Origin of the sequence: Lunatimonas salinarum (assembly GCF_017811155.1) — a bacterium.
GTDB classification, from domain to species: domain Bacteria; phylum Bacteroidota; class Bacteroidia; order Cytophagales; family Cyclobacteriaceae; genus Lunatimonas; species Lunatimonas salinarum.
Window position 1 is genome coordinate 1 of the sequence record NZ_JACVCV010000021.1, and the last position, 57,671, is coordinate 57,671.

Below are 57,671 nucleotides of genomic sequence, written 5' to 3' on the forward strand. Positions count from 1 at the left end.
AGAGCTGCGTGGTTTCATTTAGACTCACCCCGTTGTAAAGGTAATCCTGTTGCGGTGTACCCAAGTCGGTATAGGCATTAAAGCTTCCCCCAAAAGGATAATAATCATCCTTCTGTACGATATCCGTACCTGTAAGGTGTACGCTGAAATCATCCTTAATCTGAGACTCACTTTCATTCATCTCGCTTATCCAAACATAATTCGTCTAGCGAACCTTTTCTTCTTTCCGTTCAATACCGTTTTGTTACCAAAACAGCACCGAGAGGCGGTTTGCAACCTCCACTTAATCAGCGATTGCGGTAGACCTACTATCCTCTTTTATACAACATGTCTTTGATTCACATCAACGACTTCACGACACACCTACACCCAATAAGGGAAAAAAATATGGTCTTTAAAATGATTGATACTTTCCTTATTAAGAAAAAAATTAAAGATTTCTTTGCTAAAAATATAGCAGCTCTGTAAAGCAGAGAATCCACCGTGTAGGTGGGTTTTCTGCTTAGCTTATTTTCACATCATTGTGAAAAAATCCAATCGCCATTCTTAAACAATCCTGCTAATAGCATCAAACCAAAGCTAATTCCGTAATATAAAATGATTACAAAAATTGGGTGAATACCTTTACCCAATTTTATTTCTCTGTCCTCATACTCCTTTATAATATTCTTATAGCGACCATTAAGGAGAAAATACATCAAAATCAAAAGTACCAATACCAATGCGAAAGGATATTTATATTCCTTCTTAAAAGAAATATCACTAACCCCGAAGCCCTCTAAGACTAATGAAACCGTGAAGATATTAAACATTATACATGCAACTACGAAAATAATCCCGCCTAAGACAGGCATGTCATCAAAGTTTTTTGACTGGACAGCTAATTGATAACTTTTGTAAAACAAATAATTATATACTCTCATAAATATTTTTATCGCATTCGATTTTCAACATAATTATAAAACTGGTCTCCCCAAACATAATCAGCCACGCCTATCCCTGCGGCTACTCCCCATCCTACAACTGGAATAAAAGCAGCACCTGCTGCTACACCAAGAACTGCGGCACGTGTACCAGCACTGTAGTATCTACCACCATCTATATCTCCATATACTTGATAACCTGTAGCTAGTACACCTGCAACACCAAGTACTTTTCCACCCACACGAGCATAGTTTAGAACTCTTGATGTCGTATTTATATTGGCTATAGGGGTTCTTACGGTAATTTCTTTATTCATTCCATAAATTTCGCCTCTTGGCATATAGGCTCCCCGATTATCCAAAATCCCTTTTGCTCCTCCTCCAATCGGATCTCCAATCGTACCAGCCAAACCAACAATGTCAGCCAAACTATGACCACCCCCACCACTTTGCGCTCCAACGCTATAAAATGTTGACATTACTCCCGGTGTAGTGGTTTTGAACAACTTATTATTCATAAGTACATAGTCTCGGATATCCATCGGTGAATCCACCCAATAGCCTAGCCTACCATTTCTCTCTTCATATGGATCCCCCCGCTTTCCATCTCCATCTATATTGTAAAATTTACCTCCATATTCAATTGCTCCACTAGCCAACGCGTCTTTATACATTTGGCTCCCTCCCCACATCGACCAATCTGAATTCCCAATCCCATCTGACCAGTGATTCCCCGAACCCGGGCCGGTAAATCCGCCAGCCTTTGGCATAAGGTCAAAGGGATTCTGGGAGTAGTTTGATGCATAGGTATTCCCCGTACCCCACATTCCTGCATCATCCCCCATCAATCCCATCGGGTCACTGTAGCGCACCGGATTGTTAAACCCAAAATGGTAGGGACTTAGGCCCGGCACCATGGCGGTCAAAGGGTCTATATGATTGAACCTGCCCAGATACGGATCGTAGGTCCTGAAGGCCGTTTCATAAAGCTGCGTGGTTTTGTTTAGCCTTACCCCGTTGTACAGGTAATCCTGTTGCGGTGTACTCAGGTCGGTATAGGCATTAAAGCTTCCCCCAAAAGGATAATAATCATCCTTCTGCACGATATCCGTACCGGTAAGGTTTACGCTGAAATCATCGAAGAATACTTCCACGGGATCTCCATTTTCATTGGAGACGTAAATATACACATATCCGGGTTCTGTTACAGTCATCGGGCCGACATTTAGGTATTGGTGGCTGATATCCGATCCATCTTCGGCGGCTTCCTTACTGATTTGTTTGAAGCTGGAATTTATCAGCTTGTACTCCCTGTCAAAAACCAGCATATTCAAATAGGCTTTGGGGGCTTCCGAAGCATCCGAGCCGCGATCGATCAACCCGGCAAAGGGCATAGCCGTAGCGGTTGCCGTTTTTGCACCGTCCACGATTACTGAAGACACATTGTCTGACAGATCCTGGACAAGTTGGGCAAAGGCAGTACCCGGTTTACCCTTGGTAGTTGGATCCAGATACTTGGCCCAAACTTCGGCATCGACCACGTCTCCGGGATTTACGGCCAGTGATTTTCCAAGCCCATATACTTCATTCGGGGTACCGTTTAACCGCATTGAATACGACTTGCTGTTTCCCGCATCCGTATGGTCAAAAATATCCGCATTTATCCGGGTTACTTCTTCATACCTGCTAAAGTATACGCTTTCATAGTCCTTGGTCTCAACGTCATTTTCAAAAGTAGCGGTGTATCGGTCAGCCGAAGCCTGCTCGGTCTTAAACGTCACACGCACATTTCCCAGATGATCCTTTAAGTGGTATTGGTACTGGAAGCCGTCAAAGTTTCCCGTCTCAGTTCGTTTCGCTACCACCCGTCCCTCATTGTGCTGCATGAACTGCAGTTTATTGTTTTCATAGACGAAACCTGCCACAAAATCGGAGATTGTCGTCGTTCCGCTTTCTACAACTTTCTGAGATTGTTTGGCACCAGAGGCATCGTAGGTGTATTCAATATATTTGGAAGCGTTATAGGTTACTTTCTTCGGCAGGTTCAATTCGTTATACTCGATGGAGGTAATTCCCTTGTTCCGGTCTTCCTTCATATTACCGTTATCATCGTAGGTATATTCCACCGTTTGGTTGGTCCCGTCGTTGAATCCTGCTGTCTTTCCCGAACTGTCAGAGACTTTGCTGAGTTGGTTTCCCGAGGCATACGTATAGCTTAGGTTGTCGATAGTTACGTTAACGTTGTCGTTCTCATCCGTTCCTTTTCGCTGTAGTGTTAGAATATTGCCATTCAGATCATAACCGATCAAGGGAACGTCAAACGACATCGTACTTGCTCCACCATTGCTGTAATCGGCGGCTTTCAGCCTGTCCATCTCATCGTATTCATAATCATAGCGGTTAACCATGGCTTCGTAAGGATTCTTCCAAGCGGTGGCCCCAATATTGCCGTTATGTACTTTGTGGCCCGTGGGCGCGTTATTGTATTCCAAATCCATCTCGAATAGCTTATCAGTGGCATCGGAAAGATTGTTGATCTTACTTAGCCAGCCTCTAATATTATAGGCGTAATTGATATCCTCGTAGCTATCGGCCAAATCTTTGTTTATCAACTCACCCAATTCATTGTAGGTATTGCTCACAAGAGTTACGGAAGGATCTCCATTGATACTATGGTTCATGGTGAGCAGCCGACCTACATGGTCGTACGTGTATTCCTGGGTTACATTGGTTGAGGCAATATCCGCTGCCGGATTGGCATGGCCCAAATGGCTCTTTCTTACCCTACCGGCAAAATCATACTGGATGGAGATGATATCTTCCCCATTCTTATAATTGACTACTTTTGACTGGATCAACCGATAGCGGTTATCATAGAAATTTACCGTTTCGATGTAATCAGCCGTGGCTCCCAGGACCTTCACTTTAGTGCCCGTCGCTTTTCCTCTGACAGTTGCGAATACAGCGGGAATTATCTTTCCGTCCGCACTGCTGTTTAACTGCGCAGGAAGACTAAAGGATTTTGTTGTAAATTTATAGTTGTCAAAATAGGTTACGGAAAGGATCTCCGCCTCGGTAATGCCGGTAGGATAGGCAAGGTCGGAATATTTGCTCACTCCGCTTCCGGTGTAGGATTCGAAAAGTACCGTTGAATTTTCCACGGCACTTCTAACGGTGGCTAATGACCCGGAAATTACCTTTTCACCTACAATAACCGGGCGGTTCAATTGATCATACTTGACAAACGTCCATTTGTTAGACAGTCGTTGATTCCCATCCTGGGTCAACACGACACGGTCCAGTTTATCATACACTAAATACATTGGCTTAGCTCCGGGAACTATCTTTTCGGTTAAACGCTGTCGGTCATCATACTTGTATTGAAAGGCCCATTGGTCCAAGAAGCTTTGAACTGGCATAATCCCGTGAGGCTTTATATGAACACCGTTTCCCAGGGTGGTGCTTGGGGAAATTGTTACCGATCCGGTCGGAAGATAGGCAATCTTGCCCCCCGAGATGCCGGAAATGGACGAATAGTTTTGATCGTCTTTCACTAAATGATACCCTACAGGCATTATCAGATCTGCGTTATCATATTCATCTGACGCCTCCGGAGGAAGTACATAAATCAGGTTGCCATATTTGTCATATACCTGATACGTGTTTGCCCAGTTACTATTGGGTGCCTGCACTCTTTTTAAAAGTACTCTGCCTTGTTTATCCTTGAATTCGATTACCTGATGGTTCTCTTCATCCGTTGAGATGAATTTATACAATTCATTCGCAGCATAAAACTGTTTGGATATCAATTGACCATCGAGAATCTCCCAGTGGATTACTTTATCGATGTCTGCATTAAGCTGGTAGTCCATAGTTACCGGCTTTCCACCGCCACCACTAGTTTTGGACCAGGGACTGCCGGGTGCATAGCTGGTAGTTATCCGATTTAATGGAGACCCATCGTATTCGTTTTCGCCAAACGCAAAGTTTCCTGCATTCCCTCCGAAAAGGTTATTGTAAAAAGTAACCTGCTCGGACCCTGCGGTAGCCCGGAATGCGGCTGTTCCCGTTGTTCCAGTCCCGTAAGGGAGATAACTGTATTTCACCCTACCATGCTCATCATATTGTATATGCTGGACGAAATCCTTCTTGCTTTGGGTTGATTGAAATCCGACTTGCTGGATAGGCCTACCAAGACCATCAAAGTAAGTCACTTGGGTATTAACGTTGCTTACTGATTGTCCGGTCAATTGCGACTTTGTTTTCAAATCCTTAACCAAAACCGTTTTTTCCATTATATAATTTTTGGTTGTGGTAGGTGTCTGTCCGTTCGCAGAAAAAATAGACACCATCAATCCAATAACCAAACAAATGCTGATGCAGTAGTTGTGCATTGTCTTCATCTTTTTTTTGATCAAAAAGTTTACTGATAGTTATAATCGTAGGCCTTCAAAATATTCCCTTCAGTATCCTTGACTAGGGAAATCCTCCCAATTTCATCGTATTCATAGTACATCACCATTCCATTCGGATCTGTTTCCGAAGAAATTCCTGTCAATAGCTTATAGGTATAGGAGGTCATTTGGGCATCGGCTGGATGAAGACGGAGTTCGTCTATGTAAATCCCGCTTCCGGAGATGCTGACGGAGTTTCCGGTAATGGTTGCTTCTACCAATTGCCATTCTGTGGTGAGGCTGACAGTTTTGCCTATTACAGTCCAATTTCCTGATCCTGATGCCCTTCGGGCCCAGAGGGAAACAACAAATGGATTGCTGCTACTTCCTCCAAAACCACTTTTACTAACAGCACCGCTGCTAAGGTTATAATACTTGGTTCCTGTCTTTGAAATGGCTGAGGTGACGGGGGAACCCGAGTAAGTCCAGCCTCCTTTCTCGCCTGTTTCAAAGCTGGTAAAGGAAACCTCTGAAGTAATTGCATTGGATATTCTGGCAATTGGCAAACTGTTTTTGTATCCCCATATATTGGTAACGGTTGTACCGTTTTCCTGCGACATTGATGTCGGGTTTCCAATGCCATCATAGGTGTGGTACCTCAGTTTATTCACTAGTACGCCATTTGATTTGGAAGATTTAATTATTTCCGGCAAATACAATCCATTGCTCCAAAGTTTGTAGTTAGTTCTGTTAATTGACAGGAGCTCTCCCTCTTTCCAAATCTCCACTTGAATGGGCTCGGCAATTCGGTGTTGATCGTTGCGTTTGAGCTTGCCGACTGCATTATATTCCGCCGTCGTTAATACCCCGCCCTGCAATATAGATGCACTCGTGACATCATCGGGATAAAAAACTTTAACTTCATTTTGAATTCCGTCACTACCTGTCGAAATGGTTTTTGTGACAAATAAATGGTTTGGATTGTCGTATTCAAAATCAGTTTCGACCACCATTTCATGACTGGTCCCAGCCAAGTAAGAAATTATCTTCTCGGTTTTATGGGTCAATTTGTACGCTCGACTAATGTATTTGAACTGACTTTGATCAATAAACCAGGGGTCACCTAAATAACAGCTTCCGTATTGAAGTGGAACTTTTTGACGTTCAAAGAGTACAATTCCATCAAAACTGGAATTATGCTTAATTTCGTATTCCAATTCAGTCTTTCTGATGGGATCAAAATTGCTTCCATTTTTTTTGTATATCGTTTCCGAAGTTAACTGAAAATCACTCCAAACGGGGTTTAATGTTCCATAGCTACTCGTGTTAATAAATTCATTATCTACTAACGATAGGGCCAACATCCTGAATTCATATTTTGACCTAAGTGACTCAGCACTATTCGTACCCGTATATTTATTCACTTCGGTATATACCAAGGGCATTCCGTTATAACTGACGGTAGAGTAGGCATCCACTCCATAGTATTTTCGCTGCCAGCATGAAATCCACTGAAAGCAATCAGATGGGTTTCCTGCTTCTATGGTATAATCATCAAAGTTCTGAAAAAACTGATTTTCATTGAAAATCCTGACTCCGACACCATTTTCACCTACACCGTATTTATATTCTTCAAGACCTGCAAGCTGGCCTGTACTTGCGTAACTGGCAATCTTCTTTATCCTCAAACCAGCACCAAATGCTGTACTTGGAGTTCCACTTAGATTTGACGTATAGGCATGGGATTCATATTGAAAGGTTGTAAACCCTTTTGTGGGATAAGTGATCTTTTTCAAAATACAAGTTTGGACTTTAGTCGTATCTACAGATCGGTTTGTACTAGTTAGACCCACTGACCATGATTGGGACGGGAATTCATTTGAAGGAGTTACGGCTGTTCCTATCACATGGATGGAAGGGCTTGAAATTTGTCCCGCAGTAACAGTCTGACGTGGGATTAAACTATTATTGTTGACTCCGTTGAAGAATCCCCAATAGTCCATTGAAAAGCTGCCTTTTCTTGGGATCGGAATATTATTATTGTATTCAAAAGTATAGGCTTTCTCAAGACCTGAAGTTCCAACTGCTATTTCTTTAAATCCCGTAAGTTTGAGTCGTTTTGTATCGGTGTCAGGAAATCCACCTGCATGGAAATTTGCAGCAAAGTAATCGTAAGCAAATACAAATTTCTTTACCGCATTTTCATTTGAATCTTTAATTACAATATCAATAAGTTTCTTGGCACCTGATCGGTCCACCCGGCTGGTACTATAGGTAAACACTATCTCACTATTTCTAGAGGTAATTTTCTTAATATATCTTTCTTGTTGACTAACTATCGATGTGGTAGATGCTTCCTGTGGGCTAATGATGACCGATCCTGCACTTCCACTGGAAAAATCAGGCGCCCGTCCTATTACTTGCGAATATTCTTTCTGACTCTTAACAGAGGTAGCATTCTCATATTCAAAATAAACTGTGTCCTGCTTTGTGTTAGAAATAATTTTAGTCAAATACCAATCTTTTACGTAATTGTGGGTTATGTAAGAGGACTGATTATCAATCAGTATATTGTTGACATCTTGAAAAAGGTAGAGGGTTCCGCTTTCATTTACGATTTCAAAGCCCGAACCATTCCTAGTGATTTTTATCGGTTCATATGGAAAGGTCTTGAATGTTCTGTCTGGAGCAAAAGCAAATTGACCTGACTTGCCGGCGATGCTATAATTAAACATGTCCGCTCTTATGTCTGAAAGTCCGGCTCCATTTGCCATAGCCTGCAACTTTCCCCAATCGGTTTGGCGTTGGGATCCAGTAGCGGAATACAAAGCCATCAGGTTACTGATACTCAAAGGAAGTGTATTAAAATTCCCATTGACAGACTCATCAGGAATTCCCATAACAGTTCGATGGATAAACATAACTCCGTTAATAGCCCACCCTAGCCCTACTTCAGTTGATTCCTGACTGACTTTAATCCCTCCTGCATGATAAGACAAGCTAAATGGGATCGAAATTTCTGCGGCATTAACCTCAAATAGTGGAAAGCCTATATCCGGAATCCCAGTACTTTTAGAAACAGGAAATGACCCGTATCTCCCGAGTTCAGCGATACTTGGTGAAGGCGCAATAGACTGAGGCAATTGTGTTTGGGCATAGGTTTCAAAAAACAGCACCGCTGCTATTGTCATTAATATGCCAGATCTTCGAATATTGATTTGAAAAGTTTGCCTTAGAAGATACATTTTATTACGATTAGTTGTTTCTAGCTTTATTAAATCACAATTGATCATTCAGATCTTTGTTTTAAATTGGTTAGGATCGATAGGTTCTACTTATTGGTTTCTGAAAAACTAAAACCAACCCGAAAAACCCAAGGACTATTGTAAAGTGGATTATTTTGGCTATTGAAATTATACAAAACCTGAGCTTGTCCTTGCAATCTTCCACTCATGACAAATCTTCTTTCTAAACCAGCCAAGAGACTGTTATACCAGAGGCTTTCTCTAAGTTCTCCGGTTTTATTCATCGTACTTTTCAGACTTTCAAATTCACCATGTACATATAAATTGTTGGTTAACTTTCTCTCAATATATCCCCGAAAGCCCAAAACCATGGGTTTATTAATCGTCAAGAAAGGATCGTCTCTATTTCCAAAAAACCTATAAGTGCCCCCAAGACCTACCTCCGACGTGCTATTTAATCTATATCCCAGTTCAGGGTTAAAATCAATTTTCGTTTGTCCGACGACATGTAACTGAAAATTGCTACCATAGACTATACGCCTCTTAATTGGCTTCCCCTTAAGACTGTTACTTTTTTTGGCCGACGAGAGGTCATGGGAATCTGCTACGTCACTGAACTTTTTTTTCAATTCCGCCACTTCATCGGTTGCAATTTTTAAAATCTCCTGTTTTTCTTTAAAATGGTCTATTGCCTGCACCCGAGATAGATTGGACATTCCGTCTTTAACGGCTCCATTTTTCAGATATCGGTTCGCTTGCTGAAAATCTAACAACTCCTTACTCTGAAAACCACGGGGTAGGGGGGGGATTTCGTCATTTACCAAATCCCTAGTGATTTCTTCCCAACTGTTTTCGTACTCTACTGTAAGTTCTTTTTTCCTGCGAGAGACCAAGAACCGGATTTCATTCCTCCCTAGCGTATCTAAAGACCCCAAGCTATCTCTGTAAATCCTAAGGGTACTTCTATAAGAACTTAATTCGCGTTTAAGACCTAGATACCTTAAGAAATATTCACGTGAATTGCAGTCATTTTTTACATAGGAAACAGTACGTTTTTTTGTCTCAAATTGGGTGAGATTCCAACCGGCAATTTCCCTAAGGCTGTAAAGCGAATCAGTATACACAAAATATTCCTGCTGTGATCGAACCAATTGCCTCAGCGAGTCTTTGGAAAACCCACGGTCTAAATCCCCTAAGGACTCTGAATTAACACTGTCCTTTATTCGCCTAAATTCTTTTTTTCTATCGTTGATGTACTGCCTATATTCCTTTTGGATATGATTGTATTTGCGAATTGACTCACCTACCTTATTTTTCGTACTAACCAGTCTTTTGTCAAATAGCTTGGTGTCATAGTGCTGCGCTTGACAATAAAAAAAAGTGCAAAGAAACAACATTAAAGAAACATTTAGTTTCATTGTGGTTTTACTTACCATCAGCGTATATAATTATTACTCTCAGAACATGACTCTTCATACTAATTAAATTTCCTATTTTAAGAAATATTGAAATATTTATATATTGTATAATTTTAGTTGGATCAGTAGTAGATACCTCCCTAATTACCGTAGAAATGTTAGCTTCACGGGATACGATGCTATCGGTTGTTTTCAACACGTTCCAATCTCTCAATCAGCATGTCCATTTTTTGGTTCTGAGATATAATATATAGTGTAAGCTCTTCGATCTTCTTGAGCAGCAATACATTTATCTCCCCTAGATTTACCCCGTTTGCCATCACCTCTGCCTCGTTGGGGATATTTGGAAGGTGGCCATTTTCCCGGATGAACCCTTCTACTTCACTTAGGGGCATTAGGTTATAGTCTGATCTGAACACATAGTCCGGCCATCCTGCGGTGGTTATGTTCACTTCTTTGGCCTTAACGGTTCCGTTGACGTTAATTCCACCATCATTAAACATAGCCTGCACGCCATTGTTGGCATATCCAAGGATCAACCAACTTACAGAAGTTCCATTGTTGGAGAATTGTCGAAGAAACTGCCCGCTACCGTTAGAATGAACCTCGGTATAACTGGATGCAGTACCGGTCCATTTTGTGGAGCCAGCTACCTGAAGACGGTGTGTGGGACTGGTCGTACCGATGCCTACGTTCCCGCTTCCCAAAATGGTCATTCGAGTCTGAAAATTTCCTCCAGATTTTCCTGCCTGAAAATAAATATGGCGGTCGGTAGTGGTGGTGGATGTAGGTGAAGCGCGCAGATAAAGGTGCTTTTGATTGGCGCCTTGGTCATCGCTTGTTATATAAACCCCGTTCGCATCGGAGTTTATCTTTAGGTAATTATTCCCATCTGGCCGTTGCAATACCACATCGCCTTTTACATGCAGCGGAACACTCGGGCTTGTCGTTCCTATTCCAACATTTCCCGATGTTGGAAAGGTATTCGTCTGCGCCGATCCAAAGTTTGAACCCAAGGCAATTATCAGACTTAGAAATAGGAATTTCTTAATTGAACGATTTGTTATATACATATTTTTGAAATAATTAGAAATTTACACGTTATTCCAGCCTGTTTCAGTCGGCATTTTTCAACGATATTTTATGTAATTGATTATATCAGTCAATTGGCTTAATTATGAATTAAGCTGAACCATCGTTAATCCACATATTCAACAATCAATAAATGTATTAATTGATACAAATGCGAACCGGTGTTGCCTATCTGCCAAAAAAATGACAAGACAAAACTGTATGAAAAACCTGCTTATTGACGCTAAGCAGATTCACCCTCACTTTCAAAATTAACTGAAAGAAAAACAAATCAACTCTACAGGGGATTTTCTGTCTAAAAGGCCATATTCGATTTAGGGGAAATATTAATGCATAAGCCTTCTTTTGGTTTTACCTATAAAATTAAAGAACAGCTAAGACAAACTACTTCTACTAACCTTCGGGACGCCAACAGGTCTCCACGAATGTATGATGTATGCACGGTCTTACGGGAAAGGATTTTGAATCAAAATTCAGCAGTGAGAGATATCCAATATCTTTGGATGGGGTTAGGATACTACCCAACAAACACATACAAGAAACCATACCCTTGAAAATTAAAAGTGAGTAAAAATTTTCTACATAACTATTGAAGCAGATACGATTTAAAAGGTCATTATCAAAAATAAAATGATGATGCTTCTATACCTTGGCAGCTCCATGATTATTTGTACGAAATATAAATGGAAAAATTTTTAAAACAAATAGTGATAAATTATTTTTTTTACGCTAGGATCTCTAAAATACGAAAAAAAAGACTTCATATTTTTATTAATAACGGTAATTTTAAATTTACATTTAAAAAAAATTAATGAAAGTCAATAAATAATTTATATAATATTATTTTAATTTAAAACGGAATAACCGTTGTTTCGAAAAAGAAAAATGCTGCAGCTGGAGCAGCCCGTTTCCGTCGGGGATAGGACCGATTGAACAGTTACGGTTAAGATTTCTAAGCTTTGGATTGGTACTTTTGAGGATGTGGTGTCCTATCAAAATTAATTTCCGGGAAATTTCTTAATTCAATTGTCATGCTAACATGTTTAAAGTCAATTACATAAAATTTCGACATCCTAGCCTGACAGTTGAATGACACATGATCGCTATCTCTCATTCAAACGGTCTTTGTGACGCTAAAAACCAAAAAACCAGCTCAGAATAAAATCTGGGCTGGTTTTTAACAAACTGGTCGCCTATTTTTTCAGCAGACCCTATTATTGAAATTATACTTTAAATCCTTCTCTGTACGTACGGCCAACGAACTGATTGGCTTCTTCCAGGTTGGTGATCCGCATGTTTTCACCGTCCCAAAGCAACTTCTTACGGGCGAAGAATTCCATTTGGCCTTTGCTGTTTTCTCTCCTGAGCAGGTAGCTGCGGATGGCCAGGTTGCCCATCAATACCGTCTCGGTCATAGGTCCGGCGTAGTCAAAGGAGGAGGTAAGTTCCTTGTGCTCTTTGCTGTTGAACCCGGCCTTGCAGGCATCTACCCACTTGCGCTGGTGCCCATATTCGGGCTCCTCCATTTCCTCCACCTCGGGGCCAAATTCCTGGGTTCCGTCGTTGAGATACAGTTTTGGCATGAGTGGTGAGCTGTCGTTGATATTCGTACTGATGATTCCTTTGTCACCGATAATCAACACCCCATTGGCACTGTTTGCGCCTCCGATGTCGTGGTCGGCAGGGATGATGTCCGGATGTGCCGGGCGTATGCCTCCGTCCATCCAGGTCATCTCAATGGGAGATTTTGATTTTTGGGTAGCATTGAAGTGGAGTGTGATAAAGGAGGTAGCAGGAGCACCTTCCGGATTAAAGTCGGCGTTCCACATGCCCGAATAAACAGCACCCACACTGCATTCTGCATCCGTAGGATACATCAGGCCCAGCGTTCGGAAGGGAATATCGATCAGGTGACAGCCAACGTCGCCCAATGCGCCCGTACCGTAATCCCACCAGCCTCTCCAGTTGAAGGGATGCATGTTTGGCGTGTAAGGCTTGTACTCTGCGGGGCCTAGCCAAAGATTCCAGTCCAGGTCATTCGGCTTTTGGCTGGCGTCCGGCTTGGGCATAGGTCCTCCCTGTGGCCATACGGGGCGGTTGGTCCAGATCTGAACCTTGGATACTTTGCCGATTTTGTCGGAGTCGATCCATCCCTGCACCATGTTCAGCAAGGGGTTGGATCCGCCCTGATTGCCCATTTGGGTTACAATCTTGTTTTTCCGCGCCATTTCGGTCAGCAATCGGGCTTCCCGGATATTGTGGGTCATGGGTTTTTGCACATAGACGTGAACGCCTCTTTCCATGGCATATGCTGCCGCAGGGCCGTGCACGTGGTCGGGCGTAGAAATAGTCACTGCGTCGATGTCTTTTTCCTTGTCCAGCATTTCCCGGTAATCGGCATAGAGCTTTGCTTTTGGAAATGCTTCGACCGAACGTTTGGCAGAACCGGAAAAGTCTACGTCGCAGAGGGCTACCACACGTTCCCTGCCATTGACGGAAGCATTGCGGATATCGCTGGCACCTTTTCCTCCGGCACCGATAGCCGCTAGGTTTAGCTGGTCACTGGGGGCCGTGTACCCAACCCCGCCAAGCACATGTCGAGGGACAATCAAAATGGAGGAAGCGATGGCGGCGTTTTTGATAAAATTGCGCCGGGAGCTTTCCATGGGCTCGTTTTTAGGTTTTTTCATTTGGTTGTATTTTGATTTTTAAAGGTTACTTTTCCCCACGGAATTCCGAAGGGGAAATTGCACTTGATTTGTTACCTACTCGGTGGTAGGAGGGGGGCAGTGCAATTTCTTGTTAATCGACGAGAAAACCGCAATTCTAATAGCTAATGAAAACAATAAACTCTTTTTAACCTAATAAAAAGGGATCGATATTTCCATTTCCTTGCTGAGTGGTATACCCCGGTTGATGGCAATTGGGCCATTGGCAACTTGACAAACGAAAGGGATTACTCCCATAGCAGGCGTTCGGCCATGACATAGCGGAAAATTTCCTCGTAAAGTGTAAGCTGTATGTCCAGAATCTGTTCATAGCTCGTGCCGTCTTCAATCGTGCCGTGCGGGCTTTCGAAGGTGAACGCCATGGTACCAGAAGCATGGTGCAATGCACTAACCAGGTTGAACGAACTGCGCGGAGGAAACTGTTCGTCTTCCGGGGCTACTTTCAACGACCAATTTGAACCCCGGTTAGGAAGTCCCAGAGAAATAAGCCGGTTGTTCAGCTGCCTGGCAAAATCATCGATACGCCTTTTCATAAAATGAGGTGCATGCGCATTTTGGATGACAAACGGGGTACAGGAGCAGGAATGCAGCGATACCGTGATATCCGGCACCTCTTCCAGAGCGATCTTCATAATGGCTTTGGTTTCGTCTGCCATAGGCGCAAAGAACTCATCGTGCATGATATTGATGCCGTCATCATTAAAGTAGGCGCCTAAAATTCCCACATCACCCTGCATGGGGTGCAGCGCTTTGGCGTGGGGCCAACGCCAGAGTGTGCCATCCTTTTTAGTTCCCTGCCCGTACTTGGTCATGGTCTCTTCGGGCAAGCCTACAAAGGTGTCGTAGGGCACTCGTCTCCTTCCGTCGGGATTGCCTGTGGGAAGGATGATCACCCTGCTTTTGTGAAAGAACTCCCCAAGTTCCGGCCAGGCCTTTCCCCGCAGGTCTTTGCCGGTTTCTGCGATCTCAAGCAGGTTAACCAAACCCACTATACCCTCCGCTTCCTGGCCATGCACTGGACCGATGAAGTAAACCACCGGTTTCGTATCCGCTCCCTTCCGGGCATAAAAAGCGGGATTCTGGGCCGCCACTGCGGAGTTATAGTTGGCCTGTCCCTTGAAGCCCTCTTTTTCACCATAATAAACGGCATACACCGGCAATCCACCAGGAGAAGTGGCAATTTGGGCCACCTCGCCCCTTTGGAGTTTGGCGATCGCTTGTTCGATATCCATCAGGGTTCCTCTGTAAAACACCGGGATATCGGGTTGCTTTGGCGGATCCCCAGGCTGTAGCAACAGCTGGGCAATGGCAACCTCGCAATGGATAAAGAGCATAAGGGCGACAGCAAGTAGTTTAAAAACAGGTTGTTGCATGGGTTTATTGGTTGCTTGGTTAATTAATTTGACTGTAATTCAACACCGGAATGGGGTGTGACCTATTTCCCCAAGCCATCGCTTAGTCTGTAGGAGGTAGGCCTATACAAGTCCTTCCACCAGTAGCATGTTGGTATGAGCGGCTTCTTGGCGGATTTTTCGTGCCGCTGTATAGGCTTCGGAATGCCACCAAGCACGTGCCTGATCCGCAGAGGGAAATTCCAGTAAGATGATGCGTTCTGGGTTCCAGTCCCCCTCTAGTGGTTCGGATGCACCTCCGCGGACGACAAACCGACCACCAAAGGGCTCCAAGCTCGACGGGGTTAGGGCTTTGTACGCTTCGTATCTTTCCGGGTCATGGATGCTGACTTCGACAATCACATAGGCTGGCATAGCTGTCGGGTAGGTTAGGTTAGCTTATTTCAAGTATTTTTCGGTCAGAATTTGCTTGGGAATACCGGGCCCTTGGATACTGACATTCAAGTCCTGTCCTCCAAAATCATCAAAGTACCACACTTCCAGTTGATGCGACCCTGCGGACAGAGCGATTTTTCCGCTAACCTCTGTCAATCCATGGGAACCATCGTTGTCGATCAATTTTTCACCATTGATAAAGAGGAAACTTCCATCGTCTGAATTTGCGTAGAAGAGGTACTCTCCATCCTGCGGAAGGTTCAGCGTGGCAGTGAAAACCAAGGCAAACTGATCCTCTCGGTGGCTGATTTCATCCAGACTGATTTCATGACTTTTTCCCGACTTAATCGGCGTCATCGTATCGAGCGCTGGCAGTGCGGTAAAGGTTCCCTCATAGTACTTCCAAGATACCTTGGTGTTTCCAGTGGCCAGTCGGTATTCGGTAGCTTCGATGCGGCTTTTCTGTCCATTGACGATGTTGACTACCTTCAATGCGGCATTGTGCTTTAGTTGGATAGGTGCTTGATAGGGAGTCGAGTTACTATCCGGGTCCGATCCGTCCAGCGTGTAGTAAAGGCTACCATTCGACTGACGGAGAAGTAGGTTAACGGATACTTCAGCAGCATTGATAAAGCCACCCTTGGGTTCTATGTGGGGGATGGCCACAAAGGCTTTTTTACCCGTTACAGGGGTCATTGCCTCGGCCATCACTCGCCCGATGGTGCCGGCGGGTGGTGTTACTCCCAGAAAATAGGCGAGGGTAGGAGCCACGTCGTAGATGTAATAGGGTTCTTCGAGGACCTTTCCGGCTGTTACTCCTTTGCCGTACAGGAGGATGGGGATTTCGAGTTCATAGAGCGTTCTTCCTCCATGCCCAAAGTTGATGCCTCCGTGGTCTCCCGTGATCAGGATGACGGCTTCGTCCATGAGTCCTTCCTTTTCCAGTCTATCGATAAAGGCACCGATTTTTTGATCGTAATAGCTGATCATGTTGTAGTAGCCGTGCGTGTCGTGGCCGTGTTCATGTCCGGCGGCGTCGGTTTCGTCGATGCCCAAAAAAAGAAAATCCGGCCGTTCCGCAAAGAAATGATCGACGGCGGTATCAAAAACCTCCGTGCCGCTTTTTGAGCGAAAGTGCTTGTCGACCACACTCATTTCAAACATCCGAGACAGGCCACTCCATTCATAAAAAAAGTGGATGCGTGACTCAGGTCGTTGTTCTCTCATCCAGGACAATAGGCTGGGATAGACATTTTCCGGACCTGTTCGAATGGGGTCCCAATGCGGGCTGTCCCTTTCCCAGCTGTTGTCATAAATGCCATGTTGTACGGGATCTACCCCGGTCAACATGGAAGTCCAATTGGGCGTGCTTACCGTAGGCAGCACACAACGGGCATAGGGGGCGAGTGCCCCGCCTTTGATCATTTTGTCCATGGCCGGAGTGGCGGCTTTTTGCAGGCCCCGCGAGCTAAAGGCATCTAATCCAATGAGGATCACGTGTTTGGCTTTCGGTGTATTGGATTGACTGTAGCTCGGATAGGTATGGGCCAGTAATCCGATGCCGAAAACCAGCAGGGCGAGGAGGCGTGGGTACATGGTGGGGAGGTTATTGGTTGATGTTGCCGACTAGCGTAAGTAGTAATTCGGGTTCATCCGTGGTGATGAAATCCACCTGCTTTTCCAATAGCCAACGCATATCTTCCTCTTTATTTACTGTCCAAACATTTACAGTCAATCCCAAGTCTTGCGCTTCTTTGATCCAATGTGGATTTTCTTTTACCACCCGCAAATTGTAGTCAAAACCAAAATAGCCTTCAGATTTTAGCTCCTGTGGGGTTTTTTCTCCGGTCAAATAAGCGACGTTGGCGTCGGGATCCAGTCTGATAAGCTCACTGCCGATGTTTTTGTCAAAGGTGATATAGTCCACCCATTTTTCTGCACCCATCTTTCTCACCATCTCTACTACCTTAGCGGCAATCTCTCTGCCCCGTTCATCGCCCATACGTGTGGGCTTTACCTCCATGATCAGTTTCGTTTTGTTTTGTGTCATTCCCTTGCGGAGGTACTCCTCCACGGTAGGTAAGCGCTCTCCGTTTGGAAGACGCAAGGTCTGCACCTCCTCATAGGTTGCTTCTTCGATGACCATCCCTTCGTAATCCGCATCGTGGTTTAGGACCAAGACGCCATCTTTGGTCATCCAGACGTCAAATTCCGAGCCCATGCAGCCGAGGTCAAAAGCTTCTTGGAGGGATGCGATGGAATTTTGAGGTAGGCCTTTTGCCTTCCAAGCCCCTCGGTGGGCGATTACTTTGTTATCAAGGAAGGTGTTTTGTTCGCTTTGGCAGGACATAAGGAGTAAAAGCGTGAAAAGCGTTAATATTGAAGGAAATTTCATGGATGTGAATAGCTTTGTAAAACGTACAATGTTCGGCTTATCTAGTTGTTTTCGCAAAGTAATTATTTTATTTTAATGTTAAGTACTCATCAAGCAATGAAATCAGGGATAAATGTTGCTATCAAAAGAGGAATAAGAAGCCGGGTCAGGGCTATCCATCGTCACGAAAAACCATAAGTTACTAACTAAAAGGAGCCGTATATGAAAAGGACCAAATCGATTGCACGTATAGCTTTTTTGGTAGTGTTTAGTCTGTTCCTTGGCTGTGCGTCACCTTCCAACCGGCTGCGAAATCATCTCCTTCAAACGGAGGGCCTGATCGCTTTGTGGGATTTTTCCGAAGCGGCAGGTAATCCACGAATTGCCCAAGGGGTGGCGCCCTTTTCCCTGAGAGAAATGGGAAGGCCGATAGAACGGGTAAAGGAAGGGCCTATTTCCGGCTATGCTGCCTACCTGCACGATTCTGCGTTTTTCAGCCTGCCACATGCCGAAACGGGTCGGTTGAATATTCATGGGAAAGGGCAGGGGGTTACCGTAATGGCCTGGGTCAATTGGGAGGGAAATACCGGCTTTGTCGGTGGCATGTGGAACGAATACACGGATGGAGGTCGGCGCCAATACGGTTTATTTGTGCATTTGCCGCATTACAACGGTGCCGATCAAGTCTGTGGACATATTTCCTACACGGGTAAACCCACGCCTCCTTTTCCGTACAGTTCTGACTACTCGGCCAGTAAGCAGACGTTGGAAAAGGGTGCTTGGCATTTCATTGTGTTTACCTATGACGGCACGTATATACGTTCGTATTTGGATGGTGTATTCGAAGCGCGTGAACCTGAATTGATACGCAATACCTCCGGATTTGAAGGATTGCCGGAGGGAATTGTTCAGTCCAAAAATCCCTATCACTTTCCGGATGGCATGGGGGACAATGGATCTGACTTTACCGTAGGCGCTGTGGTATTGAGCCGCGGAATGGGAAATTTTTTCAAAGGAAAGATTGGCGGCCTTGCCGTTTTCGACCGCTCATTGACCAAACATGAGATACTGGAAATCAATAAGTTAACAGTTTTTAACTAAGGAGTTACTTTAATGTTGACTGGGTGGGTTAAATCCGCTTGGATACTTTGTAAGATTTTATCATCGGGAGCACCTTGATGAACGTAAAACCTGAATTTACCTTTGAATCGTTGTCCTGGGGCAATGTGAAATGCTCCCTCAAACATCGGGGAGTAAACCCAATAGGGCATCGTCGGATGCACTCTGACTATTTGAGGGTATCTGAAATTATCCGGATAGCCAAATACGGTTACGCCGACCGTTTTACCCACTACATCTCCATAGGCACTTACCCATTTCGCTTTGGTGTGATTGGCTGTTTCCTTGCTGTGTCCTTCACTGGTAAGAACCTTCCATTCGTTGGTATAATGTAGGGAGTCCACGGTATTCCATTCCTTGCTTCCTCGGAATCCCATGCCTCCATAGTGATATTCTACAATATGCAGGGTGTCTTGACTTGTGTTCACTTGTTCTGAATATAAGTCAAAAACGAAAAATCCTTCCGTTGGATAACTCACGAGCTGCCAGGTTTCTTCCAAGACCTCGCCGTGCACGAGGCTTATGTGGCTTTGTTTTACGGTAAAGGAACCTTTTAATGCTCCTTCATTCACAGCGACTAGTTCCTTGTGTTCCACCGTGCCGGTACCTTGATGTTGATTCCAGAAGTCAACTTTTTCGCCTTTATATAGGGTGTTTACCCAAGCATTGAAGATGGCGTGTTGATGGACATGGCCTGCAGGGAAACCGTCCGTAATGACTTGTCCATCGGGACTGAAAAGCGGATGGATCATGCCATTTCGTTTGTAATAATCCGGCAAACCTTCCGGTGGGTAGGCCATAGCAATTTGATAAAAGAATACCGGCTTTTCTCCATTTTTTACCTCTATGCCCTCATTGGTTGTATGGATGGAAATGACCTGTTTTGCTTCAACCTTCCCTGGCCTTAGGTTAAATTGGTGGTTTCCAATGGGCAAGTGAGGGATCACAGCAGAAAGAAGACCTTCGCTATCCACCTCAGCTGGGAAGATTTCTCCACTTTTCGGATCTTCCAAATGTACCGCAGCTCCGGGCTCGGCTACTTCTCCTAGATGAACGGAAATTGGGACTTGGTAGCGATCGGACTGGGCAACCTCGATATGCAGCTGGCCAATTGGCTTTTGCCCGCAGGAAAACCCAAAGAGCACGATGATTAGATACGTCAGGTAATTTCGCATTTGAAAGTTGTTTTGCAGCGAGAATTTGTTTGGCTATGGACTATCGATCCGAAAGATAAAGCGATTTGGCAAAAATAGCGCTTAATCGTGGCCAGTATTGTTTGAAAATGGTTTACTTTACCCGTACAAAACGTTTGAACTTAGTAGCTAATTACACTAAATACCTATGCAAAATCATCCCCTTGTAGCAAGAAGACTGCGTGTCCTAGTTGTTTTCTCCTTTCTTGTTTTATGGGCTAGTGCCGCATTTGCTCAGTTTTCCCCCCAGGATACTGTTCCAGTAGATCAGCGGGTTATGCGGGGTAGATTGGAAAATGGCTTAAGCTATTTCATTCAGCAAAATGCCAAACCAGAAGCAAAATTGGAGCTTAGGTTGGTGGTGAATGCCGGATCGGTGCTGGAAGATGAACGCCAAAAGGGCTTGGCCCATTTTGTAGAGCATATGGCATTTAACGGATCGGAGCATTTTGAGAAAAATGAGCTGATCAGTTATCTACAATCCATAGGGGTGTCGTTTGGGGCAGACCTAAATGCCTATACCAGTTTTGATGAAACCGTCTATATTCTCCCGATTCCCACGGACGACCGGGAAAAATTGCTCAATGGATTTTCCGTATTACGGGATTGGGCAGGCGGACTGCTGCTTACTGAGGCGGATATTGACGCCGAACGCAGCATCATCGTAGAGGAGTGGCGTACCGGTCAGGGGGTGGATCAACGGCTAAGGGACCAGTACCTTCCTGTTTTGCTACAGGGAAGTATGTATGCCGATCGGTTGCCGATAGGCGATATGGATATTATCAGGAATGCTCCCTACGAGGACTTGAGGAGGTTTTACCGCGATTGGTACCGGCCTGACAACATGGCGGTCGTAGCAGTAGGAGATGTGGAGCCCGATGAGGTGCTAGGGTTGATCAGGGAATATTTTGGAGATTTGGAAAATCGGTCAGATGCGCCCGAACGTGTGGCATTTGAAGTACCGGAGCACGAGGAGACCTTGATTACGATTCTGACCGATGAGGAAGCCCCAGGCATTCAACTGCAACTTTTCTACAAGCACAACCCCAGCTCGTCCCTGACGGTTCAGGACTATAAAGATCGCATGGTCCGATTGATGTTGGGCGGCATGTTGACCCAGCGACTCGATGAAATCCGTCAGCGACCGCAAGCCCCCTTTGTCTATGCAGGAGCGAGGTACGGGTCCTTCGTACGGGATTTGGATTTTTTTACCACGACAGGTGCGGTTACCAGCGGGAATACCTTGCGGGGGGTGGAGTCCTTTTTAATGGAAAATGAACGGGTGTTGCGGCATGGCTTTACCGAATCGGAATTGGAACGTGTAAAGCGTTCCCTGAGCAACAGTTCTGAAAGGGCCTTTCAAGAAATGGATAAGATGGAATCCAGAAGCATTGTAGGTCGATACGTGTCGAATTACCTGACGGGAGCCTTTGCAGAAGGAGAGGAAAATAGGTATCGACTGTATAGCGAACTATTGCCGGCTATTACGGTAGACGACGTGAATCAAATGGCCAAGCGCCTGCTGCGTGATCAAAACCGGGTATTAATTGTGACTGCTTCTGATAGCGATAAGGAGGACTTGCCCTCGGAAGAGGCGTTGAGGAGTTTATTTGAGCAGGTCAAACACATGGACTTGGAACCCTATCAAGAAGAAGAGGTGCCGGAGGTACTTCTTTCGATGATGCCACAGCCGGGTAGCATATTGAATACGGAAGACTATGATCAGGTAGAAGTGACCGCCATCACGCTACAAAATGGGATGCGTGTATTTTTCAAGCCAACGGATTATAAGAACGACGAAATTATTTTTACCGGAATGGGGAAAGGAGGGGCGTCCCTTTATCCGGATGAAGACCACTATGCGGCCAGCTATGCCAGCGTAATGGTCAATGTGATGGGGATCGGGGATCTCAGCCCCACGGCCTTGCGAAAGGTATTGGCAGGAAAGAACGTGTCCGTCACGCCAAATATTTCCACCTATGGGGAAACTATTTCCGGTAGCACCTCTCCTAGAGATTTGGAACTGGCGCTTCAGTTGATGCATTTATATTTCACTTCCCCGCGGATGGATCGAGAGTTGTTTGACGTTTACCTGGAAAATCAACGTAATCAATTGGAGACTGCCCAAGCCAATCCCGATTTTCAGTTTAATAAGCGTCTCAATGAAATTGTCAATCAGGGGAATATCCGAGGGATGGGCCTATTTGATCCGGACCAACTGGATCGGATTGATCTAAACCGAGGCATAGAAATATACCGGGAGCGGTTTGCCAACGCAGGCAATTTTGAGTTTCTCTTTACGGGAAATCTTGATTTGGATCAGGTGATTCCTTTGGTATCGCGCTATCTGGGGAGCCTTCCTGGCGATCCGTTGGTCAAGGATACCCCCCGTGATTTGGGGATTCGTATTCCTAGGGGATTGAGTGAGCGCATAGAGGTAGGCAGAGACGATAAGAGTCAGGTGATCCTGTATTTCAGCGGTCCAACAGACTACGACCTGGAGAAGTCGCAGCAGGTTTCTTACCTGGGAGAGATTTTGACGATTCGCTTAATCGAGTCTCTGCGAGAAGAGACTGGCGGTGTGTATGGAGTAGGAGCAAGGGGCGGGTTAGCTCGGATTCCGGAGGAGTCATTTAGTTTTTCAGTTTCCTTCCCTTGCAGCCCTGACAACGTGGAGATGCTCACAGACCTGGTTTGGGAGGAGATACGAAAGATTCAGCAAAATGGTCCCGAGGAGCAGGATCTATTGAAGGTACGCGAATCCAAGCGGATTAATCTAGAAGAAAATATGAAGCGAAACGGCTTTTGGCATGGCCAATTGCAGGCAGCTATTTCGGCTGATATGCCGTTGGAAACCATTTTGGGTGCCAGAGACCGTATATTGGGGGTTACCGCCGATGAAGTGAAGGCGGTGGCTAACGCTTTTTTGAAAAGAGAGAATCTCTTGGAAATTACTAGATTTCCACTTTCTTCCATTAATGAACAATAGCAAGATGACGTTTGTGAAAACACTTATTTGGCTCCTTGTCGTTTTTCTGATCAACGGCATTATACCAGTGATTGGCCTTGGATCCAATAAACCGGCCGTTGTGGAACAGGATCTGTTTGTAAATGGCACCCATGGGTATCACACGTTTCGGATTCCTTCGCTGATAGTAACCAAGAGAGGATCTGTCATTGCATTTGCAGAGGGAAGAAAGAATGGGCAGTCCGATACTGGTGACATTGACCTGGTGATGCGGCGATCTACCGATGGCGGAGAAACCTGGGGGCCATTATCCGTGATTTGGGACGATGGAAATAACGTATGTGGAAACCCCACGGCTGTGGTGGATGAGGAAACCGGGCTTATTTGGCTGCTGCTCACTTGGAACCGTGGAGATGACCATGAGCGGGATATTATTCGGATGCAATCGAGAGACAGCCGCAGGGTGTTTGTTACGCAAAGTGCAGACGATGGCCTCACCTGGACAACTCCGGCAGATATAACTGCTGCCACCAAGCTCCCCTCCTGGGGTTGGTATGCCACCGGTCCGGGGATGGGATTACAGCTACAGCATGGTCCCCATAGGGGTAGGCTGGTTATTCCAGCAAATCACAGCTACCGTGATGGGGACGGAAAGATGGCTGGAGGAGGCTTCGAGTACGGGGCCCATGCTATTTTTAGCGACGATCATGGCAAAACCTGGCAACTGGGTGGATTGATTCAGCCCAAGATGAATGAAAGTCAATTGGTCGAATTAAGTGATGGCAAAGGAACTTTGCTCATCAATATGCGATCTTACTACGGTAGCAACCGAAGGGCCCAGGCACTTAGCGATGATGGGGGACTATCGTGGACAGATGCGGTGGAAGCCGTTGATTTGATCGAGCCTGTGTGCCAAGCGGCGATCATAGCGTATCCTGCGAAGGCTGATGGATCTGGACAGGCCTTGCTTTTTTCCAACCCAGCCAGTACGAACAGGGAACAGATGGAAATCAAGATCAGTAAGGACGATGGGAGATCCTGGAAGACTTGGGTTCGTTTGTATGATGGGCCGGCGGCCTATTCCGCATTGGCGGTTTTGCCTACGGGAGAAGTGCTTTGTCTGTATGAAAAAGGAGCTAGTAATCCCTATGAACGGATCAGTTTGGCTAAACTGTCTGGTCCTCCCATTTGATGGCTTTCATAGGTCAAAAATGCCCTAGACCACCGATGGACTAGGGCATTCGGGATTAGAAAGAATACGCTTTACCAGCCTATTTGGCAGGGGTCTGACTTGGTCGTACTTCGATTTTGCTGGGAAGTGTACGTGGATCTAGCTTGAATAGGCCTACCACCATTTCGCCGATGTCTTCAATTTGGATTTTCCAGGCATCCTTTTCGCTCACCTCGTGGTTGTTGAACCCGGTCGCCACAGAGCCAGGCATGATGGTGCTTACCCGCACGCCGTCTTGGCGAAGGTCCAGCATGATGGCTTGTGAAAACCCCGTCAGGCCAAACTTACTGGCGTTGTAGGCAGATCCGCCGGCAAAAAAGTTGGTACCAGCGAGGCTTGAAATGGTCAAGAAAAAGCCTTTGGTAGCTTTCAGTGCATCCACACTGGCCTTTATCCCATAAAATACGCCCGTGAGGTTGGTGTCGATGGTTTCATGCCATTGATCTTCGGTCAGTTCCTGTATGGGGGCAAAGTGTCCGATGCCGGCGTTGGCTACGAAGAAATCGAGTTTACCCCATTCCTTCAGCACGTTTGCCACCGCAGCCTTTTGGGCATTGCCGTCTCTAACGTCAATTTCCAGCGGCATTATTTGACCTTGTACACCTGTCGCCTCGAGTTGCCTTGCGGCTTCTTGGGCCCGTTTGAGGGACCGACTGCTGATCGCCACGTTTACACCTTCCTTGGCCAAGGCAAGGGCAATACCGTATCCAATTCCTGTATTTCCGCCCGTGATAAGGGCTGTTTTGTTTGTAAGTGACATCATATAATTTTTGTTGGTTTAAATACACAAAAAATGGTCAACGGATTTAATCCGTTGACCATAAATGGGAACGCAACGTGCGATTACTTCACTTTATCTTTCGCCTGCGCTAGCAGCTCATTGCTTTTTGATTTTGTCTCTTCCGCCACTTTAGAGATTTCCTTATTGAATTTTTCAAATTTATCAGAAAAGCCCTTTAACAGACCGTCCAATTGCTTGTTAAAATCGCTTAGGTAGGCTTCCCCTTTCTTTGATAGTTTTTTACGAGTGTCTACCCCTTTTTCAGGTGCAATTAAAAGTCCGATCTGAATGCCAACGGCTACGCCTGCGAGTGCTCCGAACAATATTTTCGCTGATTTCATAAGATCTTTTGTTTATTAGGTTTACAATAACGATTAAAAACTGACTGGACAATCGTTCAGTCGGCGTAATTCAGTACAAGTACCATACCAAGTTGCCCATTATGTCAGAATAACAACCATCCTCGGTAAAAAATTCAGGTTTTGTAGGAAATTGGAAGGGCAAATAGGGTTGAATCCCCATTTTTTTGAAGGAGGTTTTTTGGAAAAAGTTTTCGTCCTTGTAAATAATGTGCTATCTTTTTTCCATCGTTCCCCAGAGCCACTAAGCAGCACCCGAGCTACTAAAAGGTAACACTAAGGTAATACAAGCGATACCGCCAACGTGTATCTTTGTCTGAGATCGTATTTCCTATACAAACCAACCATGAAATCTTTGTTTTTAACGTCTCTTTACTGTGTCATGACCCTGATCGTTATGGGCCAAAACATGAAGTTTAAGACGTACACGGTCGAGCACGGCTTATCCAACAATTCAATCAATGCCCTCGCAAACGATCCCTCTGGTGCGCTTTGGATAGCCACTTGGGATGGTTTGAATTTTTTTGACGGCCGGGAATTTAAGATTTTTAAGCATGATCCCCAAAATGCGAACTCGCTAGCAGGAAATTACATTTACAACCTGCTGGTTGATGACTCCGGCACACTTTGGGTGCAATCGTCCCTTACCAGTATCAGCAAGCAAACGAGCTTTGGAACCTTTGAGAATTTTTATTTTGAAGGGGAAGTTGATGATTTCGGCCCCGGCAAAAGCCAACAGCCCATCATACGTGTCGGAAATCAACATTATTGCTACAGGGATGGGCGGTTTCTTCCCTGCGCAGCATCCGAGCGTGGAGGTTCCGCTGTCCCTTCGTATGAAAAGGTGATTTTAAAGCACTTTCCGGATCTACATATCAAGGATCACTTCCGGGATAAGCAAGGAAATATTTGGTTTGCGACGACTACCACAGGTTTGTTTATTCTGCCCTACTACGAAGAGGATAGCGGACCGGAAAGCTTCCACAATTATACGGTGGATGCATCGGATCCCTATGGTCTTCGCAGCAACGAGGTATACGGGCTGCACGAAGATGTGTTTGGCAATGTTTGGTTGGCCTTGAAGGACGGCGGCCTCAGTAAGGCCCACAAAAATTCCCACAGTATCAACTCCATTTCGCCCCATTCCAAGCGATACAGCGAGTTGCCACAAGAGACCATTCGAGCGATCCATCAAGATCACAAGGGCAATTTGCTGTTGGGTTTTTACAATTCGGGCGTATTCCTATTTGACAAGGTGCAGCGTAAGTTTGTGGAATTGGAGTTGACAGTAGGTAAAGGGAATTCGGATTGGAAGCGGATTCGAAGCATCAGGAAGGATAATCATGGTTCGGTTTGGATAGGAACCTATGCAGGACTGGCTCGCTTGCGGGAAGACGGCACCATGCAATATTTCCCGGGTGGAGATACGCCACATCTTACCACCGGAAGGAATTACGATATTTTTGAGGATAGGGATGAGGACTGTCTTTGGGTTGCCTGCTGGGGGGGGTTGTCTAAATTTAGCCACGAGTTGCAACGTTTTGTGCCTTTTGAAGGGCAGGAAAAGCTCGGTGACTACCACATTCGCAAGATTGTCAAGAGCCATGGGTCTCTCTGGCTGGCCACGGAAAATCACGGTGTCATTCGATTTCAGGCCGGGGATTTAGAGTTTCTATCCTATGAACACGGTCTTTTGGATAACAGTGTGTATTCCTTGTTGCCGGAGAGGCATAGTGGGGATTTATGGATCGGTACCTTGGGGGGCATCAGTGTATATAGACCCGGTGCTGGATTTGTTCGTCAGATCACCGAAAAGGATGGGCTATTCAGTCAATTGGTATATGGGTTGCTGGCAGGGGAAGACCATGTCTGGGTCAGTACCACCAAAGGTATTGCCGCGATAGACCGGACAACCTTTCAGGTGACCGGTTTGCCGCCTGAGGAAGGCTGGCAGTCCGGTGAATTTTCCGAAGGAGCCTATTACAAAAACGAACGGGGCACCTTATTTTTTGCAGGAGTGAAGGGACTAGATTACTTTGACCCCAGGGCCTTGGACTTGAATTTTGACCTGCCGAAGATTCAACTACGGGCCTTTCACAGCGAGTCGTTCAATCAGGTTCGTTATCCAAATCAGATTCAGGCAACGGTGCTGCCGGTTCAATTTTCCGCCAATCCCTACAATCAGGTGGTTTACAGGTTGGATCCTTTAGAAAAGGACTGGAAGATCTTGGATCCAAGTCTGAAGATCCGCTACGAAAACCTGCCGCCTGGCGACTATACGCTGCTGGCAAAGAATCAATCCGATCCATCGGATTCAGAGGTCGCTGCGCTTCACATGGTTATTCCGATGCCTTTTTGGAAAGCACCCTCCTTTTTGATCTTTAGTGTTGGATCTTTCTTTGTGTTTTTCATCTACTGGCGGCATCGGCTAAATATCCGGCATCGTCAAAAACTACAGCATCTCATAGATGAACGCACCAAGACCATTGAAGACCAAAAGGAAAAGTTGCTGGAAATAAATGCCTCTTTGGACAAGAAAAACCGGGAAATAAGCGCACAAAAGGCACAACTGCTGGAGCTACATAATCAGCAGAAAAATCCAGATTTTGAGATAGAAAAATTCAAAAGGTTTGTATTAAGTCAGTTCGGTCCGCCGTTGGCAAAGATCAAAAATGCGATTGAGCTGGAGGAGCTTGGACAGGATAACGTTCAGCAGGAAATTTCCGGACAGGTAAACACTTTGATTCGGGAACTTCGGGACTGGGAAAAACTGTCGGTACTGGATCATTTGGAGGAGTCCAAGCCTTCGATGACGGTCCTTTCAAGTCTCTTTGAGAGCTTTATTCACGAGCTCAGGGCCCAGCTAAAGACCAGGCAAATCGTCCTTTCCTATGATTTTCAGTTAGGGGAGGAGTGGGTCCGGCTGGATGTTTTGCGTATGAAAATCTTCTTTCACTGCATTTTCAGGGAGTTGCTGAAGTTCATGGAGATACAGTCTCAGATTACCATTGAAGCGTGGGTAAGCGATCAGTCTGTGTGCATCCGAACCAAGTCTGATAGCCATATTCTGACCGCAAATTTTCAACCGATGATGGATGGAAGCCCTTATATTCGAAGTGCGCAGCGTATCTTGGCAGACTTGTGCGGAAAAATGGATTTCGAGAGCGAGGACGGAGTGAGCTTGACTATCTGCATACCCTTTGTCCTGGCAGAGCATCCCCATGGCAGCCTGAATTGGGAATTGCTGGATATGGAAGACCGCATGGACTCGGATCGGTCTAACGTGGTCGTCTTGGGGAGTAGATTTGAAACGGATGGTGTGGTGAAATTGCTGAGTCACCCACAAGTTAACCTGATTGAAGAGGAAAACCCTGTCAAGTTAATTCCTCTTATGCAGCAGGCGGCGGTGGATGCACTGGTGATTTACAATGCCAAGATCGGTCAGCCACTTCTTGATTTGATGCAATCGATCGGTGAAAATCCGGAAAACAAGGTAGCACTTCCGGTAGTTTATCTTTTTGAGTTGATGGAATACGGTCTTCAGGAAAAGCTGATAGACATCGGTGTGCACACCTTTATCGAGTTGCCGTGCAGCACGGAATTCATCAATAAGAAGCTGTTCGGACTTATCAGTAATAGAAGACTGTACTTAGCGGAAAAGCGGCAGCACGCGTTTCTCCCGATGTCGGATGAGCAACTCCCTCACGATCATTTTTCCCCGAACGAACGGTTGATACGGCAAGCCATGCGTATAATTAAAGAACAGTATGCCGACCCTAATTTTAGGGTGGACGTGCTGAGTACCAAATTGGGTATTTCAAAAATGAAGTGTTACCGTCTATTCAAGGAAGTGCTAGATACCACTCCCTCTGATTTGATCATCCGGATGAGGCTGCAAAAGGCCGAACGATTACTCCATAAAAAGCAAATGAATGTATCGGAAGTCGGTTTTGAATGTGGGTTTAATGATCCCAAGTATTTCAGTAAGTTGTTCAAAAAGCACTATGGAGCTTCACCGAGGTCTTTCGTTTAGGGGGCGTAGACGACTGTTCTGAAGTTTTTTTGCTTGTTAGATCCAGCATTAATTGCCGCTTGATTGCGGTTTAACCGGAAAAAACAATGGAGCCCATAAAAATCTATGAAATGCCTGAAACACCTGAAAATCAGGAGTTTCAATTGTATGAGGTACAAGGGAAGACCATCTCAAATACGCATTATCCCCATGAGACGGACCGTCCCCATCGGCATCGGTATTACGAAGTATGTGTCTTTGTGAACGGTGCGGGAAGGCATGAAATCGATTTTAATACGCACCGTATTCAATCAAATAGCATTCATTTTTTATCGCCAGGTCAAGTTCATTTGATCTCCCGCGAAGAAGACTACCATGGCTATCTGATGGTGTTTTCCAAGGAGTTCTATTCTCTCGATACCTTTCATGAAGATCTGCTATTTCAGTTGCCCTTTTTCAACAACCCCCACAGCGTACCCATTCTCAACTTGACTCCCGGTAGGTTTGGAGAGATGTTGGAATTGATAGCGTTGATGAAAAGGGAACTGCTGAACACAGGGGTGTATGGAAATGAGATTTTGAGAAGCTATCTGCAGGTCTTTCTGCTGAAGTGTAAGCAGCATTACATTGATTTTTTTGCGGAAAAGCAAAAAATGCTGGATCCCCATTATACCTTGGTTCAGCAATTCAACACCTTATTGGAGCAGCAATTTCGAAAAAATCACCTAGTCCAGCACTATGCGGATCTGTTGGGTGTGTCGCCGGCGTTGTTAAATAAGCACGTGAAACGAATCACCGGTTCCACTGCTGGAGACCTGATTATTGAGCGCCTTATCTTGCAAGCCAAGCGTTACCTAATCTACACAGATTTGACGAATAAGGAAGTGGCTTATCAGCTCAATTACGAGGATCCCTCTTATTTTAGTCGGATTTTTAAAAAGAAAACGGGCTTTAGTCCATCAGACTTCAGAAAGGGCGAGAACGAAAAGTACCAGAATTAGGCGATAAAATGCCTTTATTTTGGACGAAATCAGCGGTATCTTTATCGAAAGTTCGAAAAGTGCTTGATTTACTTCTTGCTGATTTCGAATGATAATTTGGTATTTTGATCTATTGAAACTGATTTATAATATAAAACATACTTCCAATTTAAAATGATAAAAATAGATTTTGATCTTAAACCCAAAGACCTCAAAGGCGCACTGGACAGGTTTTGGCAGCTATCCGGTGAAAAGATAGAGGCCATTGAACGCGAATATCCACAGGATAAAGGCTCGCCGGTATTTACGGTTAATGGCAAGTACACCACACGCGGTTGGACGGAGTGGACGCAGGGTTTCCAATTTGGATCCTCTATCCTGCAATTCGACGCCACGGGTGAAGATCGTTTTCTGGAATCCGGAAAGGAAAAGACCTTAAAGCTGATGGCGCCCCATATTAGCCATACAGGTGTACACGACCACGGATTTAACAATGCGAGTACTTATGGAAATTTACTTCGTCTGATGATCGAAGGAAAGATCCCGCACAACGAGTGGGAGAAGAACTTTTACGAGTTGGCCTTAAAAATATCCGGTGCCGTACAGGCAAGCCGTTGGACCACCATCAAAAACGGGGGGTATATTTATTCCTTTAACGGTCCGCACTCGCTTTTTGTGGATACCATACGAACTGTGCGTATACTGATGCTAAGCCACAGCCTGGGGCATGTGCTTCAGCAGGAAAACGATGTACGGGTCAACCTTTTGGTGCGGGGATTGCAGCATGCCAAAGCCACGGCCGATTATTCCGTTTTTTACGGAGAGGGTAGAGACAGCTACGACCTCTGGGGTAGAACCGCACACGAAAGCGTTTTCAATACCAACGACGGCAACTTCCGTTGTCCAAATGCGCAGCAGGGATACACGGGCTTTTCAACTTGGACCCGAGGTTTGGCTTGGGCCATGTGCGGATTTGCCGAAGAATTGGAATACATCGATACCCTTTCCGACGCAGATCTAGCGGCTTATGGTTCGCGTAAAGAAATAGAAGCGTTTATGTTGAAGGCCGCACAGGCCACCTGTGATTTCTACATCGAACATTCTCCGGTGGACGGTATTCCTTACTGGGATACCGGAGCGCCAAACCTTCACAAATTGGGGGATTACCTGTCACGCGAAGCCGACCCCTACAATGAATTTGAGCCGGTGGACAGTTCAGCGGCGGCAATTGGTGCGCAGGGACTGCTTAGACTGGGGCATTACCTTACCAAAAGAGGAGAGAATGAAAAGGGCGCTAAGTATTGGCAAGCCGGACTGACCGTCCTAAAGACCTTATTGCAGGAGCCCTATCTTTCTACCAATACAGCCCATCAGGGTATTTTGCTTCATTCCATTTATCATCAACCGAATGGCTGGGACAATGTACCTGCCGGACGGAAGATAGCTTGTGAGGAGTCCAGTATGTGGGGAGATTACCACGCACGTGAGTTGGCGCTATATGTGACCCGTATCATTGGTGAGGAAAATTACTACACCTTTTTCAACTGCCTGTCATGAGTACAAAGCCTATAGAAGATCTAAGCAAGCTCTGTATCCACACCATTACAACCAAATCTTGGAGTTTGGAAGAGGCTGCGGATCGGTACGAAGCGGCCGGTGTAAAAGGCATATCCGTATGGCGGCAATACCTAGAGGGACGCAACATTGCACAGGCAGGTGATCGTCTCAGAGGACATGGGTTGGAGATCGTCTCGTTGGTAAGGGGAGGATTCTTCCCCTCTACTTCTTCTGCGCAACGAAAGAAAGCCATTGAAGACAACCTAAAGGCCGTAGATGAGGCAGCGGCACTGGGTGCGGAGATGATCGTTTTGGTATGTGGCGCAGATCTAGGACAGTCTTTGGAGGTTTCTAGATCCCAAATCCAAGAGGGAATCGAGCAGGTGCTTCCGTATGCGATGCAAAACAACGTGAAGTTGGCTATTGAGCCCCTGCACCCCATGTATGCCGATACCCGATCTGCTGTGAATACCTTGGAGCAGGCCAATGATATGGCGGAGGCAATAGGTTCCGATTATGTCGGAATTGCCGCCGATGTATACCACCTGTGGTGGGATCCGCATTTGGAAGCTGAAATCAAGCGCTGTGGGGCAAATGGCAACCTGCTGGCATTTCATATTTGCGATTGGGTGAGCCCAACGGTGGATATGCTAAATGACCGTGGGTTGATGGGCGAGGGATGTATTCCGATCCAAAAAATAAGAGGCTGGGTCGAGGCGGCCGGTTTTCAGGGATTTAACGAAGTGGAAATCTTTTCGGACCGGCATTGGGCCAGCGATCAGGATGCCTTTCTTCAAAAAATAGTGGATAGTTATCGAAACTGCTAGTAGGTTTTAAGTAAGAAAATAGATAGAACTCAAAATTTTATAGAAAATGGAACATAAAATAGGCATCATCATGAATGGTGTGACCGGTAGAATGGGCACCAATCAGCATTTGATGAGAAGTATCGTAGCCATCATTCAACAGGGTGGGGTGAAATTGCCCAATGGAGATACCATCATGCCGGATCCCGTATTGGTAGGTAGAAACCAGTCGAAATTGGATGAATTGAGTAAAATGTCGGGAGTAGCGAAGACGACTACAGACTTAGACTCGGTCATGAATGATCCTTATTACACGGTTTATTTCGATGCACAGACCACTGGCCGGAGAGCGGATGCCGTGAAGCAGGCGGTAAAGGCTGGAAAGCATGTGTACTGCGAAAAGCCCGTTTCGGTAGATACCAAAACGGCGTTGGAACTTTATGAACTTTGTGAACAGGCGGGTGTAAAGCATGGCGTGGTGCAGGACAAATTGTGGTTGCCAGGTCTACGCAAGTTAAAGCGGCTGATTGAAAATGGTTTCTTTGGCGAGATCTTGTCTGTTAGGGGAGAGTTTGGGTATTGGGTATTTGAAGGGCATACTGTTCCCGCACAACGGCCCTCTTGGAATTACCGTAAGGAAGACGATGGTGGTATTATCGTAGATATGTTATGCCATTGGCGTTATGTGCTGGACAATATATTCGGAAAGGTTAAGGCAGTTTCTTGCTTAGGGGCAACCCATATCAAGGAGCGTATCGATGAGGCAGGAAAGCCCTATACCTGTACCGCAGATGACGCAGCTTATGCGACCTTTGAATTGGAAGGGGATGTGGTGGCACATTTCAACTCCTCTTGGACGGTGCGGGTTCGAAGGGACGATCTACTTACCCTTCAGGTAGACGGCACAAAGGGTTCTGCGGTAGCAGGCTTGCGGGAATGCTATATTCAGCATTACGGAAACACCCCCAAGCCTGTTTGGAATCCTGATATCGTGCAGCCGATTGACTTTTACGGTGGATGGTCTAAAGTACCTGAGCAAGAGCCTTTTGACAATGCCTTTAAAGTGCAGTGGGAGCTGTTCCTAAAGCACGTAGTGTTGGACGAGCCGTTTCCGTGGAATATGAAAGAAGGGGCAAAAGGCATCCAACTGGCAGAGAAAGGTATTGAAAGCTGGGAGAAGCGATGTTGGGTAGACATACCGGAGTTATAGTATGAAAAGAGTAGCATTGGTAACTGGCGGATCCCGGGGCATTGGCCTCGGGATAGCCAAATGTCTGGCAAAGGAAGGTTTTGACCTAGCCATCAATGGGATGCGTGCGGAGCGGGACACCGCCGATTCGCTTGATGAATTGCGAAGATTGGGCGCAGAGGTATTGTACTGTCAAGGTGATGTGAGTGATCAAGCACAGCGAAATGCGATTATCGAAAAAATAAGATCGCATTTTGGGCGTTTGCATGTGTTGGTCAACAACGCCGGAGTTGCACCCAAGGAACGAAAGGATATACTGGAAGCAACCGAAGAGAGTTTTGAGTACGTTTTGAAAACCAATTTGAATTCAGCTTACTTTCTTTCGCAGCTAGCAGCCAACTGGATGATCGCGCAGCAAGCTGAAGACTCCGATTTCAGGGGATGCCTGATCAATGTGTCTTCTATTTCTGCAACGATCGCATCGGTAAACCGCGGAGAGTATTGCATTGCAAAGGCGGGCATGAGCATGGCTACTCAACTGTTTGCTGTGCGTTTGGGAGAGTTTAACATTCCTGTGTACGAGGTGAGGCCAGGAATCATAGCTACTGACATGACCTCCGGGGTAAAGGAAAAATACGATAAGCTGCTTGCCGGTGGACTGTGTGTACAAGCCCGTTGGGGCATGCCTGAGGATGTGGGATTGGCGGTGGCTTCGTTGGCCGTGGGCAATTTTCCTTATTCCACCGGACAGGTAGTGATGGTTGACGGGGGACTTAGTATACCTCGCTTGTAATGCTCCCAAAAACCTACCGGCTCCATTAGGTAGGTTTTTTTCTTAAAAATCCAGTTCCCTACCAAGAAAGGTGAGCCATTTAAAATAAATGAAGTGACTAACCAAGGATAATTAGTTGAAAAACCATATTATTACTTTTTCTAAAATTATCCCACTCAACCCAAAAGAATGAATTCAAACGCACAAGCCTCAGAAATTGAACATGCGGCACCGCAAAGTTCGAAAACCTATATCATCGTTACTGCCTTCTTAGCCCTTTTTGCCATCGTTGGTTTCGGCTATTATGGGCTTCCATTCTTTTTTGATTTTATCATGGAAGAGAGGGGCTGGTCCCGAGCTACCGTTACTTCGGGAAATGCCGTTGGAAAGCTGATTGTTGCCCCACTTTTTGGGTTTCTTGCAGGCTGGATGATTGACAAATACGGCCCGCGCAGACTGATGATGACGGGTGCGTTTATGCTAGCTACGGCGTTTGTAGGGCTCGCATTTTCCAGCTCGCTGGAAATGTTTTACATCTTCTACATCTTCAATGCGCTGGGGTACGTATTTGGTGGTCCGCTTCCCTGTCAGGTTTTGATTTCCCGGTGGTTCGATAAGAATCGAGGGAAGGCGATGGGAATTGCTTACTTGGGCATTGGCGCAGGAGGAGCGGTAGTACCGCTGATTGCCGCTAAATTGGAGAGCGTCTTTGATTGGCACGTGGCTTTGGCTTCCTTGGGTATCTTGGCATTTTTGATCATTTTTCCCATTTCTTATTTTATCAAAGATTCACCCTCCAAACGTGTAGAACAAAAGGCGCAAGTAAAAGGTGTACCTATTAGGGAAATCCTGCGAAACAGAAACTTTTACCTATTGGCATTCGGTAGTATGTGCTCTATCGGCGTGGTAGGCGGCATTGGTCAGCACATCAAGTTATATCTTAGCGATCTCAACTACTCCCAAGCAGAGGCAGCCAATGTGATGTCTTTTGTCCTGCTCTCCAGTCTGATGGGTCGGGTATTGATGGGGTGGTTAGCAGATATCATTAATCGAAAATACGTGATGTTGATGATCTATCTGATCGTAGCTTTGGCCATACCCTTATTGCTTATGCCAGAGTTTACTGGACGAATTTATATTTTCGCAGTAATATTCGGTATTGGATTGGGAGGAGATTACATGATTATCCCGTTGATGGCAGGCGATCTTTTTGGGTTAAAGGCACTTGGCAGGACCATGGGGATCATTTTAGTGGCAGATGGAGTGGCCGAGTCTGTATTTCCCGTGGTTTTGGGCTGGCTATATAACGAGGAAACGCAAAGTTATGCCCTCGGATTTTCCATTCTGATTGCCGTTGCATTGTTGGGCGCAGTATTTATCTCTTTCTTACCTAAGTCCAATCAAAACAAAGGAATGGAGGGAATCGTAGAAAGTGGCGATTAAGTGCAATCACTTGATTGCTCGTAGGAAAGAAAAGCCTGGGGAATACCTCAGGCTTTTTTTAGGTCAATAAAAATTGGGCAAGATCCTCCCATCCATTTACCCGGAAGTGCTTTCCTGGATCGGCTAGCTTATTGTGTGGTTGCGTATAGAGAAACGATCGCTTTCCCTGGAACACATCCAGGTTTTTAAAGTGGTCGTCTATCATAATATCCGTGTGAATGGGATACTTGGAGCCGCATAGGATGATCTGTTTCCACGTGATGAAAGGAAAATGCATGCCCAACCACTCATATTTTTCTATCAGGCTATTCGGATATTCCATGGCCGCTGAGACGATATACACTTCATAATTTTGATTCAGCTCTTTGAGAACCGATACGGCTGCTGGCATGACTGAAGCGGTTCGGAAAAATCCTGCCGTGCGAACATGTTTTTCAATCAACGGAAAAGCTACATGTTCAGGAACTCCGACCATGGACTCTTCAGGGATGCTTTCACCTGTTTCTTCGAGGTGCATTTTTTGAAACTGCGCATACACATCTGCCAAGACCCCGTCCATGTCTACGGCAATAGAAGCTTGTCTGGCCAATTTATCGTTTGTTAAGTGCGTCTACTAATTGCCTGTTCAGTTTTCGTTCCCGTTCCAAGGTGTTTTTGCGGTATTGCTCGTATTCTTCCTGTATTTCATCAAGGCGCTTTTTGGTTTCTGCCGTCACTATGTGACTTCGCTTAAACCGGAAATAAGAAACAACCAAGATTATGGTCAGGAGCATAACGCCACCCCACATGAGGTTGTTATAGAGGTTTTTGTGAATGTACATACCAAAAAAGGAAAAGCTATCTCGCTGCTCCAATGCTTCCGATAGCTGTTCGTTGGTGACCGCCATTTCTTGATTAAGGCGGTCTATTGAAGCTTTTTGATCGTTTATTTGCGATCTTAACTCGGCCAATTGCCGGTCATAGTTTGCGAGGGTATCGTTGATATTGGACTCTAAACGCTCCAAGTGAGACCGCTTTACGACCTTGTACTCTTGGTAGTTTGTTGAAATGTCCCTGATGTACTGAAATTGGTTGCTGATGGTTCCCTTGTCAAGCCCCTCCTCCTGTGCCAATAGGCCTTCGCTTGGAATGGCAAAGACCAACGTAAAGACAATCATAAAGAATAGTGCTCGATGAGTTCTGTTCATAGCTTAGAAAGTGAAATTTTGAAAATACTCGTGTATTTCCGCAAAAATAGCCAATCAAATTTGAATTATGCCATTTCAAAGCAAGTTTCACGCCCCGATAACTGTTTTTATCGGGAAAAACCCGTGACTGCTGAACCAAGTCGATCCCGCAAAATGCTTCTCAGATTACTCCGTTATACCTTATAATGTGCTTGCTGAAATCACCCGTCGGACCGAAACTTCATGGAAATGGAATTGATGCAGTAGCGGATTCCACCCTTGTCTTGAGGTCCATCCGGAAAGCGGTGCCCAAGATGCCCCCCACAGGATGCACAAAGAATTTCCTCCCGTATCATTCCATGCGAGTAGTCCATTTTCACATCGATTGCCTCGGGGGAAACCGCCTTGGTGAAGCTGGGCCATCCACAGCCGCTGTCATACTTATCGTGACTATGGAAGATGTCGTTTCCACAACCGGCGCATTCGTAGATTCCGGTTTCCTTATTGAGGTAATAGGCACCTGTGTAAGGCCGCTCCGTTCCTTTTTGCCGCAGTACGTGAAAGGTGTCCGGGTCCAATTTTTCCCGCCATTCCTCTTCTGAAAGTTGGTGGGGATAGGTATTTTGCTGCTGATGATCCATGGGTGAATGATAGGTAGTTCTCAATTCAGAACAAAAAAACTAGGTGGAGTGTTCGATGGCTTCCAAAAGGATGGTACACGCGGCGGTTATTTCTTCCTCAGTAATGGTGAGTGGGGGTGCAATGCGCATCGAGTCGTCGCAAAAAAGAAACCAGTCGGTAATTACACCCCGTCGAATAGCTTCATCGATCACCGGCTTCAGTATCTGGAAAGATTCAAATTCAAGTGCCATCATCAGGCCTTTATGACGAAAGGATTTGATGTGTGGGTGAATCAGTAGCTCTCTGAAAAGGCTGGCTTTTTCCGGAACCTGTTCGGCAAGTTTTTCTTCATGAATAATTTTGATGGTAGCCAAGGATGCGGCGGCAGAAATCGGATGTCCGCCAAACGTTGTAATATGTCCGAGTAGTGGGTTGTTCTTAAGCGATCCCATAATATCCCTACTCGCAATAAACGCGGCAATGGGCATACCGCCCCCCATTCCTTTTGCACACACCAGAATATCTGGACTGATACCGTATTGTTCAAAGGCCCAAAAAGTCCCTGTCCTGCCGAAGCCCGCTTGGATTTCATCCAAAATCAATAGGGTCCCGGTTTCATTACAGCGCTTTCGCAGTGCTTGCAGGTAGGATTGTTCGGGAATACGTACGCCAGCTTCACCCTGAATAGTCTCCACGATGATAGCTGCGGTTTCCGTAGTGATTCGGTCCAAATATTTCTCATCACCAAAAGGTATATGGCTAATTCCCGGCAACAGGGGTCTATAGGCCCGTTTGAAGCGTTCGTTTCCCCCTACTGAAAGGGAACCGTGGGAAGAACCGTGATAGGCATCAACGCAGGAAATTATCTCCCTTCGATTGGTGTGTCGCTTTGCGAGTTTTAGGGCGCCTTCCACAGCCTCAGAACCACTATTCACTAAATACACATTGTCTAAGTGGTTGGGGAGCGTGTCACATAGCGCTTTGGCAAGCAGTGTTTGTGGGGTTTGAATGTACTCTCCATACACCATAAGATGCAGGTACTTGTTTAATTGATCTTGGATTGCCTGGACGACCTTGGGGTGACGATGGCCCACATTGCTTACGCCAATTCCCGAGATCAGATCCATGTACCTTTGCCCTTTAGGACCGTATAAGTACACCCCTTCTGCACGTTCGATTTCTATCGCTAGCGGAAAGTCTGTTGTTTGGGCAAGGTGCTGCAAGAAAAGCTGCCTATTGTTCATCTAGATATTTTCGGTTAGATAATTCGTCTTGGGGTCTTATCTTATACGGAACTACGAAATCGGTAAAATATTCCCAAAGGCAGTTTCTTTTTAAAGGAATCCTCTAAAAATAACTCGCCATGGGCAGGGTTTTCTACCTTTCTGAAGCTGCCTTTTACTAGGTTTTCGGCAATTAAAGAGGAGAAACTGAGCGAATACATATTTAATACAAAAAAATTCCGGTCGGGATCCAAGAGCTGACCACAAAGCTTTAAAAGTTCATTAATATTTTCCTCCAATACCCATTTTTCACCTTTCGGGCCTCTTCCATAAGCAGGAGGATCCAATATTATGCCTTGGTACTGACTGCCTCTCCTGACTTCCCGCTGTACATATTTTAATGCATCGTCTACTATCCACCGGATATCCGATTGGTTGGAAGCCTCCATGTTAAACTTGGACCAGGTAATTACCTGTTTGACCGCATCCAAATGGGTGACCTCGGCGCCATATGCCCGGGCGGCAACACTTGCTGCGCCGGTATAGGCAAACAGGTTGAGCACCTTCGCCGGTTTCGCTCCAAACCCCCGTAGGGTTTCAGAAATGTAATCCCAATTCACTGCTTGCTCGGGAAACAGTCCGATATGTTTAAAGGAGGTTAGTGACAAGTTTAACACCAGGTGTAGCCCCTGTTTGTTTCGGTAATTTATCTGCCAGTTTTGGGGCATTTTTTGCCGGATTTGCCAATTTCCTTTTTCCGGATTTCCTTTTTCCTTGGCAAAGTGTGCGTGTGCCAACTTCAACCACTCGGATTCATCCAAGCTCTTGTCCCAAATTGCCTGAGGCTCTGGGCGACTTAAAATGTAGGGGCCAAAACGTTCCAGCTTTTCAAATCCCCCCGTATCGATGAGTTCGTAGTCGACCCAGGATTCAGGGCTGAGGGATAAAATGGTTGATTGCATGCCGCAAAAGTACGGATTTTAAGAGGTTTTGGGGCATTGATGGGAGCAATTTCTAAGGATGTCTCCCGCACAGCTGCGATTGGGATTTTTAAAATGAGAAACTTCAAATAAAAAACAATATGATAGCCAGATGGGTTAACAATCCAAAACTAAAATAAACTGCCATGAATTACTTTAAACTAGTTGCGTTTATAGGTACGCTAGCATTTTTAGCATCCTGTAATGATGATGATCCGGAACCGGAGATGCCGGAACCAAATATTGCCGAGTTAGCCGCCGGCAATCCAGACTTATCAATGCTGGTTGAAGCCGTAAACCGCACGGGATTTACAGGATCATTAGTGGGACCTGGACCCTTGACGGTTTTGGCACCGACTAATCAAGCATTCCAGGCGTTACTGGACACGCAGGAAGATTGGAATACGATTGCTGATATCGATGAAGATCTATTGGAAGCGGTGTTGTTTTACCATATATATTCCGGAAGCATTGCATCCAGTAGCTTAAGTGCAGATCAAACGCTTTCTTCCGTAGATGGGGAAATTCTCACGGTAACCCAGGTTGGGACAACGGTAACCTTCAACGGGGTGGCTAATGTCGTCACGCCAGATGTAATGGCCAGTAACGGATTAGTACATGTAATCGATGCGGTTTTGTTGCCTCCGGCTGTCATCGAGTCGGTTACCAACACACTCCGGTGGGTAGATAGCGAAGATTTCGGGTTTGTGTTTACCGACGGGATGGGGATGACTCTTTATTACTTTGCACGGGATGTAGATGGAAATAACAATTGTTCGGGCGGCTGTGCAAACAACTGGCCAAAGTTTCATGCGACTTCCATTGCTATTACCGGAGACGAGTTCGATGCTGATTTAGTGGGTGAAATAGAGGTCGATGGGGAGATGCAAACTACCTATAATGGTTGGCCTTTGTATTACTTTGTAAATGACGCCGCAGCAGGTGATTTCAATGGCGAAGGAGCGGGTGGTGGTAATTGGTATGTAGCCAAGCCAGACTACGATATCATGCTTGCAAACGACCAGTTAGTAGGTAACGATGGGGAAAACTATATCATGGACGCAGAGGGCGTTACCGCGCTTGGGGCTGGGAATACGTTCTATTTTACGGATTTTGATGGACGGACTTTATATCGCTTTGTAAATGACGTGATGAACCAAAGCAACTTTGGTGGAAATCCAGCAGTTTGGCCAAAGTTCACCACAGCGGTAACCGTGGCACCTTCCATCCTTAGCTTGGATGACTTTGGCGTGATAGCTGATGACCAGGTTGCATTTAGAGGGAATCCTTTGTATTATTTCGGTCAGGATATGGCTCGGGGTGAGACCAAAGGGGTTAGCGTTCCAGCTCCGGGTATATGGCCGATAGTAAATGCTACTACGGCCGCATTGGCAATGGGTGAGGAGTAGTAATCACTTTCGTATCTGATTGTTAATAGCTTGGTTCCTTTCAAAAGGGGCCAAGCTTTTTTTATTGTAGCCATTTTGAAGTAAAAAGTAGCATTGCACTTCCTGATCGGATTTTTAATTTTAATCCTTTTGAGGAATTTTAGCGGCAAATCCGTTAATTTGGTTTATTGATTAACTATAAACTAAAAGAACACATGAGATTTTACGTATTGTCTTTTGCGATGGCGGCAGGTTTTTTCGTTGCATCTTCTGCTATTGCCCAGCAAGAGGAAGTGAAGCTACCTCCTCAAGCTACTGAATTTTATAAACCTGAAGTAAAAAAAGTAGCACCCGGAAAGGAAAACCATTTGCCCCCGGCTGATGCTATCGTGCTATTTGACGGAAGCAGCCTGAATGCTTGGGTGAGTGATAAGGCAGGCAGCGCACCGGCACCATGGAAAGTGGAAAACGGAACTTTTACTGTGGTTCCCCGAACTGGAGGCATACGGACAAAGGAGGCTTTTGGAGATGTGCAGGTGCATATAGAATGGAGTGCTCCCACAGTGGTGAAAGGTACCGGACAGGGTAGAGGTAATTCCGGATTTTTCTTTATGGGAAAATACGAGCTACAGATTTTGGATTCTTACGATAATGAAACCTACACCAACGGGATGGCAGCCAGTATCTATAAGCAGCACCCTCCATTGGCCAACGCCATGCGGGCTCCTGGGGAATGGAATACCTACGATGCCATTTTCACGGCTCCAAGGTTTAATGCCAACGGTATGTTGGTTTCGCCCGCCCGGATTACCGTGATTCATAACGGCGTATTGGTTCAAAACAATGTGGAATTGAGAGGACCCACCATGTATATCGGTATTCCAAATTACGAAGCACACGATGCCGCCCTACCTTTTCATATCCAAGATCATGGGGATGAAGTGAAGTTTAGAAACATTTGGGTTAGAAAGTTGGATTAAGTCTTTTCGCCCCTACAAACTACTATACACGATGAATTCAAGAAGAAAATTTATACACAGGTCACTTTTAGCGTCAGCAGGTGCGACGGTGCTGCCCAACTTGGTTACCGCAGAGCATTTGGCTGCGCTTAAAAAGCGGGTTGGGGCCAATGATCAACTGAATATAGGCCTTATTGGATGCAAAGGGATGGGCTGGTCCAACATGAACAGCCACCTCTTGTTGCCGGAGGTAAATTGCGTGGCTTTGGCCGATGTGGATCAGAGCGTGCTGGACCAACGGAGTGCCAACGTACAGGAACTTCGAGGTAAGAAGCCAAAGCTGTATACAGATTACCGAAAAATGCTGGAAGACAAGGATATCGATGCGGTAATTATCGGTACACCGGATCACTGGCATTGCCTAAACCTGATAGATAGTTTGTCTGCCGGTAAGCATGCCTATGTGGAAAAGCCGCTGGCAAATTCTATAGAAGAATGTAACCTCATGGTAAAAGCCGCTGACCGATATGGAAAGCTGGTCCAGGTAGGGCAATGGCAGCGGAGTGGGTCGCAATATGCACAGGCCATAGAATTTGTCCGATCCGGTAAATTGGGCAATATCCGACTGGTAAAAACCTGGGCCTATCAGGGGTGGATGAAGCCAGTGCCAGTAAAACCCAACGGACAGCCTCCACAAGGTGTAGATTATAAGATGTGGCTGGGGCCTGCACCGGAAAGACCCTTTAACGAAAACAGGTTCCATTTCAATTTTCGTTGGTTTTGGGATTATGCAGGTGGATTAATGACCGACTGGGGAGTACATGAAATTGACATTGCGCTGTATGCAATGAACGTAAGTGCTCCCAAATCTATAATGGCCTCCGGTGGAAAGCTGGCATACCCCGATGATGCCTCTGAAACTCCCGATACCCTACAGACTGTTTATGAATACGATGGCTTCAATATGCTATGGGAACATGCCACAGGCATCGATGGAGGGAATTACGGAACCACCGAGGGAATCGCCTTTATAGGGAACAATGGTACCCTAGTGGTAAACCGAGGCGGTTGGAAAGTGATCGCTGAAACAGAAAATGTAAATGGCCAACGCAAGGAAAAAATCGAAGCGATGGAATTGGTGAAGCCCGATGGCAACGCACAACGTATTCACTGCAAAAATTTTGTGGATGCAATCAAATCCAACGATGCGAGCATGCTAAATTGTGGAATAAAGACCGGTTCTGTGGCGGCGATTAACGCACATATGGGAAACGTGGCCTATAAGCTGGGAAGGAAGGTTTATTGGGACGCCCAAAAGGACGCATTTACCGAATCTGATGCAAATAAAATGACAAAGGCATCCTACCACAATGGCTGGAAGCTGCCGAAGGTGTAAGCTTGATTTTAGGCAAAAGTGTTTAAAAAGCAAGGTGACCCCTTGCTTTTTTTGGTTATATTTTCCTTCTTGTCAACTGTATACGGATTCTTACCATATCTTCATCGTACCTAGTAATCACGTTAAACCCATTTTGGTGGAGGTTTTTTATAGTCAAACCTTCACCTTTGCGCAGTTATGATCAATGCCTTTGGAACTAAGATAAGAGCGTTTCGTAAGAAGCGGCGTTGGACCCTTTCCCAGGTATCTGTTCACCTGGGGATTGATCAGGCTATTGTCAGCAAGGCGGAAAGGGGGCTTCGAAATTTAACCAAGCAGCAGGTATTGGTTTTAGCGGAGGTATTCGACGTGTCTCCGGAGGTGTTGATGGTGCCTTGGTTAGCGGACAGGGTCGCGCAGTCGGTTGGGGGGGAGTCTCACATTGCCGCTGAGGCTTTTCAATTGGCCAATCAAGTCGTCCTTTTCCGGAATTATGATCCGTTTAATCTCCGCAGAAATTATCAGGATTTGGTAGATGTCATTGCCCGGTTCAGTCAAGTGAAGCAGGCTTGGGTCTATGGATCCTTTGCAAAGAGGCGGGTAAATGCCGAGAGTGATGTCAATGTGGCCCTACATACTGTTGGCGATTTTTCTTATTTTGACCTAGCGGAAATCCACAATAAGCTGGAAAATCGGCTCGGCCGGCCGGTAGATATCGGATGGGTGGATAGCTTTAAAGAGCCAATATGGAAAAATGTAGCGGAGGAGCTTATCTTGATCTATGAAAAGGTTTGATGATAGGAGAAGTGCCGCCGCGGTAGCCGCACTATTGCAGGCCATAGCGCAAATTTCCCACCACGTGCAGCAAGTCAGTCAGGAGGAGTTTAGGTCAAATACCACGCTACAGGATGCAGTCTTTTTTCAGCTATCGGTGATTTCGGAGAAAGTACAAGATATAGACCGGTTTTTCTTGGATCGGTACGACTATCCTTGGTACCAGCTAAAAACCTTCAGAAAACTGATGTTAAACGATAAGTTTCATGTACGGGTAGATGCGGTATGGTTACTGATAGAAAAAGACCTTCCTGATTTAAAAAAGACATTGGAGATGATGAAATCCGGCATGAAACATGGATAACCCTCAGATATACCATTCCCAATCACCATTTTTTTACCAAATTTCCGACAAGGAGCTTTCTGATTATCTCTTGCGTATCGGGTTTGACGCTGCGGTCAGTCCTTCGTTGGCCTGTTTGGAACGGTTACATGTTCTTCATCCGCAGTCCATTCCCTTTGAAACGCTCAATCCATTTTTGGGCATTCCGGTTTTATTGGATACCACTTCATTGTGGAAAAAGCTCGTTTATCAAGGGAGGGGAGGCTACTGTTTCGAGCAAAACCTGCTCTTTGGTGCCGTCTTACGGAAAATTGGCTTTCAGGTCAAAAGCCTTGCGGCAAGGGTTCTGTGGCAGTTGCCTGCAGGTAAAGTCATGCCTCGCGATCACATGGTATTACTTGTGTCGCTTGCGGGAAAAGAATGGCTGGTAGATGTAGGTTGGGGTGGAAATACCTTACCAAAACCACTGCTCTTGGAAGAACCCTCTGTTCAGTGTACCTCCCACGAACCCTTTCGCCTGATAAAAAGCGGAGGTTTGTACGTCTTATCGATTGAAATAAACGGCAGATGGGAGGAAATGCACGAGTTTGGAAAGACTGAGTTCCTATTGCCCGACTATGACGTGATCAGCTGGTACCTTTGTCACCACCCGGAATCATTGTTTGTCAATCACCTGATGGCCGCTAGGACCCTTCCTTCCGGCAGAATTACCCTTAAAGACAACCTGTTTTCGACGCACACGACGAACGGAGAGACACAAAAGACCTTGCTCCAATCCCCGGCAGAAATCGAAGAAGTTCTAAGGGAAAGGTTTGGGATCAATCTACCGAATAACCCCCATCTGGTTGATAAGCTATCAACCTGTATCTACCCTATAGCCTAAATACTTTCGAGTAGGTTTATAAGCAACAGGAGTCCAAGCTTGGCAGCGGTATTAATTCACCAGCCAAAGGTAATTTCCGTACCCACTCTTCTCCATATCCGCTTTTGGAATGAAGCGCATAGCCGCGGAATTCATGCAGTAGCGAAGCCCTGTGGGAGGTGGTCCATCGTTGAAAACATGCCCCACATGCGAATCTCCGTATTTGCTTCGTACTTCGACACGTGTCATGCCATAACTCTTATCAAGCACTTTTTCCAAGTATCTGGCATCTATTGGCTTGGTAAAGCTAGGCCATCCTGATCCTGATTCGTATTTGTCCGAAGAACTGAAAAGTGGCGCTCCTGAGACGATGCATACGTAAATGCCTGCTTCTTTATTGCCGTTGTATGCGTTATCAAATGCCCTTTCTGTTGCCTCTTCCATCGTCACCTGATATTGCAACGACGTGAGTTTCATTTTTAACTCCGAATCAGCGGGCTTTTTGTATCGGTCTGTAGACGGAACTTCCCAATGCGCCTGTATGAAGCGGTCCCTGCCGGAACCGGTACGGTAGCTCTTGTACTCGCGGGGGCTCTTTTTGTAGTAATCTTGATGATAGGTTTCTGCTTTGTAGAAGTTGGTGTATTTCACAATGGGCGTGACGATGGGCTTATCGAAAATACCGGACTTGTTTAGCTGCTCTTTAGAGGATTCCGCCACCTGTTTTTGCATGTTGTCATGGTAAAAGATAGCTGATTCGTATTGGCTTCCCCTGTCGTAAAATGATCCACCTGCATCTGTGGGATCAAACTGCTGCCAAAAGATATCAATGATTTCGGCATAACTGATTACATCTGGGTCAAAGGTCACCTGAACGGCCTCTTTATGCGAAGTACGCCCTCCCGAAACATCGGAATAGGTGGGGTTTTTTTCTTTTCCTCCCGCATATCCGGATACCACCGAAATTACCCCATCAATCCCCTCAAAAGGGGCTTCTATACACCAGAAACAGCCCCCGGCAAAGGTGGCCATTTCCTTTTTTCCGGCATAGGTGATGAGTTCGTCTTTGGCATCTACTTGATCATCTGCGGTAGGATTATTAGCGGAGCAAGCAACTGTAGCTACATAGAGCAAAACAAGCGTGCCAAGTGCATTCAATCTTAACATAGCATTCCAAATTTTATTCATAAACCAACTTGATGAGGAAGATGTTTGAAATTTTCATTCCTCCGGCATGACAAACCACAGGATCAAGTAAACCAATAATCCAGGAAAAGCGGCACTGAGCAAAGATACCAGCACATAGACAATCCGAAGTTTGTCCGCATCCCAACCGAGGTATTTGGCAAGACCGGAACATACACCGGCAATCATTTTATTTGAGGTCACTCGGGTCAGTTTTTTCTCCATGGTAGCGCTGTTTTTCAAGTTTCTATACCAGTTTGTGAATATGAGGGATGGCAAAATGATCAGCTAATTTTCCCGTCATCTAAACAATAATACAATCTTTTTTGAAAATAAAATCCGTGTCGGGGGTTATATTTGGAAAAAACATACGCATGCAGGAAACCTGGAAAATTAAGCTAATGGAGTTGGCCACCGATCGTTCCCCGGATTCGGAGGCTTGGCTGCGGCAGGTATTTCAGGACAGAAGGGCTGAAATTGGCATTTTCCTATCTTATTATTACCGGTCGGAGGGGGCGGTCGTTGAAAATGTTTCCCTCCAATCTCATTGTGCAGAGACGGTCACCGAAGGGAATTTGATCGTTCGCTTTGACCTGGTGCATTATAACGCCTGCTTGAACATCCACGAGCAGGGGAAAGAAGCCATGGAGCTCAGATACCAAATTTTCCCCTCCCAAGGAGAGATTTTGCTCACTGGACCTTACTGGCCGGAAAGAGAGCCGGACGAAATGTGACTTGTACGGTGAAAATTAACGAAGCGTATCTGGATTTCTACATCTACTTCCCGATTGGTATTCGGATCACGTAACTGTCAGCGGTCACATACAGGTGTTTTTCGCCGCCATCTAATGCGACATTGGAAGTCAGCTGCCCCACTTTTAACTTACCAAGTAGTACGCCTTGTACGTCAAAAATCCAGACACCTCCGGGGCCGGTGGCGTAGATAATGCCTTTGGACGAGACTTTGAGTCCATCCGGAAGCCCCTTTTCTTGTTGCAATGCCCCCGATCCATCGTAGAAAATCTGTCCTTCGTCCAGGGCTTTACCCTGTTCCAATACCCGATAGATGTACCAATACGGCTTTTGAGGATCGGAGTTGGCGATCAGCAAAGAACTTTCTCCAGGAAGAAAGTGGATGCCATTGGGCCGGCTGAGGCTGTCTACTAATAGGCTGAGGGTTTTTTCTACAGGACTATAGCGATATACTCCTTGAAATGGAAGCTCTTTTTGGGGGTCGTTGATGTTTTTTTCCAGGCCATATGGCGGATCGGTGAAATAGAGATTTCCGTGGGAGTCAAACACTGCGTCATTTGGGCTATTAAAGCGCTGTCCCTCGTAATTGCCCACAATGGTCTTGTAAGCAGGGATTGGATTGGCAAGTGGGGCATCCATTACCGCGATTTGTCGGTCTCCGTGTTGGCATAACACCAATTGGCCTTCCGGGCTTAATAAAAGTCCATTGGAACCGACTTCGCCGCCCCGTTGGCTTGTCCCCGTATAACCAGATGGCTGCAGGTAGGGCTTGACGCCCTCGTCCTGCGTCCATCGGTACACGGTATTGGTGGGTATTTCGGAAAACAACAACATCTGCTCATTTTCCACCCAAAGAGGACCCTCTGTCCATTCAAATCCCTCTCCCAACACTTCAGCCTTTGTGCCCTCCGGGAATAGTTTATCCATCAATTCGTGATGTCGCTCTATTTCCAACGATAATGTTGTGGCTGTGGATTCTTCGACAGCGGTTTTCTGACCGCACCCCAGGGCAAGCAATGCCGCTGTAGCGAATTGTAAAGAAGAGGAACTTTTCATGGTTTACTTGTCAACGTTCAACGGAGAATTTGTAGATACAAGCATGTTCGTAAGTTTCACCCGGATTCAGCACCACAGAAGGAAAATTGGGCTGATTTGGGGAATCTGGAAAATGCTGTGTTTCCAAGCAAATGGCCCCCCGCTTTTCGTAGGTTTTTCCTTCTTTGGATTTTGATTGGCCATTCATAAAGTTGCCGGTGTAGATCTGTACGCCAGGCTGTGTGGTGAAAACTTCCATTTTTCTGCCATTTTCCGGCACTACTACGGTAGCCGCTAGTTCGGGTTTTTTTCCGTCATCTTTCTTGTTCAACACCCAGTTATGATCGTATCCGCCAGCGATTTTGAGTTGAGGATAATCGGTATCAATCCGTTCTCCCACGAGGTGGGGTGTTCTAAAATCCATGGGCGTTTCCGCAACTGGAGCGATTTCGCCTGTTGGAATCAGTACATCGTTAACGGGCGTAAAATGATCTGCATTGAGTGTAAGCAAGTGATTATGTACATTGCCGTTGCCGTGTCCGTTCAGGTTGTAAAAACCATGGTGGGTCAAGTTTACGATCGTCTTTTGATCGGTCTCTGCATTATAGGTTATTTTAAACTCGTTTTCATCGGTGAGTTCATAGGTCATAATCACTGTCAGGTTTCCAGGGAATCCCGCTTGCCCATCGGCAGAAACATACTTAAGTTGCAGCAGTTGATCCGATGCCTCCAGCACCTCCCAAACTACCGCATGGTATCCTCCGGGCCACCCATGTAGGTTGTTGGGTCCGTTGTTTGCCTCCAGTTGGTAGGTTTTGCCGTCCAGCGTGAATTGCGCGTTGGCGATTCGGTTTCCGTATCTACCTATAGGGGCACCAAAGTACCCTCCGCCTGCTTCCATGTAATCGTCCAGGTTGTCAAAACCCAAATTGATGTCCTCAAAATTACCATCCTTATCAGGCGTAAAAAGCTCCAAAATGCGGCCACCATAGTTGGTGACGGTCATTTCCAGGCCGTTATTGTTCTTTAAAACGAAGAAGCGGACTGTTCCCTCCGGAAGGGTACGTTCAAATTTTTTAGGGTCTAGTTTGCTGTACATTTGTATGGATGTTTCGTTTGCTTGTTCGTTGGTGTTTTCCGTGGAGGTGCCGCAGGCGAAAGCAAGCAGCGTCGCACCAGTCAGTAGGGCAAGGTTCTTCATTTTTCGTGTAGGTTAATGTCGTATAAAGGTTGGTGAAGTGTTTTCATAAGGTCTGGGTCAAATTTGACTATTTTTCGATCATAGGTCATCAGCCCATTGACCTCTACTTCCACATCGGTGGTTTGCGTGTAGATGGCTGCAGAAAGTCCCAGTGGGATCAGTGGAAGAAGGTCGGTAATCAGCTGCTTATACCGATTACTGAGTTCGGATTTGTCTTTAAAACTTTGGTATCCCCAGTTATCTTTTTCCTGCCAGGTGTGACCTTCTATGGGTAAGCCCAAGCCCCCATATTCACCGAGTACGATTACTTGTTGGCTTCCCCAGATCTTCGGGTCTGGCATCACGGGATCCGGGTAATTATGCATGTCCATGATTTGTCCCGACAAGGTGTAATTTCCACCACTAGCCCCATCTACCAATCGAGTTGGGTCGTATTGAACGGTCCAATCTACTATTTCCGCCGTCTTGAATTGGCCCCAAGCCTCATTAAAGGGCACCCAAACCACAATTGATGGGAAATTGAAATTGGCATCCATGATTGCCTTCCATTCCTTGCGAAAGATGGCTTCAGATTCCGGTGTACGTTTTTTTTCCGTTCCCTTGCCTATTACGCCGGGCCTGGATTCCCAGCGATTGCCCATGTCGCCACTGGGCATGTCCTGCCACACCAGCATCCCTAGCCTGTCGCAATGGTAGTACCAGCGGGCGGGCTCTACCTTGACGTGTTTTCGGATCATATTAAAGCCCATCTCCTGGGTTTTGAGAATGTCAAAAAGTAGGGCTTCTTCCGTAGGTGAGGTGTAAAGCCCGTCCGGCCACCATCCCTGGTCGAGGGGGCCGTACTGAAACAGGAATTCATCGTTTAGCATTATCCGCTGAATACCATTTTTGTCTGTTTCCATGGTTACTTTCCGCATGGCCCCGTAGCTTTTGACTTGGTCAATTACCCTGCGGCCCTCCATCAGTATGACTTCTAGGTCATATAAAAAGGGCGTATCTGGTGACCAAAGCTTTGGGTTTGGAATAGGGAGCACCGCTTCGTTTCCTGGAGATGTTTCACGCTCTCCCACCAGCTTTCCGGACTCCAGCACGCGCACTCGAATCCGTTGTCCGGGTTTTGCAGCTGTCACGGTGGGACGAATCGAAAAAGCATTTTGGTCTACAACGGCCGTATTTCTTAGGTCAGAGATGTAGGATTCAGGCACTGTTTCCATCCATACGGATTGCCAGATTCCTGTCACAGGCTTGTACCAAATTCCGTGTGGGGCTTTTACCTGCTTGCCACGTGGCTGAGGCCCCTCATCGGTGGGGTCCCAAACCCGCACATCGATTGTCTGATTTTTTCCGGAATTCAGGTGATCTGTGATATCAAAATAGAACGGGTCGTATCCGCCCCGATGCAGGCCTGCCGATTTCCCATTGATGAATACCTCGGCTTCCCAATCTACTGCTCCAAAGTGAAGCAATAGACGGTCATTTTTTCGGGGCCTTGCGGCCTCTAGGACTTTTCTGTACCAGAGTTCATTTTCCTTGCCTACTTCCCTACCTACTCCCGATAGTGCGGATTCGACCGCAAAGGGTACCAGTATTTTACCTTCGTGGGTAGCAGGAAGGGAGGAGCCTTTGGATTGGATGGTAAAGGACCATAATCCATTTAGCGATTGCCAATTTGCCCGTTCCATCTGTGGCCGGGGATATTCTGGAAGCGGGTTGTTTGGATCTACCTGATCTGCCCAAGGGCTACGGATTTTTCCCTCCACAATTTTCCATTCACTGGATTGGCCACGGAGCAAAAAGGGCAGCAAAAACATTAGGACAACGAAAGGTAGTTGTTTCAGCATAATCTTTGGGTTTGAAGCAAATTTAGTTTTAATAATGCGTACCTCCTTGTTTTGGATTCATTTTTTTGGCTATTTTTAAGGCCATCCTTGAGCACCTTGTTTCCAACAGTTAAGGTGTGTTCTCGGCGGTGTTTTTTTTAAAACCGCTTGGGATACATGATATCTCCTTCCATCGAATCGATTACCGCAATGAATTCAGCAGGCAGTCTTTCCAATGTAACGCTCTTTTTGTTTGTCACCGGTCAATTTCTGTGCGGGTTTCCGTTGTTTGGGCAGCAAGAGCTACCCATGAAGGGATTGTGCGCGCACCGGGGAGCGATGAGTACTTTTCCGGAAAATACACTGCCAGCCTTTCAGGAGGCACTTCGGCTGGGAGCGGAAATGATTGAGTTCGATGTACAGCTTAGCAAAGATGGAGCGTTGGTCATCATGCATGATGCGGATGTGAGCCGGACGACAAACGGCAAGGGGAAAGTCGCTGACCTAACCTTGGATCAGATCAGGAAGCTGGATGCGGGAAGTTGGAAGGGACCTGAATTTGACGGACTGCAGGTGCCGATAATGGAGGAAGTTTTGGATATTATGCCGCGGGATATTTGGCTGAATATACACATCAAAGGGGGCGAGGAAGTAGGCCGAATGGTGGCAGAACGAATCGTGGAGCTTAATCGGACACATCAATCGGTTTTGGCGGTAGAGGCTGCAGCCCGCAAGGGAGCGAAGATGGCCTATCCGGACGTGCTAATTTGCAATATGGAAAGGCTGTCCGGTGGGTGGGATTATGTGCAGAGCACGGTAGAGATGGGTGCCGATTTTATACAGTTGCGGGGTGAGGTTAAGCCTGTTTTTGCGGATTATGCGGCCAAATTGAAGGAACATGGGATCAAAATCAATTATTTCGGCACCGATGACCCTGACTTGGTTCGAAGTCTTTGGGAAATGGGCATTGACTTTCCGTTAGTAAATGACATCAGTGGATTGAAGAGGTGATTTGTACGGGATAATTTCTTCTAAGGGATGTATTTCAGAGGAATAATTAACTATATTCGGGTCAATTAGTACGATTCAATCCCAAAATGACCGACCAACAACTTTGTGTTTTACTCCACTCCGGAGATAAAAAGGCCTTTGATATCGTTTACCAACGGTATTGGAAACGACTGTTTGTATATGCGTATAAGATTTTTGAAGATCAATTGGTCTGTGAGGATATTGTGCAGGAGGTATTCGTGAGGTTGTGGGAGCGGGGTACCCAAGTAAGGATTTTTGAGTTGGAGAAGTACTTACTGAGAGCTACCAAATATCAAGTACTGAATGCCATTCGGGATTTGAGGCGGACTACATCCTATGAAGATATTTTCGCTCATCTTCCTTCGGAACTAGCTGTCGATTTGATTTACGAAGAAAAGGAGACTTATCAGCTGATAAACAACAGTGTAAATGCCCTTCCGGAAAAGTGCCAGGAGATTTTTTTGTTAAGCCGACAGGAGGAGCTTTCCAACAAAGAAATTGCTCAAAAACTCCATATCTCCGTGAGGACTGTGGAAGCACACTTGTACAAGGCAGTGAGAATACTTAAAAACAATTTGAACAAACTAAACATAGGTATTGGGTTTTTGCTAGGGTATTTTCAATAGTAAAATTATTTTTTGGTAGGGAGTAAGTAGTTTGACCGGGTTTGGTTACTATCTGTTTCAAAGCAATAAATTCAGATGGACAAAAAGCGTTTTTTTAACTTGCTGGAAAAACAAGCAAAGGGCTTAAGCAGCCCGGAGGAAAATCGGCTTATTTCAGATGTGTTTGACGAGTTGCAGCGGCTTCCCATGTCTTGGGAAATGAACGAACGGGAAGAGGATGCCATAAAATCCCGTATCAAACGTCAAGTAGCTACCCGCCTAAAGGATCGTGCAATCACCAAGTCCAATCGGTATTCCTACAGGGTGTTGGCTGCTTTTTTTGTGTTGCTAATCGGTTTAGGCTTCGTAATCTATCAACGGAACGTCTCTGTTCAACCGGTACCTATGGCGGAACGTATGACCGGCGAGCGTCAAAAGGCGGTAATAACCCTTGGAGATGGATCGGTGGTCTACCTGAATGTCAATTCTAAAATTCGGTTTCCGGAGGAGTTTGCGTCTGATTCCCGTGAAATTGAACTGGAGGGCGAGGCCTTTTTTGAGGTGGTGCCGGATAGCAAGCGACCATTCTTGGTACAAAGTAGCGGCATAAAGACCCGCGTATTGGGAACTAGCTTTAACGTAAAGGCTATTTCGAAAAGTCAAGTAGAGGTAATGGTGAAGACGGGTAGGGTAGGGGTCATTCAAGGAGGCATCAACGAAGAGCGGCAGTTGGTACTCAGTCCAAATCAGCTGGCCTTGGTTGATCCCGAAAACCGCAAAATGGCCGTATCAGAAGTAGATGCGGCAGATTACCTGGCGTGGCGTTCGGAACAAATCGCTTTTGATATGACGCCATTCAGCGAGGTACTGGCAAAATTGGAGAAAGTATATAACATTGCTATTGATGTTGAGGGAATGGCCGGGGAGGGCTGCTTTATTAAGGCTTCCTATGAAAATAGGAGCCTCTATACGGTGCTTTATGGACTAAAAAACCTAGTGGATTTTCAATACGAAAAGACGGTTGACGGAAGGCTGCGAATCCGCTATCGGGGATGTAAAAATTAACGATCAATAAACGATAACAACGTAAAACCATTCCCAAAACCCGCCTATGAAACAGTGACCATCGCTTTATAAAAATCCGAGACTGCTGCAACAGTCCCGGATAGAATTTCAACGGGCCAAGGCCCATCAAGTTTAACAATAAACACTCAAAATTATGAAAATTAATTTACTAAGGCTAGTTGTGCTTTATTCAAAACAGACCCTCAAGTATTTTCTGCTGCAGTTGCTTGTGATGCAGGTGGTGTTTGCGGAACCATCCTCTTCACAGAGCATGGAAGACTATCAGGTTAGCCTAAGGGCAACCAATCAGCGCCTGGTTCAGGTATTGGATGAACTGGAGAAACAGACCGATTTCGTGTTTGCCTACAATCAGGAAGTGGCAAGGGACCGCACGCGCATTACGATTAACCTATCGAGCGACCTTCGAACTGTCCTAAAGGCAATTACGGAGCAGGCTGACTACGATTTCAAGCGGGTCAACGACAATATCTATGTGACCCGCAGTGAAGTGGCAGGAATGAGCGCCAGTAAAATGGTCGTCGATGAGGGGTTTGCCCTGATACAGCAGGATATTGACATTCGAGGAAAGGTCACCGATGAATCCGGCCAACCCATTCCTGGGGCCACGGTGATTGTAGAGGGTACCGCCATTGGCACCGTAACGGATATTGACGGGGAATTTGCGCTGAATGTAGGCGAGGGGGCTGTGCTGAAAATCTCGTTTATCGGATACGCAGCAACCACGGTAACGGTATCCAATCAGACGCAGATCAATGTGGTATTGAAAGAGGATCAATCCTCGCTTCAGGAAGTGGTGGTAGTAGGGTATGGAACGCAGCGAAAGAGCGATATCACTGGGGCAATATCCTCAGTTTCCAGCAAGGATTTAGCAGAGATTCCTGCGGCTAACGTTTTGGATCAAGCGCAAGGGCGCTTGGCTGGAGTCGATATTGTACGAGCGAATGGATCTCCAGGCGCACCAATGCAAGTTAGAATTAGAGGGAATCGGTCCATTACTGCTAATAATGACCCCTTATTTGTAATTGATGGTATACCGACAACCGCTAACATCAATGATTTTAATCCCAATGACATCGAGTCCATGGAAGTATTGAAAGATGCCAGCGCGGTGGCGATTTATGGATCTAGAGGTGCCAATGGAGTAATTCTCATTACTACAAAAAAGGGCAAGGAAGGGAAATCTTTGATTAGCTATGACGGGTATTATGGGATAAAAAATCCGGTGGAGAATATTAATTTGATGAATGGCGAGCAATATGCTCAATATATTCGAATTGCCAATGGGCTTGCTCGGGACGACAATAGCCGGGATGCCGCTCTTATGAGTGACGAGGAAGCTCAGAATTTGCAAAATGGAATAGAAACGGACTGGTTAGATTTGGTAATAGGCACTGGAACCCAACAAGAGCACCAGTTATCGGTGAGTGGCGGAACAAAGGACGTTAAATATTACATCTCAGGTGCATATTTTGATGAAAAGGGTATCATACCCAATACAGGATACACTCGGTATTCGGCGAGGGCTAATGTTGAGGCAACTCTTAGGCCCAAATTGAGAATCGGATTAAGCTCGACGGTTTCCACAGATATTCGAAACCAAATGAGGGATCAGCCATATAACAACGCATTGATATTTTCTCCTTTATCGGTGCCTTATGATGGGGAGGGAAATGTCCCTGCGTTCCCAAACCAAAGGGCTACCAATACAGCGAATCCAATTCTCTATCTACAACCCAACCAATATGAAAATGAAAGAAAGGGGTACCGGATTTTTGCCAATATTTATACCGATTATGAGCTACACAAGAATTTATCCTTCCGAGTAAACTTTGGACCGGATATTAGGCTAGCTAGGACTGGGATTTATACAGGAACCATGGATGGAAGTCTCAACACTGCCTCAGTTGATAATTTAAACGAGTTTTCTTATACCTTAGAGAACATCTTAAACTACAAAAAGCAAGTCGGAGACCATGCAATTGATGTGGTTGCACTCTTTAGTACGCAGGAAAGTAGAACAGAAACTTCTTATGCAAGAGGTATGGATATACCAATTGAAACCTCATCTTTCTATGATTTGGGAGGTGCATCCACATTGTTGGATATAAACAGCGGGTTGTCGGAATGGGGATTAATGTCTTATATGGGTAGAATAAACTACCGTTTTAAAGAGCGGTACTTATTTACCGTAACTGGAAGATCTGATGGTTCGTCAAGATTGGCCGAAGGAAGAAAATGGGCCTTCTTTCCGTCTGTAGCCTTAGGCTGGATTATTTCAGAGGAAAGTTTTTTCTCCAACTCATCAAGCACCTTTTTAAAGCTTAGAGCAGGGTATGGCGAAGTGGGAAATACAGCTATATCTCCGTTTCAAACTTTGGGAGGTTTGGCGAGAAGTGTGTATGCATTTGGCGAGGAGCAGGCATTTGGATATCGCCATAGTATCATTCCTAATCCCGATTTAGGTTGGGAAATTTCCAAAACCATCAATTTAGGGTTGGATTTTGGATTGTTTAACGATCGAGTCACAGGTTCCTTAGAGCTTTACAGTACCAACACCCAAGATTTACTTTTGAATAGACTACTTCCAATTACTTCAGGCTATCAGTCAATTTTACAAAACATAGGAGCTACACGGAACCGAGGGATTGAGCTCTCAGCAGCTTCCTATGTAATTGACAATAAAGACGGGTTGAGATGGGATGTGAGCTTTAACGTTTTTTCAAATAGAGAGGAAATTATGGAGCTCTTCGACGGACAAAATGATGATGTTGGAAATCAGTGGTTTATCGGGCATCCGATTAATGTGTTTTACAGTTTCAAGCAGGATGGAATATGGCAATCCAGTGAAGCAGATGAGGCGAGACAATACAATCAAGCTCCAGGAGACATCC

The 57,671-nt window shown here is 45.8% G+C and carries 45 protein-coding genes (1 of these 45 running past the window's edge); 21 read left to right on the forward strand and 24 right to left on the reverse strand.

Annotated elements, in window-relative coordinates; all coding sequences use genetic code 11:
* The 11 genes from IAQ59_RS19135 to IAQ59_RS19185 all read right to left on the reverse strand — a co-directional run.
* The coding region (locus IAQ59_RS19135; protein WP_209332463.1) for a hypothetical protein at positions 1 to 181 on the reverse strand (181 nt) is incomplete at its 3' end.
* A gap of 337 nt (positions 182 to 518) precedes the next feature.
* Positions 519 to 923: a Bfi1 family immunity protein gene (gene bfi1, locus IAQ59_RS19140; protein WP_483414096.1), complete on the reverse strand. Its 405-nt coding sequence runs from the start codon at positions 921 to 923 to the stop codon at positions 519 to 521.
* Between the two features lie 8 nt (positions 924 to 931).
* Positions 932 to 5,218: a DUF6443 domain-containing protein gene (locus tag IAQ59_RS19145; protein ID WP_209332465.1), complete on the reverse strand. Its 4,287-nt coding sequence runs from the start codon at positions 5,216 to 5,218 to the stop codon at positions 932 to 934.
* A gap of 128 nt (positions 5,219 to 5,346) precedes the next feature.
* Positions 5,347 to 8,610 carry a hypothetical protein gene (locus IAQ59_RS19150; RefSeq protein WP_209332466.1) on the reverse strand — a complete coding sequence of 1,088 codons (3,264 nt, stop codon included), beginning with the start codon at positions 8,608 to 8,610 and terminating at the stop codon, positions 5,347 to 5,349.
* A 38-nt stretch (positions 8,611 to 8,648) separates the two neighbouring features.
* Positions 8,649 to 9,959, reverse strand: coding sequence for a hypothetical protein (locus IAQ59_RS19155; RefSeq protein WP_209332467.1), 1,311 nt, complete (start codon positions 9,957 to 9,959; stop codon positions 8,649 to 8,651).
* Positions 9,960 to 10,159: 200 nt separating this feature from the next.
* Positions 10,160 to 11,053: a hypothetical protein gene (locus IAQ59_RS19160; RefSeq protein WP_209332468.1), complete on the reverse strand. Its 894-nt coding sequence runs from the start codon at positions 11,051 to 11,053 to the stop codon at positions 10,160 to 10,162.
* Positions 11,054 to 12,295: 1,242 nt separating this feature from the next.
* Positions 12,296 to 13,762 carry a Gfo/Idh/MocA family protein gene (locus tag IAQ59_RS19165; protein WP_209332469.1) on the reverse strand — a complete coding sequence of 489 codons (1,467 nt, stop codon included), beginning with the start codon at positions 13,760 to 13,762 and terminating at the stop codon, positions 12,296 to 12,298.
* A 266-nt stretch (positions 13,763 to 14,028) separates the two neighbouring features.
* Complete coding sequence (locus IAQ59_RS19170; RefSeq protein ID WP_209332470.1) at positions 14,029 to 15,174, reverse strand: M14 family metallopeptidase; 1,146 nt, start codon at positions 15,172 to 15,174, stop codon at positions 14,029 to 14,031.
* Between the two features lie 102 nt (positions 15,175 to 15,276).
* Positions 15,277 to 15,567, reverse strand: coding sequence for a DUF1330 domain-containing protein (locus tag IAQ59_RS19175; protein WP_209332471.1), 291 nt, complete (start codon positions 15,565 to 15,567; stop codon positions 15,277 to 15,279).
* A gap of 24 nt (positions 15,568 to 15,591) precedes the next feature.
* Positions 15,592 to 17,184 (reverse strand): alkaline phosphatase family protein, encoded by a 1,593-nt coding sequence (locus IAQ59_RS19180; RefSeq protein ID WP_209332472.1) that lies wholly within the window; start codon positions 17,182 to 17,184, stop codon positions 15,592 to 15,594.
* 10 nt (positions 17,185 to 17,194) lie between these two features.
* On the reverse strand, positions 17,195 to 17,983 hold the full coding sequence (locus IAQ59_RS19185) for a glycerophosphodiester phosphodiesterase (protein WP_209332473.1): 789 nt from the start codon (positions 17,981 to 17,983) through the stop codon (positions 17,195 to 17,197).
* 201 nt (positions 17,984 to 18,184) lie between these two features.
* On the opposite strand from IAQ59_RS19185, the gene IAQ59_RS19190 reads away from it, so the two are divergent.
* Complete coding sequence (locus IAQ59_RS19190) at positions 18,185 to 19,063, forward strand: LamG domain-containing protein (protein WP_209332474.1); 879 nt, start codon at positions 18,185 to 18,187, stop codon at positions 19,061 to 19,063.
* On the opposite strand, the gene IAQ59_RS19195 is transcribed toward IAQ59_RS19190, so the two are convergent.
* Positions 19,060 to 20,256 carry a DUF6807 domain-containing protein gene (locus IAQ59_RS19195; protein WP_209332475.1) on the reverse strand — a complete coding sequence of 399 codons (1,197 nt, stop codon included), beginning with the start codon at positions 20,254 to 20,256 and terminating at the stop codon, positions 19,060 to 19,062. The genes IAQ59_RS19190 and IAQ59_RS19195 overlap by 4 nt on opposite strands.
* A 166-nt stretch (positions 20,257 to 20,422) precedes the next feature.
* On the opposite strand from IAQ59_RS19195, the gene IAQ59_RS19200 reads away from it, so the two are divergent.
* Positions 20,423 to 23,263, forward strand: a complete 2,841-nt coding sequence (locus IAQ59_RS19200) for a M16 family metallopeptidase (protein WP_209332476.1) — start codon at positions 20,423 to 20,425, stop codon at positions 23,261 to 23,263.
* Positions 23,253 to 24,434, forward strand: coding sequence for a sialidase family protein (locus tag IAQ59_RS19205; RefSeq protein ID WP_245189714.1), 1,182 nt, complete (start codon positions 23,253 to 23,255; stop codon positions 24,432 to 24,434). The genes IAQ59_RS19200 and IAQ59_RS19205 overlap by 11 nt, the downstream gene beginning before the upstream one ends.
* A 79-nt stretch (positions 24,435 to 24,513) precedes the next feature.
* Here the strand turns inward: IAQ59_RS19205 and IAQ59_RS19210 are convergent, their stop codons facing one another.
* Positions 24,514 to 25,233, reverse strand: coding sequence for an SDR family oxidoreductase (locus IAQ59_RS19210; RefSeq protein WP_209332513.1), 720 nt, complete (start codon positions 25,231 to 25,233; stop codon positions 24,514 to 24,516).
* A gap of 83 nt (positions 25,234 to 25,316) precedes the next feature.
* Complete coding sequence (locus IAQ59_RS19215; RefSeq protein ID WP_209332477.1) at positions 25,317 to 25,595, reverse strand: YtxH domain-containing protein; 279 nt, start codon at positions 25,593 to 25,595, stop codon at positions 25,317 to 25,319.
* Positions 25,596 to 26,022: 427 nt separating this feature from the next.
* On the opposite strand from IAQ59_RS19215, the gene IAQ59_RS19220 reads away from it, so the two are divergent.
* The 7 genes from IAQ59_RS19220 to IAQ59_RS19250 all read left to right on the forward strand — a co-directional run bounded on the left by IAQ59_RS19220 (position 26,023) and on the right by IAQ59_RS19250 (position 36,372).
* Positions 26,023 to 29,646 carry a two-component regulator propeller domain-containing protein gene (locus tag IAQ59_RS19220; RefSeq protein ID WP_209332478.1) on the forward strand — a complete coding sequence of 1,208 codons (3,624 nt, stop codon included), beginning with the start codon at positions 26,023 to 26,025 and terminating at the stop codon, positions 29,644 to 29,646.
* An 86-nt stretch (positions 29,647 to 29,732) separates the two neighbouring features.
* Positions 29,733 to 30,626: a helix-turn-helix domain-containing protein gene (locus IAQ59_RS19225; protein WP_209332479.1), complete on the forward strand. Its 894-nt coding sequence runs from the start codon at positions 29,733 to 29,735 to the stop codon at positions 30,624 to 30,626.
* A gap of 153 nt (positions 30,627 to 30,779) precedes the next feature.
* Positions 30,780 to 32,162, forward strand: a complete 1,383-nt coding sequence (locus IAQ59_RS19230) for a glycoside hydrolase family 88 protein (protein ID WP_209332480.1) — start codon at positions 30,780 to 30,782, stop codon at positions 32,160 to 32,162.
* Positions 32,159 to 32,989 carry a sugar phosphate isomerase/epimerase family protein gene (locus IAQ59_RS19235; RefSeq protein WP_209332481.1) on the forward strand — a complete coding sequence of 277 codons (831 nt, stop codon included), beginning with the start codon at positions 32,159 to 32,161 and terminating at the stop codon, positions 32,987 to 32,989. Before IAQ59_RS19230 ends, IAQ59_RS19235 begins: the two co-directional genes overlap by 4 nt.
* Positions 32,990 to 33,035: 46 nt before the next feature.
* Positions 33,036 to 34,178 carry a Gfo/Idh/MocA family protein gene (locus IAQ59_RS19240; RefSeq protein WP_209332482.1) on the forward strand — a complete coding sequence of 381 codons (1,143 nt, stop codon included), beginning with the start codon at positions 33,036 to 33,038 and terminating at the stop codon, positions 34,176 to 34,178.
* Position 34,179: 1 nt separating this feature from the next.
* The gene (locus tag IAQ59_RS19245; RefSeq protein WP_209332483.1) at positions 34,180 to 34,950 is read left to right on the forward strand and encodes a 3-ketoacyl-ACP reductase; all 771 of its coding nucleotides are present in this window, start codon (positions 34,180 to 34,182) and stop codon (positions 34,948 to 34,950) included.
* 168 nt (positions 34,951 to 35,118) lie between these two features.
* Entirely contained in the window at positions 35,119 to 36,372 is a 1,254-nt protein-coding gene (locus IAQ59_RS19250) for an MFS transporter (RefSeq protein WP_209332484.1), read from the forward strand.
* A 58-nt stretch (positions 36,373 to 36,430) separates the two neighbouring features.
* Here the strand turns inward: IAQ59_RS19250 and IAQ59_RS19255 are convergent, their stop codons facing one another.
* The 5 genes from IAQ59_RS19255 to IAQ59_RS19275 all read right to left on the reverse strand — a co-directional run bounded on the left by IAQ59_RS19255 (position 36,431) and on the right by IAQ59_RS19275 (position 40,344).
* Positions 36,431 to 36,961 (reverse strand): 5' nucleotidase, NT5C type, encoded by a 531-nt coding sequence (locus IAQ59_RS19255; protein ID WP_209332485.1) that lies wholly within the window; start codon positions 36,959 to 36,961, stop codon positions 36,431 to 36,433.
* A 1-nt stretch (position 36,962) separates the two neighbouring features.
* Positions 36,963 to 37,559 (reverse strand): hypothetical protein, encoded by a 597-nt coding sequence (locus IAQ59_RS19260; RefSeq protein ID WP_209332486.1) that lies wholly within the window; start codon positions 37,557 to 37,559, stop codon positions 36,963 to 36,965.
* Positions 37,560 to 37,759: 200 nt separating this feature from the next.
* The gene (gene msrB / locus IAQ59_RS19265; RefSeq protein ID WP_209332487.1) at positions 37,760 to 38,179 is read right to left on the reverse strand and encodes a peptide-methionine (R)-S-oxide reductase MsrB; all 420 of its coding nucleotides are present in this window, start codon (positions 38,177 to 38,179) and stop codon (positions 37,760 to 37,762) included.
* 39 nt (positions 38,180 to 38,218) lie between these two features.
* Positions 38,219 to 39,403, reverse strand: a complete 1,185-nt coding sequence (locus IAQ59_RS19270; RefSeq protein ID WP_209332488.1) for an aspartate aminotransferase family protein — start codon at positions 39,401 to 39,403, stop codon at positions 38,219 to 38,221.
* 41 nt (positions 39,404 to 39,444) lie between these two features.
* The gene (locus tag IAQ59_RS19275; RefSeq protein WP_209332489.1) at positions 39,445 to 40,344 is read right to left on the reverse strand and encodes a class I SAM-dependent methyltransferase; all 900 of its coding nucleotides are present in this window, start codon (positions 40,342 to 40,344) and stop codon (positions 39,445 to 39,447) included.
* 164 nt (positions 40,345 to 40,508) lie between these two features.
* On the opposite strand from IAQ59_RS19275, the gene IAQ59_RS19280 reads away from it, so the two are divergent.
* From IAQ59_RS19280 to IAQ59_RS19305, 6 genes are all read left to right on the forward strand, one after another.
* A complete protein-coding gene (locus IAQ59_RS19280; RefSeq protein ID WP_209332490.1) occupies positions 40,509 to 41,771 on the forward strand; it encodes a fasciclin domain-containing protein in 1,263 nt (420 codons plus the stop codon).
* 194 nt (positions 41,772 to 41,965) lie between these two features.
* Positions 41,966 to 42,730 carry a 3-keto-disaccharide hydrolase gene (locus IAQ59_RS19285; RefSeq protein WP_209332491.1) on the forward strand — a complete coding sequence of 255 codons (765 nt, stop codon included), beginning with the start codon at positions 41,966 to 41,968 and terminating at the stop codon, positions 42,728 to 42,730.
* Between the two features lie 31 nt (positions 42,731 to 42,761).
* A complete protein-coding gene (locus IAQ59_RS19290; RefSeq protein WP_209332492.1) occupies positions 42,762 to 44,105 on the forward strand; it encodes a Gfo/Idh/MocA family protein in 1,344 nt (447 codons plus the stop codon).
* Positions 44,106 to 44,282: 177 nt separating this feature from the next.
* Positions 44,283 to 44,879 carry an XRE family transcriptional regulator gene (locus tag IAQ59_RS19295; protein ID WP_209332493.1) on the forward strand — a complete coding sequence of 199 codons (597 nt, stop codon included), beginning with the start codon at positions 44,283 to 44,285 and terminating at the stop codon, positions 44,877 to 44,879.
* Positions 44,866 to 45,222 carry a HepT-like ribonuclease domain-containing protein gene (locus IAQ59_RS19300; protein WP_209332494.1) on the forward strand — a complete coding sequence of 119 codons (357 nt, stop codon included), beginning with the start codon at positions 44,866 to 44,868 and terminating at the stop codon, positions 45,220 to 45,222. Before IAQ59_RS19295 ends, IAQ59_RS19300 begins: the two co-directional genes overlap by 14 nt.
* Positions 45,215 to 46,084, forward strand: coding sequence for an arylamine N-acetyltransferase family protein (locus tag IAQ59_RS19305; RefSeq protein ID WP_209332495.1), 870 nt, complete (start codon positions 45,215 to 45,217; stop codon positions 46,082 to 46,084). The genes IAQ59_RS19300 and IAQ59_RS19305 overlap by 8 nt, the downstream gene beginning before the upstream one ends.
* A gap of 51 nt (positions 46,085 to 46,135) precedes the next feature.
* Here the strand turns inward: IAQ59_RS19305 and msrA are convergent, their stop codons facing one another.
* Complete coding sequence (gene msrA / locus IAQ59_RS19310) at positions 46,136 to 47,230, reverse strand: peptide-methionine (S)-S-oxide reductase MsrA (protein ID WP_209332496.1); 1,095 nt, start codon at positions 47,228 to 47,230, stop codon at positions 46,136 to 46,138.
* A 54-nt stretch (positions 47,231 to 47,284) separates the two neighbouring features.
* Complete coding sequence (locus tag IAQ59_RS19315) at positions 47,285 to 47,473, reverse strand: PspC domain-containing protein (RefSeq protein WP_209332497.1); 189 nt, start codon at positions 47,471 to 47,473, stop codon at positions 47,285 to 47,287.
* A gap of 101 nt (positions 47,474 to 47,574) precedes the next feature.
* Here IAQ59_RS19315 and IAQ59_RS19320 point away from each other — a divergent pair, with 101 nt between their 5' ends.
* Entirely contained in the window at positions 47,575 to 47,982 is a 408-nt protein-coding gene (locus IAQ59_RS19320) for a hypothetical protein (RefSeq protein ID WP_209332498.1), read from the forward strand.
* 43 nt (positions 47,983 to 48,025) lie between these two features.
* On the opposite strand, the gene IAQ59_RS19325 is transcribed toward IAQ59_RS19320, so the two are convergent.
* From IAQ59_RS19325 to IAQ59_RS19335, 3 genes are read right to left on the reverse strand one after another with little or no spacing between them, the layout of a single operon-like run.
* Entirely contained in the window at positions 48,026 to 49,057 is a 1,032-nt protein-coding gene (locus IAQ59_RS19325; protein ID WP_209332499.1) for an SMP-30/gluconolactonase/LRE family protein, read from the reverse strand.
* 10 nt (positions 49,058 to 49,067) lie between these two features.
* Positions 49,068 to 50,237: an aldose epimerase family protein gene (locus tag IAQ59_RS19330; protein ID WP_209332500.1), complete on the reverse strand. Its 1,170-nt coding sequence runs from the start codon at positions 50,235 to 50,237 to the stop codon at positions 49,068 to 49,070.
* The gene (locus IAQ59_RS19335) at positions 50,234 to 52,078 is read right to left on the reverse strand and encodes a glycoside hydrolase family 2 protein (RefSeq protein WP_245189715.1); all 1,845 of its coding nucleotides are present in this window, start codon (positions 52,076 to 52,078) and stop codon (positions 50,234 to 50,236) included. The genes IAQ59_RS19330 and IAQ59_RS19335 overlap by 4 nt, the downstream gene beginning before the upstream one ends.
* Before the next feature lie 156 nt (positions 52,079 to 52,234).
* Between IAQ59_RS19335 and IAQ59_RS19340 the strand changes: the two genes are divergently transcribed.
* The 4 genes from IAQ59_RS19340 to IAQ59_RS19355 form a co-directional block, all read left to right on the forward strand.
* Positions 52,235 to 53,068, forward strand: coding sequence for a glycerophosphodiester phosphodiesterase (locus tag IAQ59_RS19340; RefSeq protein WP_245189716.1), 834 nt, complete (start codon positions 52,235 to 52,237; stop codon positions 53,066 to 53,068).
* A gap of 86 nt (positions 53,069 to 53,154) precedes the next feature.
* Positions 53,155 to 53,715, forward strand: a complete 561-nt coding sequence (locus tag IAQ59_RS19345; RefSeq protein WP_209332501.1) for an RNA polymerase sigma-70 factor — start codon at positions 53,155 to 53,157, stop codon at positions 53,713 to 53,715.
* 75 nt (positions 53,716 to 53,790) lie between these two features.
* Positions 53,791 to 54,759 (forward strand): FecR family protein, encoded by a 969-nt coding sequence (locus IAQ59_RS19350; protein WP_209332502.1) that lies wholly within the window; start codon positions 53,791 to 53,793, stop codon positions 54,757 to 54,759.
* A gap of 154 nt (positions 54,760 to 54,913) precedes the next feature.
* On the forward strand, positions 54,914 to 57,671 hold the 5' portion of the coding sequence (locus IAQ59_RS19355) for a SusC/RagA family TonB-linked outer membrane protein (protein WP_209332503.1). 572 nt of this gene lie beyond the right edge of the window; 2,758 of the gene's 3,330 nt are visible here — the first part of the coding sequence; its start codon is at positions 54,914 to 54,916; its stop codon lies beyond the right edge, outside the window.

Excerpts from the sequence above, each read along its gene's own strand:
- IAQ59_RS19195 (WP_209332475.1), bottom strand. The coding sequence starts at position 20,256 with ATGCGAAATTACCTGACGTATCTAATCATCGTGCTCTTTGGGTTTTCC.
- msrA (WP_209332496.1), bottom strand. The coding sequence starts at position 47,230 with ATGTTAAGATTGAATGCACTTGGCACGCTTGTTTTGCTCTATGTAGCT.
- IAQ59_RS19285 (WP_209332491.1), top strand. The coding sequence starts at position 41,966 with ATGAGATTTTACGTATTGTCTTTTGCGATGGCGGCAGGTTTTTTCGTT.
- IAQ59_RS19305 (WP_209332495.1), top strand. The coding sequence starts at position 45,215 with ATGGATAACCCTCAGATATACCATTCCCAATCACCATTTTTTTACCAA.
- IAQ59_RS19145 (WP_209332465.1), bottom strand. The coding sequence starts at position 5,218 with ATGGAAAAAACGGTTTTGGTTAAGGATTTGAAAACAAAGTCGCAATTG.
- IAQ59_RS19205 (WP_245189714.1), top strand. The coding sequence starts at position 23,253 with ATGAACAATAGCAAGATGACGTTTGTGAAAACACTTATTTGGCTCCTT.
- IAQ59_RS19200 (WP_209332476.1), top strand. The coding sequence starts at position 20,423 with ATGCAAAATCATCCCCTTGTAGCAAGAAGACTGCGTGTCCTAGTTGTT.
- IAQ59_RS19325 (WP_209332499.1), bottom strand. The coding sequence starts at position 49,057 with ATGAAAAGTTCCTCTTCTTTACAATTCGCTACAGCGGCATTGCTTGCC.
- IAQ59_RS19235 (WP_209332481.1), top strand. The coding sequence starts at position 32,159 with ATGAGTACAAAGCCTATAGAAGATCTAAGCAAGCTCTGTATCCACACC.
- IAQ59_RS19170 (WP_209332470.1), bottom strand. The coding sequence starts at position 15,174 with ATGCAACAACCTGTTTTTAAACTACTTGCTGTCGCCCTTATGCTCTTT.
- IAQ59_RS19340 (WP_245189716.1), top strand. The coding sequence starts at position 52,235 with ATGATATCTCCTTCCATCGAATCGATTACCGCAATGAATTCAGCAGGC.
- IAQ59_RS19330 (WP_209332500.1), bottom strand. The coding sequence starts at position 50,237 with ATGAAGAACCTTGCCCTACTGACTGGTGCGACGCTGCTTGCTTTCGCC.
- IAQ59_RS19150 (WP_209332466.1), bottom strand. The coding sequence starts at position 8,610 with ATGATCAATTGTGATTTAATAAAGCTAGAAACAACTAATCGTAATAAA.
- IAQ59_RS19215 (WP_209332477.1), bottom strand. The coding sequence starts at position 25,595 with ATGAAATCAGCGAAAATATTGTTCGGAGCACTCGCAGGCGTAGCCGTT.
- IAQ59_RS19210 (WP_209332513.1), bottom strand. The coding sequence starts at position 25,233 with ATGTCACTTACAAACAAAACAGCCCTTATCACGGGCGGAAATACAGGA.
- IAQ59_RS19230 (WP_209332480.1), top strand. The coding sequence starts at position 30,780 with ATGATAAAAATAGATTTTGATCTTAAACCCAAAGACCTCAAAGGCGCA.
- IAQ59_RS19180 (WP_209332472.1), bottom strand. The coding sequence starts at position 17,184 with ATGTACCCACGCCTCCTCGCCCTGCTGGTTTTCGGCATCGGATTACTG.
- IAQ59_RS19345 (WP_209332501.1), top strand. The coding sequence starts at position 53,155 with ATGACCGACCAACAACTTTGTGTTTTACTCCACTCCGGAGATAAAAAG.
- IAQ59_RS19250 (WP_209332484.1), top strand. The coding sequence starts at position 35,119 with ATGAATTCAAACGCACAAGCCTCAGAAATTGAACATGCGGCACCGCAA.
- IAQ59_RS19270 (WP_209332488.1), bottom strand. The coding sequence starts at position 39,403 with ATGAACAATAGGCAGCTTTTCTTGCAGCACCTTGCCCAAACAACAGAC.
- IAQ59_RS19220 (WP_209332478.1), top strand. The coding sequence starts at position 26,023 with ATGAAGTTTAAGACGTACACGGTCGAGCACGGCTTATCCAACAATTCA.
- IAQ59_RS19315 (WP_209332497.1), bottom strand. The coding sequence starts at position 47,473 with ATGGAGAAAAAACTGACCCGAGTGACCTCAAATAAAATGATTGCCGGT.
- IAQ59_RS19185 (WP_209332473.1), bottom strand. The coding sequence starts at position 17,983 with ATGAAATTTCCTTCAATATTAACGCTTTTCACGCTTTTACTCCTTATG.
- IAQ59_RS19155 (WP_209332467.1), bottom strand. The coding sequence starts at position 9,959 with ATGTTGTTTCTTTGCACTTTTTTTTATTGTCAAGCGCAGCACTATGAC.
- bfi1 (WP_483414096.1), bottom strand. The coding sequence starts at position 923 with ATGAGAGTATATAATTATTTGTTTTACAAAAGTTATCAATTAGCTGTC.
- IAQ59_RS19300 (WP_209332494.1), top strand. The coding sequence starts at position 44,866 with ATGAAAAGGTTTGATGATAGGAGAAGTGCCGCCGCGGTAGCCGCACTA.
- IAQ59_RS19245 (WP_209332483.1), top strand. The coding sequence starts at position 34,180 with ATGAAAAGAGTAGCATTGGTAACTGGCGGATCCCGGGGCATTGGCCTC.
- IAQ59_RS19275 (WP_209332489.1), bottom strand. The coding sequence starts at position 40,344 with ATGCAATCAACCATTTTATCCCTCAGCCCTGAATCCTGGGTCGACTAC.
- IAQ59_RS19295 (WP_209332493.1), top strand. The coding sequence starts at position 44,283 with ATGATCAATGCCTTTGGAACTAAGATAAGAGCGTTTCGTAAGAAGCGG.
- msrB (WP_209332487.1), bottom strand. The coding sequence starts at position 38,179 with ATGGATCATCAGCAGCAAAATACCTATCCCCACCAACTTTCAGAAGAG.
- IAQ59_RS19280 (WP_209332490.1), top strand. The coding sequence starts at position 40,509 with ATGAATTACTTTAAACTAGTTGCGTTTATAGGTACGCTAGCATTTTTA.
- IAQ59_RS19260 (WP_209332486.1), bottom strand. The coding sequence starts at position 37,559 with ATGAACAGAACTCATCGAGCACTATTCTTTATGATTGTCTTTACGTTG.
- IAQ59_RS19175 (WP_209332471.1), bottom strand. The coding sequence starts at position 15,567 with ATGCCAGCCTATGTGATTGTCGAAGTCAGCATCCATGACCCGGAAAGA.
- IAQ59_RS19240 (WP_209332482.1), top strand. The coding sequence starts at position 33,036 with ATGGAACATAAAATAGGCATCATCATGAATGGTGTGACCGGTAGAATG.
- IAQ59_RS19290 (WP_209332492.1), top strand. The coding sequence starts at position 42,762 with ATGAATTCAAGAAGAAAATTTATACACAGGTCACTTTTAGCGTCAGCA.
- IAQ59_RS19335 (WP_245189715.1), bottom strand. The coding sequence starts at position 52,078 with ATGCTGAAACAACTACCTTTCGTTGTCCTAATGTTTTTGCTGCCCTTT.
- IAQ59_RS19160 (WP_209332468.1), bottom strand. The coding sequence starts at position 11,053 with ATGTATATAACAAATCGTTCAATTAAGAAATTCCTATTTCTAAGTCTG.
- IAQ59_RS19165 (WP_209332469.1), bottom strand. The coding sequence starts at position 13,762 with ATGAAAAAACCTAAAAACGAGCCCATGGAAAGCTCCCGGCGCAATTTT.
- IAQ59_RS19350 (WP_209332502.1), top strand. The coding sequence starts at position 53,791 with ATGGACAAAAAGCGTTTTTTTAACTTGCTGGAAAAACAAGCAAAGGGC.
- IAQ59_RS19225 (WP_209332479.1), top strand. The coding sequence starts at position 29,733 with ATGGAGCCCATAAAAATCTATGAAATGCCTGAAACACCTGAAAATCAG.
- IAQ59_RS19190 (WP_209332474.1), top strand. The coding sequence starts at position 18,185 with ATGAAAAGGACCAAATCGATTGCACGTATAGCTTTTTTGGTAGTGTTT.